This is a genomic window from Bradyrhizobium sp., from assembly GCF_035570375.1.
Classification (GTDB): Bacteria; Pseudomonadota; Alphaproteobacteria; order Rhizobiales; family Xanthobacteraceae; genus Bradyrhizobium.
This window is the reverse complement of sequence record NZ_DATMLW010000017.1, coordinates 1-57,671: the sequence shown is the minus strand read 5'-3', so window position 1 is coordinate 57,671 and position 57,671 is coordinate 1. Positions and strand designations below refer to the sequence as shown.

Annotated in this window: 53 protein-coding genes and 1 pseudogene (1 of these 54 running past the window's edge); 19 read left to right on the top strand and 35 right to left on the bottom strand. The window is 61.5% G+C overall.

Going from position 1 to position 57,671, the window contains the following annotated elements; translation table 11 throughout:
• Positions 1–546, bottom strand: partial view of a transketolase gene (locus VNX23_RS01935; protein ID WP_325627417.1) — the 5' end (the start) only. It extends 1,821 nt beyond the left edge of the window; only the first 546 of its 2,367 coding nucleotides appear in the window; its start codon is at positions 544–546; the stop codon falls past the left edge of the window.
• Between the two features lie 136 nt (positions 547–682).
• On the opposite strand from VNX23_RS01935, the gene VNX23_RS01930 reads away from it, so the two are divergent.
• The gene (locus VNX23_RS01930) at positions 683–1,144 is read left to right on the top strand and encodes an Lrp/AsnC family transcriptional regulator (RefSeq protein WP_325627415.1); all 462 of its coding nucleotides are present in this window, start codon (positions 683–685) and stop codon (positions 1,142–1,144) included.
• 4 nt (positions 1,145–1,148) lie between these two features.
• Here the strand turns inward: VNX23_RS01930 and VNX23_RS01925 are convergent, their stop codons facing one another.
• Entirely contained in the window at positions 1,149–2,135 is a 987-nt protein-coding gene (locus VNX23_RS01925) for a DMT family transporter (RefSeq protein ID WP_414642936.1), read from the bottom strand.
• 130 nt (positions 2,136–2,265) lie between these two features.
• Positions 2,266–3,105, bottom strand: a complete 840-nt coding sequence (locus VNX23_RS01920) for an aldo/keto reductase (RefSeq protein WP_325627413.1) — start codon at positions 3,103–3,105, stop codon at positions 2,266–2,268.
• A gap of 132 nt (positions 3,106–3,237) precedes the next feature.
• On the opposite strand from VNX23_RS01920, the gene VNX23_RS01915 reads away from it, so the two are divergent.
• Entirely contained in the window at positions 3,238–3,360 is a 123-nt protein-coding gene (locus VNX23_RS01915) for a hypothetical protein (protein ID WP_325627411.1), read from the top strand.
• Between the two features lie 31 nt (positions 3,361–3,391).
• On the opposite strand, the gene VNX23_RS01910 is transcribed toward VNX23_RS01915, so the two are convergent.
• The 5 genes from VNX23_RS01910 to VNX23_RS01890 form a co-directional block, all read right to left on the bottom strand.
• Complete coding sequence (locus tag VNX23_RS01910; RefSeq protein WP_325627409.1) at positions 3,392–6,097, bottom strand: molybdopterin-dependent oxidoreductase; 2,706 nt, start codon at positions 6,095–6,097, stop codon at positions 3,392–3,394.
• Positions 6,098–6,110: 13 nt separating this feature from the next.
• A complete protein-coding gene (locus VNX23_RS01905) occupies positions 6,111–7,328 on the bottom strand; it encodes an NAD(P)/FAD-dependent oxidoreductase (RefSeq protein WP_325627407.1) in 1,218 nt (405 codons plus the stop codon).
• An 11-nt stretch (positions 7,329–7,339) separates the two neighbouring features.
• A complete protein-coding gene (locus VNX23_RS01900; protein WP_325627405.1) occupies positions 7,340–7,765 on the bottom strand; it encodes a globin family protein in 426 nt (141 codons plus the stop codon).
• A 65-nt stretch (positions 7,766–7,830) separates the two neighbouring features.
• Entirely contained in the window at positions 7,831–9,213 is a 1,383-nt protein-coding gene (locus VNX23_RS01895) for an MFS transporter (RefSeq protein WP_325627403.1), read from the bottom strand.
• Between the two features lie 420 nt (positions 9,214–9,633).
• Positions 9,634–10,545 carry an intradiol ring-cleavage dioxygenase gene (locus tag VNX23_RS01890; RefSeq protein WP_325627401.1) on the bottom strand — a complete coding sequence of 304 codons (912 nt, stop codon included), beginning with the start codon at positions 10,543–10,545 and terminating at the stop codon, positions 9,634–9,636.
• A 142-nt stretch (positions 10,546–10,687) separates the two neighbouring features.
• Here VNX23_RS01890 and VNX23_RS01885 point away from each other — a divergent pair, with 142 nt between their 5' ends.
• Complete coding sequence (locus tag VNX23_RS01885) at positions 10,688–11,962, top strand: serine hydrolase domain-containing protein (protein WP_325627399.1); 1,275 nt, start codon at positions 10,688–10,690, stop codon at positions 11,960–11,962.
• 91 nt (positions 11,963–12,053) lie between these two features.
• Here the strand turns inward: VNX23_RS01885 and VNX23_RS01880 are convergent, their stop codons facing one another.
• Both VNX23_RS01880 and VNX23_RS01875 read right to left on the bottom strand, forming a co-directional pair.
• Positions 12,054–12,788, bottom strand: a complete 735-nt coding sequence (locus tag VNX23_RS01880; RefSeq protein ID WP_325627397.1) for a cytochrome c biogenesis CcdA family protein — start codon at positions 12,786–12,788, stop codon at positions 12,054–12,056.
• A 212-nt stretch (positions 12,789–13,000) separates the two neighbouring features.
• On the bottom strand, positions 13,001–13,276 hold the full coding sequence (locus VNX23_RS01875) for a hypothetical protein (protein WP_325627395.1): 276 nt from the start codon (positions 13,274–13,276) through the stop codon (positions 13,001–13,003).
• A 722-nt stretch (positions 13,277–13,998) separates the two neighbouring features.
• On the opposite strand from VNX23_RS01875, the gene VNX23_RS01870 reads away from it, so the two are divergent.
• A complete protein-coding gene (locus tag VNX23_RS01870; protein ID WP_325627393.1) occupies positions 13,999–14,394 on the top strand; it encodes a helix-turn-helix transcriptional regulator in 396 nt (131 codons plus the stop codon).
• Positions 14,395–14,456: 62 nt separating this feature from the next.
• Here the strand turns inward: VNX23_RS01870 and VNX23_RS01865 are convergent, their stop codons facing one another.
• Together VNX23_RS01865 and VNX23_RS01860 are read right to left on the bottom strand one after the other, a co-directional pair.
• Positions 14,457–15,215 carry an FAD-dependent monooxygenase gene (locus VNX23_RS01865; protein WP_325627438.1) on the bottom strand — a complete coding sequence of 253 codons (759 nt, stop codon included), beginning with the start codon at positions 15,213–15,215 and terminating at the stop codon, positions 14,457–14,459.
• Between the two features lie 25 nt (positions 15,216–15,240).
• Complete coding sequence (locus tag VNX23_RS01860) at positions 15,241–16,149, bottom strand: FAD-dependent oxidoreductase (protein ID WP_325627391.1); 909 nt, start codon at positions 16,147–16,149, stop codon at positions 15,241–15,243.
• Positions 16,150–16,528: 379 nt separating this feature from the next.
• Here VNX23_RS01860 and VNX23_RS01855 point away from each other — a divergent pair, with 379 nt between their 5' ends.
• The 4 genes from VNX23_RS01855 (at position 16,529) to VNX23_RS01840 (ending at position 21,655) form a co-directional block, all read left to right on the top strand.
• Entirely contained in the window at positions 16,529–17,830 is a 1,302-nt protein-coding gene (locus VNX23_RS01855) for a L,D-transpeptidase family protein (protein WP_325627389.1), read from the top strand.
• Positions 17,831–17,917: 87 nt separating this feature from the next.
• Complete coding sequence (locus tag VNX23_RS01850; protein ID WP_325627387.1) at positions 17,918–19,870, top strand: PAS domain S-box protein; 1,953 nt, start codon at positions 17,918–17,920, stop codon at positions 19,868–19,870.
• A gap of 249 nt (positions 19,871–20,119) precedes the next feature.
• Entirely contained in the window at positions 20,120–20,941 is an 822-nt protein-coding gene (locus VNX23_RS01845; protein WP_325627385.1) for an enoyl-CoA hydratase, read from the top strand.
• Between the two features lie 219 nt (positions 20,942–21,160).
• On the top strand, positions 21,161–21,655 hold the full coding sequence (locus tag VNX23_RS01840; RefSeq protein WP_325627383.1) for a hypothetical protein: 495 nt from the start codon (positions 21,161–21,163) through the stop codon (positions 21,653–21,655).
• A gap of 302 nt (positions 21,656–21,957) precedes the next feature.
• Here VNX23_RS01840 and VNX23_RS01835 read toward each other — a convergent pair whose 3' ends face one another.
• From VNX23_RS01835 to VNX23_RS01825, 3 genes are all read right to left on the bottom strand, one after another.
• A complete protein-coding gene (locus tag VNX23_RS01835; protein WP_325627381.1) occupies positions 21,958–23,037 on the bottom strand; it encodes an isocitrate/isopropylmalate dehydrogenase family protein in 1,080 nt (359 codons plus the stop codon).
• A 173-nt stretch (positions 23,038–23,210) separates the two neighbouring features.
• Positions 23,211–24,275, bottom strand: coding sequence for an alcohol dehydrogenase (locus VNX23_RS01830; RefSeq protein WP_325627379.1), 1,065 nt, complete (start codon positions 24,273–24,275; stop codon positions 23,211–23,213).
• 63 nt (positions 24,276–24,338) lie between these two features.
• Entirely contained in the window at positions 24,339–25,544 is a 1,206-nt protein-coding gene (locus VNX23_RS01825; protein WP_325627377.1) for a CoA transferase, read from the bottom strand.
• Between the two features lie 222 nt (positions 25,545–25,766).
• Between VNX23_RS01825 and glgA the strand changes: the two genes are divergently transcribed.
• Positions 25,767–27,182 carry a glycogen synthase GlgA gene (glgA, locus tag VNX23_RS01820; RefSeq protein ID WP_325627375.1) on the top strand — a complete coding sequence of 472 codons (1,416 nt, stop codon included), beginning with the start codon at positions 25,767–25,769 and terminating at the stop codon, positions 27,180–27,182.
• Positions 27,183–27,277: 95 nt separating this feature from the next.
• On the opposite strand, the gene ccoS is transcribed toward glgA, so the two are convergent.
• The 9 genes from ccoS to VNX23_RS01775 form a co-directional block, all read right to left on the bottom strand.
• Positions 27,278–27,451, bottom strand: coding sequence for a cbb3-type cytochrome oxidase assembly protein CcoS (ccoS, locus tag VNX23_RS01815; protein ID WP_325627373.1), 174 nt, complete (start codon positions 27,449–27,451; stop codon positions 27,278–27,280).
• Positions 27,442–29,640 carry a cation-translocating P-type ATPase gene (locus VNX23_RS01810; protein WP_325627371.1) on the bottom strand — a complete coding sequence of 733 codons (2,199 nt, stop codon included), beginning with the start codon at positions 29,638–29,640 and terminating at the stop codon, positions 27,442–27,444. The genes ccoS and VNX23_RS01810 overlap by 10 nt, the downstream gene beginning before the upstream one ends.
• Positions 29,641–29,652: 12 nt before the next feature.
• A complete protein-coding gene (locus tag VNX23_RS01805) occupies positions 29,653–30,150 on the bottom strand; it encodes a FixH family protein (RefSeq protein ID WP_325627369.1) in 498 nt (165 codons plus the stop codon).
• A 59-nt stretch (positions 30,151–30,209) separates the two neighbouring features.
• Positions 30,210–31,082, bottom strand: coding sequence for a cytochrome-c oxidase, cbb3-type subunit III (gene ccoP / locus VNX23_RS01800; RefSeq protein ID WP_325627367.1), 873 nt, complete (start codon positions 31,080–31,082; stop codon positions 30,210–30,212).
• A 7-nt stretch (positions 31,083–31,089) separates the two neighbouring features.
• On the bottom strand, positions 31,090–31,254 hold the full coding sequence (locus VNX23_RS01795) for a cbb3-type cytochrome c oxidase subunit 3 (RefSeq protein WP_325627365.1): 165 nt from the start codon (positions 31,252–31,254) through the stop codon (positions 31,090–31,092).
• A 12-nt stretch (positions 31,255–31,266) separates the two neighbouring features.
• Complete coding sequence (gene ccoO / locus VNX23_RS01790; RefSeq protein WP_325627363.1) at positions 31,267–32,001, bottom strand: cytochrome-c oxidase, cbb3-type subunit II; 735 nt, start codon at positions 31,999–32,001, stop codon at positions 31,267–31,269.
• Positions 32,002–32,013: 12 nt separating this feature from the next.
• On the bottom strand, positions 32,014–33,663 hold the full coding sequence (gene ccoN, locus VNX23_RS01785) for a cytochrome-c oxidase, cbb3-type subunit I (protein WP_325627361.1): 1,650 nt from the start codon (positions 33,661–33,663) through the stop codon (positions 32,014–32,016).
• Positions 33,664–33,872: 209 nt separating this feature from the next.
• Positions 33,873–34,304, bottom strand: a complete 432-nt coding sequence (locus VNX23_RS01780; protein WP_325627359.1) for a CBS domain-containing protein — start codon at positions 34,302–34,304, stop codon at positions 33,873–33,875.
• A 35-nt stretch (positions 34,305–34,339) separates the two neighbouring features.
• Positions 34,340–35,167: a universal stress protein gene (locus VNX23_RS01775; protein ID WP_325627357.1), complete on the bottom strand. Its 828-nt coding sequence runs from the start codon at positions 35,165–35,167 to the stop codon at positions 34,340–34,342.
• A 263-nt stretch (positions 35,168–35,430) separates the two neighbouring features.
• Here VNX23_RS01775 and fixL point away from each other — a divergent pair, with 263 nt between their 5' ends.
• From fixL to VNX23_RS01755, 4 genes are all read left to right on the top strand, one after another.
• Entirely contained in the window at positions 35,431–36,951 is a 1,521-nt protein-coding gene (gene fixL, locus VNX23_RS01770; protein WP_325627355.1) for a sensor protein FixL, read from the top strand.
• Between the two features lie 12 nt (positions 36,952–36,963).
• A complete protein-coding gene (fixJ, locus tag VNX23_RS01765; RefSeq protein WP_325627353.1) occupies positions 36,964–37,578 on the top strand; it encodes a response regulator FixJ in 615 nt (204 codons plus the stop codon).
• A gap of 64 nt (positions 37,579–37,642) precedes the next feature.
• On the top strand, positions 37,643–38,056 hold the full coding sequence (locus VNX23_RS01760; RefSeq protein ID WP_325627351.1) for a response regulator: 414 nt from the start codon (positions 37,643–37,645) through the stop codon (positions 38,054–38,056).
• Between the two features lie 116 nt (positions 38,057–38,172).
• Positions 38,173–38,865, top strand: coding sequence for a helix-turn-helix domain-containing protein (locus tag VNX23_RS01755; protein WP_325627349.1), 693 nt, complete (start codon positions 38,173–38,175; stop codon positions 38,863–38,865).
• A gap of 3 nt (positions 38,866–38,868) precedes the next feature.
• On the opposite strand, the gene VNX23_RS01750 is transcribed toward VNX23_RS01755, so the two are convergent.
• From VNX23_RS01750 to VNX23_RS01735, 4 genes are all read right to left on the bottom strand, one after another.
• Complete coding sequence (locus tag VNX23_RS01750; protein ID WP_325627436.1) at positions 38,869–40,053, bottom strand: MFS transporter; 1,185 nt, start codon at positions 40,051–40,053, stop codon at positions 38,869–38,871.
• A 159-nt stretch (positions 40,054–40,212) separates the two neighbouring features.
• Positions 40,213–40,737 carry a PRC-barrel domain-containing protein gene (locus VNX23_RS01745; protein WP_325627347.1) on the bottom strand — a complete coding sequence of 175 codons (525 nt, stop codon included), beginning with the start codon at positions 40,735–40,737 and terminating at the stop codon, positions 40,213–40,215.
• A 96-nt stretch (positions 40,738–40,833) separates the two neighbouring features.
• Complete coding sequence (locus VNX23_RS01740; RefSeq protein ID WP_325627345.1) at positions 40,834–43,035, bottom strand: amylo-alpha-1,6-glucosidase; 2,202 nt, start codon at positions 43,033–43,035, stop codon at positions 40,834–40,836.
• Positions 43,036–43,090: 55 nt separating this feature from the next.
• Positions 43,091–44,854 (bottom strand): ABC transporter ATP-binding protein, encoded by a 1,764-nt coding sequence (locus VNX23_RS01735; protein ID WP_325627343.1) that lies wholly within the window; start codon positions 44,852–44,854, stop codon positions 43,091–43,093.
• A 307-nt stretch (positions 44,855–45,161) separates the two neighbouring features.
• Between VNX23_RS01735 and VNX23_RS01730 the strand changes: the two genes are divergently transcribed.
• Positions 45,162–46,229 carry a glycosyltransferase family 4 protein gene (locus VNX23_RS01730; protein ID WP_325627341.1) on the top strand — a complete coding sequence of 356 codons (1,068 nt, stop codon included), beginning with the start codon at positions 45,162–45,164 and terminating at the stop codon, positions 46,227–46,229.
• 15 nt (positions 46,230–46,244) lie between these two features.
• On the opposite strand, the gene VNX23_RS01725 is transcribed toward VNX23_RS01730, so the two are convergent.
• Positions 46,245–46,985, bottom strand: coding sequence for a GntR family transcriptional regulator (locus tag VNX23_RS01725; protein ID WP_325627339.1), 741 nt, complete (start codon positions 46,983–46,985; stop codon positions 46,245–46,247).
• A 179-nt stretch (positions 46,986–47,164) separates the two neighbouring features.
• Here VNX23_RS01725 and VNX23_RS01720 point away from each other — a divergent pair, with 179 nt between their 5' ends.
• The 5 genes from VNX23_RS01720 to VNX23_RS01700 are packed head-to-tail and all read left to right on the top strand — an operon-like array spanning position 47,165 to position 51,746.
• Entirely contained in the window at positions 47,165–48,418 is a 1,254-nt protein-coding gene (locus VNX23_RS01720; RefSeq protein WP_325627338.1) for an ABC transporter substrate-binding protein, read from the top strand.
• A gap of 16 nt (positions 48,419–48,434) precedes the next feature.
• Positions 48,435–49,304, top strand: a complete 870-nt coding sequence (locus VNX23_RS01715) for a branched-chain amino acid ABC transporter permease (RefSeq protein WP_325627336.1) — start codon at positions 48,435–48,437, stop codon at positions 49,302–49,304.
• Positions 49,304–50,293, top strand: coding sequence for a branched-chain amino acid ABC transporter permease (locus VNX23_RS01710; RefSeq protein ID WP_325627334.1), 990 nt, complete (start codon positions 49,304–49,306; stop codon positions 50,291–50,293). The genes VNX23_RS01715 and VNX23_RS01710 overlap by 1 nt, the downstream gene beginning before the upstream one ends.
• An 8-nt stretch (positions 50,294–50,301) precedes the next feature.
• Positions 50,302–51,042 (top strand): ABC transporter ATP-binding protein, encoded by a 741-nt coding sequence (locus VNX23_RS01705; protein ID WP_325627332.1) that lies wholly within the window; start codon positions 50,302–50,304, stop codon positions 51,040–51,042.
• The gene (locus VNX23_RS01700) at positions 51,042–51,746 is read left to right on the top strand and encodes an ABC transporter ATP-binding protein (protein ID WP_325627331.1); all 705 of its coding nucleotides are present in this window, start codon (positions 51,042–51,044) and stop codon (positions 51,744–51,746) included. The genes VNX23_RS01705 and VNX23_RS01700 overlap by 1 nt, the downstream gene beginning before the upstream one ends.
• Positions 51,747–52,178: 432 nt before the next feature.
• On the opposite strand, the gene VNX23_RS01695 is transcribed toward VNX23_RS01700, so the two are convergent.
• The 6 genes and pseudogenes from VNX23_RS01695 to VNX23_RS01670 all read right to left on the bottom strand — a co-directional run.
• The gene (locus VNX23_RS01695) at positions 52,179–53,087 is read right to left on the bottom strand and encodes a LysR family transcriptional regulator (RefSeq protein ID WP_325627329.1); all 909 of its coding nucleotides are present in this window, start codon (positions 53,085–53,087) and stop codon (positions 52,179–52,181) included.
• Between the two features lie 95 nt (positions 53,088–53,182).
• Positions 53,183–53,898 (bottom strand): annotated as a pseudogene (locus tag VNX23_RS01690) (ABC transporter ATP-binding protein).
• Positions 53,895–54,623 carry an ABC transporter ATP-binding protein gene (locus VNX23_RS01685; protein WP_325627327.1) on the bottom strand — a complete coding sequence of 243 codons (729 nt, stop codon included), beginning with the start codon at positions 54,621–54,623 and terminating at the stop codon, positions 53,895–53,897. The pseudogene VNX23_RS01690 and the gene VNX23_RS01685 overlap by 4 nt, the downstream one beginning before the upstream one ends.
• Entirely contained in the window at positions 54,620–55,591 is a 972-nt protein-coding gene (locus tag VNX23_RS01680) for a branched-chain amino acid ABC transporter permease (protein WP_325627325.1), read from the bottom strand. Before VNX23_RS01680 ends, VNX23_RS01685 begins: the two co-directional genes overlap by 4 nt.
• On the bottom strand, positions 55,588–56,448 hold the full coding sequence (locus VNX23_RS01675) for a branched-chain amino acid ABC transporter permease (RefSeq protein ID WP_325627323.1): 861 nt from the start codon (positions 56,446–56,448) through the stop codon (positions 55,588–55,590). Before VNX23_RS01675 ends, VNX23_RS01680 begins: the two co-directional genes overlap by 4 nt.
• 350 nt (positions 56,449–56,798) lie before the next feature.
• The coding region (locus tag VNX23_RS01670; RefSeq protein WP_325627321.1) for an ABC transporter substrate-binding protein at positions 56,799–57,671 on the bottom strand (873 nt) is incomplete at its 5' end.

Below are 57,671 nucleotides of genomic sequence, written 5' to 3'. Positions count from 1 at the left end.
GTTGCGCAGGCCGTGCTTCCAGCCTTCCAGCAACGCCTCGAAAATATTGCCCTCGTCCATCTCGGCGTCGCCGACAAGCGCAATCATGCGCCCCTCAACGCGATCCCTGGCCCAGCCATGTGCCTTGACGTAGTCCTGCACGAGCGAGGCAAACAAGGTCTGCGCGACGCCAAGCCCGACCGAGCCGGTGGAGAAGTCGACATCATCGACATCCTTGGTGCGCGAGGGATAGGACTGCGCGCCCTTGAAGCCGCGAAAATTCTGAAGCTTCTCGCGAGTCTGGTGTCCGAACAGGTACTGGATCGCGTGGAAAACCGGGCTCGCGTGCGGCTTCACCGCGACGCGGTCCTGCGGCCGCAGCACCGAGAAGTAGAGCGCCGACATGATGGTGGCGAGCGAAGCCGAGGAAGCCTGGTGGCCGCCGACCTTCAGGCCGTCGACATTGGGCCGGATGTGATTGGCGTGATGAATGGTCCACGAGGACAGCCACAGCACCTTGCGGGCGAGCGCAGACAGCAGTTCCAAGCGTGCCGGGTCGGTCGTCATGGCGGTTTCCTCCACCGTGATTACGACTGCGATGTTACCGCGCCCGCTTCCGGTAAAAATCTCAAATTTTGGCGACATACCCGGGAAAATTGGGATATTTTACCAGCTGTAAGCCCTCCAAAGAGAGTCCATTCCAATGCCGACGCTGGATGCCATCGACCGCAAGATTCTCAGCCTGCTGCAGGCCGACAGCCGCACCACCATGGCCGAACTCGCCGAGAAAGTCGGCCTGTCGGTCTCCCCGTGCCATCGCCGGGTGAAATTGCTCGAGCAGCGCGGCGTCATCACGCGCTATATCGCAACCGTCGACCAGAAATCGTTGGGTCTGCATGTCAGCGTATTCATCTCGATCAAGCTGGCGCGGCAAAAGGAGGAAGACCTCAACCGTTTTGCGCGGGCAATCTCGAAATGGGACGAGGTTCTCGAGTGCTACCTGATGACGGGAAACCGCGATTACCTGCTGCGCGTCGTCGCCGCCGACCTCTCGTCGTATGAAGCATTTTTGAAGAACAAGCTGACGCGGCTCGACGGCATCGCCTCGATCGAATCGAGCTTTGCGCTCAGCCAGGTAAAATATTCACCGGCGCTGCCGGTGTGAGCGGTCAGGCGTTCGGCGAAGGCTCGGCTTGCACCGAAATCTGCAAGCGCCTGACGCGCTCGCGATGGGCGGTATAGAGACCGCTGGCGACGATGAAGACGGCGCCGACCACGGTCCAGACGTCAGGCACCTCGCCGAAAATCAGAAAGCCGAGGATAGAGACCCAGAGCAGCTGGGTATACGAAAACGGCGCGAGCACGGAGGCATCGGCGTAGCGGAAAGCGAGCACGACGATCCATTGACCGGCCGTGGAAGCAACCCCGATGAAAACCCCGAACAGTACGTCGTTCCAGCTTGGCGCGATCCAGACGAACGGAACCAGCGCCGACAAGATGCACACGCCCGTGATCGAGGACCAGGTCATGATGGTGACGGCGCGCTCCCGCCCGCTCATCATGCGCGTCATGATCAGCGTGCCGGCCCAGGCCAGCGCCGACACCAGCGGGAAGAACGCGGCGGGATGAAACGCGCTGGTGCCCGGCCGCAGGATGATCAGCACGCCGATCAATCCGACCGCGGTCGCCAACCAGCGGCGCAGGCCCACGCTCTCGCCGAGAAGAATGATCGAGAGGGCGGTGACAAACAGGGGCGAAACGAAGCCGGTGGCGGAAGCCTCCGCAATGGGCAGGAAACGCAAGCCGGAAATGAAAAACAGCGATGAGCCCAAAAGTGCGGCGCCGCGCGCAAGTTGCAGGCCCGGGCGCGGCGTTCGCAAGGCAAAGATCGGCGAGCCTGGCACCATTGCCGGCGCCATAATCAAGGCGAACACCAAAAACCTGATCCAGGCGATCTCGATCGAGGGCAGCGTGCCTGAGAGATATTTGGCGGTGACATCGGAGGCGCCCAGAAACACCGTCGAAGCGAGGATCAGCGCGATGCCGCGAAACGGCCGGTCCGCGCGCGCGGGTGCAGCGCGATGAACCTTTTTCTTTTCGCTCACGGGCAATGGAGCGCTGTCGAGCCTTGCGGCTGCGGCGGGCGGTGGAGTCAAGGCTGGAACTCGAACGTGGGAATCGATCGAATCGGGTGAGCATTTAAAAAACGCCAATCGTCTGATCCCGACAAGGCCGGAAAACAGGAAGCGGATATGCGTGAATGCCAGCGGTACTTTCGCGGACCAACTAAATCATTGGCAGGCTTCGCGGTTTCGCTCCGCGCGGGAACGCCTTGTCGAGCGAGGCGAATTCGTCCTTGCTCAGCGTGAGTTGGCCCGCGGCCGCATTGTCGGAAGCGTGTTCGGAACTCGCGGCTTTTGGAATTGCAAAGACCTGCGGCTCCCGGGTCAGGAAGCTCAAGGCGACCTGTCGAGGCGAGGCGCCGTGGCGTTTGGCGACGGTCTCGAGCGCTTCGCCTCCCTTGCTGTGGGGCGACGGGAAATCGTCATGACCGAACGGCGAATACGCCACCACCGCGACGCCATGATTGGCGCACCACGGGATCACCGCGTGCTCAATCGCGCGTTCCTGCAAATGATAAAGCACCTGGTTGCAGGCGATCTTGCCTGCTCCCGCCATTTCCAGCATCTCGTCGAGGTCGTCGGCGTCGAAATTGCTGACGCCCCATGAGCGGATTTTCCCGTCGGCGACCAGCTGTTCGAACGCAGCGACCGTCTCGGCAAGCGGATGCGAACCGCGCCAGTGCAGGAGATAACAATCGAGCCGATCGGTCTTCAGCCGCGTGAGCGAACGTTCGCAAGCCGCAACGGTGCCGCGGTGCGAGGCGTTGCTCGGCAGGACCTTGGAGACGAGGAAGACCTCATCGCGCCGGCCCGCGATCGCCTCGGCAACGACGAGTTCAGCATCGCCATACATTTCGGCGGTGTCGATGTGGGTCATGCCGAGATCGATGCCACGCCGGAGTGCCGCGACCGGCGTCCTGCGATTGCCCTGGTCGATGTACCAGGTGCCCTGCCCGATCACGGATACGTCCCGGCCGGTGTTGCCAAACTGCTGAAATTTCATGATTGCCTCGCAAGAACAGTGACACGCTACGACAGCATTTGTTCCCGCCATCGCGTGCAATAGCAAGTTTTACCGGTCATTCTTCGATGAACCAGCGCTCTTGGTGAACTCGACCCTCTTATGAGGTTCGTCATGGCCGGGCTTGACCCGGCCATCCACGTCTTTCTTGCTGGTGCCGACAAAGACGTGGATGCCCGGCACAAGGCCGGGCATGACGATAAGCAAAGCTGCTCACTCATGACGCGTCGTTCGTAGTTCACGCTCCGTCAAAGATTTTTGTAGGCGTTCAGTTTGCCGCCGCCAAACTTCTTTGTCCGGAACCGGCGCCGATTTGCGAGATCAGCCCCTTCAGCTCGGGAATGCACGAGCCGCAATTGGTGCCGGCTTTGAGCCGCGTCCCGATCTCGGCGGCGGAGCCAGCGCCGGATGCAACGGCATCGCAGATCGCGTCGCGGCCGACACCGAAGCAGGCGCAGACGACGGGCCCTGCATTCGCAATCCCGTCCATCGATTTGCCCGACAGCAACGTTTTTCGCTGATCCTCGCCCAGCACGCCTGCCGCAAACATTTCCGTCACAACGTTCCAGTCTCCCGCATCTCCCGCGGGACCGAGGAAAAGACAGACCTCGATCCGCCCCGCGGCAAACGACGCTGCGCGGTAAACGCCGCCACCGAAATCGCTGTATTCGGCAAGCTGCGACTTGACGGCCGACCGCAGCCACGCAGACCACCCTGCAAGGTCTGCCTTGTCGGCAATGAGATAACCAATGCCGCCGGTAATGGCGACGCGCGCCCACCAGGCGTGGTCGGGTAATCGTAGCCTCGTGCGGGATAGCGCGAAGCCGCGAAAAACATAGTCATACGGCGCAATCGACGCCGGCGTAGCCTTGTTCTCCGGCTGTCCGGAAAACGGATCGGTCAGCGGCGCCACCAGCGCGCCGACGCGCGCTGCGGATGCCGTCGCCTCGCTCCAGTGAATGGGCGCAAACAGCATCCCGCGCTGCTGGCGCGGCGTGACCACGACCTTGAGCGTGCACTGGCCGTAATCGGTGGTAATGCGGGCAAAATCGCCATCGACCAGGCCGTGTCTTGCCGCATCGTCCGGATGCACCTCGACGAACGGCTCCGGGTGATGTTGACCGAGCCGCGGGCTCGCGCCAGTGCGGGTCATGGTGTGCCATTGGTCGCGGATGCGGCCGGTGTTGAGCCGAAGCGGCCTTGCCGCATTGGTTTCGGTACGCAGCGCCGGCACTTCGGGCGCGACAAAACGTGCCTTTCCGTCGTTGCCGAAAAATCCGCCTTCCGCGAAAAAACGCTGCTGCGGCTCGGCTTCGCTGAGCCGATGCGGCCACTGCACCGGCGCCAGAGAATCGAACGCGTCGTCGGAGAGAGTTTGCAACCCGCCGATATCGAAATCGCGGCTGCCATTATTCTCGAACGCCGACAGCGCCGCATGCTCGCAAAATATTTCCGCCGGCGAATGAAAATCAAACGCGGCGGAAAAGCCGAGGCGCCTCGCGACTTCGCTGATGATCCACCAATCGGGGCGGGTTTCGCCCGGGGGGTTGAGGAATGCGCGTTGCCGCGAAATGCGCCGCTCCGAATTGGTCACCGTGCCCGATTTTTCACCCCACGCCTGCGCCGGCAGCAGCACATGCACGCCCGCATCGACGGTGTCGTTGCCAAGTACGTTCTCGGAAACCACGAACAGTTCGAGCTTGTTCAGCGCCGCGCGCGCAGAATCGGCGTCGGGCAACGACACCGCGGGGTTGGTGCCCATCACCCACAGCGCCTTGATCTCGCCGCGCCCGATCGCCTCGAACATCTGCACGGCCTTGAGCCCCTCGTGGGTCGCAATCCGCGGCGCTTTCCAGAATCGCCGCACACGGTCGATGTCCGCTGGCGTGAAGCCCATATGCGCGGCGAGCTGATTGGCGAGCCCACCGACCTCGCGGCCGCCCATCGCATTCGGCTGCCCGGTGAGCGAGAAGGGCGAAGCCCCCTTCTTGCCGATTCGCCCGGTGGCGAGGTGACAGTTGAGGATAGCGTTGACCTTGTCGGTGCCTTGCGCCGACTGGTTGACGCCCTGCGAATAGAGCGTGACGGCGCGCGGGGTTGCCGTAAACAGCTGAAAAAATGCCGCCACCTCCGCCTCCGAAAGGCCCGTCGCCAATGCGGTCGCAGCAGCGCTGCCCGCAATGCTTCGACCGCGCGTCAAGGCCTCGTCAAACCCGACCGTGTGATGGTCGATGTAGTCGCGGTCGAGCGCGTCGGTAGCGGCAAGGTGGACCAGCAATCCGGAGAACAGCGCGGCGTCGGTGCCGGGCCTTAACCCCAGGAACAGGTCGGCCTCCTCAGCCGTATCGGTGCGGCGCGGATCGATCACGACAATGCGCGCGCTGCGCCGCTCTTTGTTGGCGATCATGCGCTGAAACAGAACCGGATGGCACCATGCCGCGTTGGAGCCGACCAGAATCATGAGGTCGGCCTCGTCGAGATCCTCGTAGCAGCCGGGCACGGTGTCGGCGCCGAACGCGCGGCGATGGCCCGCGACCGAGGAGGCCATGCAGAGGCGCGAATTGGTATCGACATTGGCGCTGCCGACAAAGCCCTTCATCAGCTTGTTGGCGACGTAATAATCCTCGGTCAACAATTGGCCGGAGAGATAGAACGCCACGGCACCGGGGCCGTCGCGCGCAATGATATGCCGCAGTCGATGGGCGACATGGTCGAGCGCGTCGCTCCAGGCGATCCGCTCCATCGAACCCTTGCTGCAGCGGATCATCGGATAGAGCAGCCGATTTTCGAGGCCCAGCGTTTCGCCGAGAGCGGAACCTTTCGAACACAGACGTCCGAAATTCGCCGGATGGGCGGGATCGCCCGCGATCGCTGCCCCCCCATTTCCGTCCGGCGTCGCGAGCACGCCGCATCCGACGCCGCAATAGGGACAGGTTGTTTTGGTTGCGCGTAGCGTTTGATCGACGGCGGTCATCGCAACGATCCGCTCATGCTGCCTCTTTGAGGATCGCGGCCGGGCGCCCGAACATCATGTCCTTGCGAATCCTCGCAACCTCTTCGCGGCCGCGGATCAATTCGAGATACCAGAGCGCATCGGCGACATCGCCGACCAGAACGGCGCCGGCGAGCCTTCCTTCCGAAATCACGAGCTTTTTGTAGGTGCCGCGCCCGACATCGCTCAGCACGATCGATTCGGTGCTATCACCGCTGAGGTAGTCGCCGGCAGAAAACACGCTGACGCCGGAGACCTTCAGATTGGTTGCGACCACGCTTCCACAATAGACAGCGGTGCGGCCGGCCAGATGCTGCGCCAGCACCCGTGCCTGCTCGTAGGCCGGCTCGACCAGGCCGTAGCAGACGCCGCGATGCTCGGCACATTCGCCGAGCGCGAAAATTCCGCGCGCGCCGGTTTGCAATTGGTCGTCGACGATGATGCCACGACCCGCGGGGATCCCGGCGGCGCTTGCGAGTGCGATATTCGGCCGGATGCCTGCGGCAAAGATCACCGCATCGGCGTCGATCCGCCTTCCGTCCGCCAGTTGGACACCGTCGACGCGCCTCTCGCCCAGAATACGCGCGGTATTGGCGTTGAGCAGGACGGTGATGCCCCTGGGTTCGACCAGCGATTTCAGGAGTGCTGCCGCAGGCGCATCCAGCTGACGCTCCATCAAGCGGTCCATCAAATGAACGAGCGTCACCGGCGCGCCTGCTTTGGCAAGGCCGTAAGCCGCTTCCAGTCCGAGCAATCCGCCGCCGACCACGACCACGCGCTTTTTCGCAGCCGCCAGCGTCAGCAGGAGATCGACATCGCGGCTGTCGCGAAACGTATGCACGCCTGCCAATTCGGCGCCCGGCACATTGAGCCGCAGCGGCGTCGAGCCGGTCGCCAGCACCAGCTTCGAGAACTCGACGCTCTCGTCGTTGGCGATCCTGAGTTCGCGGCGGCCGACATCAATCTCGGTGACGGCGCATCCGTATTTCAGCGTCACGCCACGGTCGCGCCACCAATCGGCGGGCTTGAGCTCGATTTCATGAGAGGCGGTTTCGCCCGCGAGCACCGAGGACAGCAGCACGCGATTGTAGGCGAGCCTCGGTTCTTCGCCGATCACGGCGATGGCGTAGCGCCCGAGCGCGGTCTTTGCCAGTTCGTCGACCAGGCGGGCGGCGGCCATCCCATTGCCGACGATCACCAGCGGTTCGCTCACGGCGTCTCCCCCTACTCGGCCGCTTGAGGACTGCCATAGGCCTCGGAGATCATGAAGCCGGACAGGGTTGCGTAAGCCGCCTTCCATGCATCCGCGACATCGGGTGTCCAGCCCTCTCCAAGTCCCTTCTCCAGCGTCCACAGCAACGCGGCACCGACGACCGGATAATGCTCCGCCCTGGCGCCGTAGCTGACATGGCGTCTGGCGAGCGCACTCGCCGCGGGCAGGATCAAGGGAAGATTGGTAAGACCGCCGATCACGGCGGTCAGCGTCGCCATCAGCTTGCCCCGCTGCTCCTCCATGTCGGATGGAAACAACGATCTGACCTGCGGCGCGATCTCGAACAGGCGGTCGTAGAAGATCACCGCCGCCTTGTCCGCAATCGGCACGATCCTGGAAAAGCTCTGCTGCACGAGTTTGACCTGCTCCGGTGTCATGTCTTTCTCCTGCTTTGAGGCACCCTCGGCCCGCGAGAAGCGCGACGAGGGCGAGGCAGCCTTGCTCAGACGCGCGCTTCGGCGAGACCCGGCACGCCAGCTTCCGCCGGGCTCTTGCGCAGGTAGAACCACCAGGTCATCGCCAGGCAGATCGCGTAAAAGACGAGATAAATGACCAGCGCCAGTTGCGGGCCGCCGGTGATCGCGATCGACTTGCCGAAGCCGCTCGGGATCAAATAGCCGCCGCAGGCGCCGACCGCGCCGATGAAGCCGAGTGCGGCGCCACTCTCGATGCCGGCAGCCTTCAAGGCGGCCGCGCGGGCAACCTCGCCCTTGCCGCGAGATTTGCGAAGATTCTCCTCGCGGAAAATCGATGGGATCATGCGGTAGGTTGATCCGTTGCCGATGCCGGTGGTGACGAAAAGCACGAGGAACATCGCGAGGAATCCGGTGAAGTCCTTGATGCCCACGAAGTAAAGAACGCCGATGGTGGCCGCGGCCATCGCGATGAAATTCCAGAACGTCACGATCGCGCCGCCAACCTTGTCGGCCAACAGGCCGCCAAAGGGCCGCGACAGCGAGCCGACCAGGGGTCCGAGGAACGCAATCGCAATGGTGACCGCGGGAAATTGCGTCTTGATCAGTAGCGGAAATGCCGCCGAATAGCCGATGAAGGAGCCGAAGGTCCCGATATAGATGAAGGACATGATCCAGGTGTGCTTGCGCTTGACGATCGCGAGTTGATCCTTGAACGAGGATTTTGCCGAGGTGAGATTGTTCATGAAGTAGACCGAACCGATCACCGAAACGATCAGCGGCACGGTCCACATCAGCCCGGCATTCTGCAGGTAGACGCCCGCGACCGGCGTGGCCTGATAGAGATTGATGAGACCGACGCCCATCAGGATCGGCGTCAACAGCTGAACGCTGCTGACGCCGATATTGCCACCCGCCGCATTGAGACCGAGCGCCCAGCCTTTCATGCGGTCGGGATAGAAGAAGGAAATGTTGGCCATGCTGGACGCGAAGTTGCCACCGCCGAGTCCGGCCGTGGAAGCCACCAGCAGCATCAGCCAGAACGGCGTGTCGGGCTGGCTGACGAAATAGGCCAGCCCAATGGTCGGGATGAAGAGCACCGAAGCCGAGAAGATGGTCCAATTGCGTCCGCCGAACGCGGTCACGGCGAAAGTGTAGGGAAACCGCATCAGCGAGCCGATCAGTCCGGGAATAGCGACGAGCTGAAACAGCTCATCGGTGGAGTAGTGAAATCCGGCCGCGGGCAGTTTGGTTGCGACAATGCTCCAGATCAGCCAGACGGAAAATCCGATGTGCTCCGCAACGATCGACCAGATCAGGTTGCGCCGCGCGATGAACCTGCCGCTGGAATTCCAGAACGTCTCGTTTTCGGGATTCCAGTCCGAAATCCAGGTCGGGTCTTTGGAGCTCATTGCAAGATTTCCTGTTTTTGAACGGCGCGTGAGCCGTCACGGTTGCGCTTTCGCCGGGCAAGGGACCGCGTTCTGGGAACGCCGCTGTCCGGGCGCTCCCAGTCGGGACGGATGAACTGTTTTCGACGGACGGCTTCGATGGCGTCGCGAACAACTATTCAAGCTTCGTGCCAAGCCCGTTCCGCGCAAAAATCACTTCGAGAACAATGGCCTATGCGTAAAGCGCGTGGCTTCCGTCACGCCCATCGCGCAACGAAAATTTGCATTCGCTCAATTGTTGTGCGCCGCACAATAATTGAGCAGACCTGCCTAAAAATGCTCAGCCGACTGCACAGGGTTGGTTGCCGTTCGACGGCCATGCTGAACGTGCCGCCTCAGACAGTGTTGCCGCGGCCGAAGCCGCGAGAGGCGACCTCGTGGCTAGGCGTCCTCAGTTGCCGCCATCATCGGCTTCGGTGCAACGCCGTGACCCGGCTTCAGACGAAAATCATAGCTCATCAAATACCACGGCGCCGGCGCGGGCTTGCCATCGGGCATCACCGGATCGTTGCGCTTTTCGACTTTCGAAATCAGCTCGTTCTTCACCCCGAACACGACGTCTGAATCGATATACTTGTCGCCTTCGATGAAGACGTGAGTGACCAAAGGCTCGTGGCCGGGTGCATTGACCAGGAAATGCACATGCGCCGGCCGCATCGGATGGCGCCGCAGCGCCAGGATCATTTGCCCGACCGGACCATCGGTCGGAATCGGATAGCTGCACGGCAGGATGGTGCGGAAGAAGAACCGGCCGTCGGCGCCGGTGATGAAGCGTCCCCGCGATGATGGTCCTTGCGTTTCGTAATCCGGCTTTTGCGAATCGTACCAGCCGTCGTCATCGGCGTGCCAGACGTCCACCGGAACATTCGCCAGCGGCTTGCCGGAAAGATCAGTGACGCGTCCCTGCACGAACATCCGCTCTCCCGCCAGATTGGGGGAGATGTCGGTGCCGTGCGGCATCGCCTTGTGCTCGCCGACATAGAACGGGCCGAGCACCGTGGTCTCGGTCGCGCCTTCACGTTCCCTGTGGTTGACCGCATCGACCAGCATCGAAACCCCGAGCACGTCCGACAAGAGGATGAATTCCTGCCGGCTCGGCGTGCATTTCTGGCCCACGCGGGTCAGAAAATCGATCGCGTATTCCCACTCGCCGAAGGTGAGATTGGTCCTGCCGACGTAATCGTGCAGCGACTTCACCAATTCTTCCATGAGATACTTGACTCGCGGATCTTCCACCTCCTCAAAACTCTTGATGACGGCGGTGGTGAGTTCGGTCTCGTTGAATTGAGGCATTTGTGCTGTCCTGAACAAGTTCCGCGGGTGACAGCTACAAGCTTATACCAGTGCACCGGCCAGGGTAAGCGGCCTTCTCGATTGGAAGGTTGAGGCCTTTTCGGCTATCAAACTGCCAAACGCCTGTTTTCCGGAGAACTGCATGTCAGCCCTCACCCTCGCCTCACCCGAATCCGCCGGCATGTCGAGAGCCGCCTTCGATCGCATCGAGGATCATTTGAAGAGCCGCTATATCGATGCCGGCCGCTTTCCGGGAACCCAGCTTGTCGTCTATCGCCGCGGCAAGCTCGTGCACAGCGCGGTGCAGGGCTTTGCCGACCTCGAGCGCAAGGCGGCGATGAAGGACGACACGATTTTCCGAATCTATTCGATGACCAAGCCGATCACCAGCATCGCATTCATGATGCTGGTCGAGGAGGGTCGTGTCGCGCTCGACGAGCCTGTCCATAGATATATTCCGGAGTGGAAGAATCTCGGCGTCTTCCAGGCCGGCATCGCGCCCGCATTCCTGACCAGGCCGCCGTCGCGCCCGATGCTGATCGTGGATCTTCTGCGCCACACCTCGGGCCTCACTTACGGCTTTCAGCAGCGCTCGAACGTGGATGCGGCCTATCGTGAAATGAAGATCGGCGAGGTCGAAAAGGCGGGAACGCTGCAATCGATGATCGAGGAGTTGGCAAAAATTCCGCTGGAATTTTCGCCCGGCGAGGCCTGGAACTATTCCGTCTCGACGGATGTGATCGGCTATCTCATCGGCATGATCAGCGGCAAGCCGTTCGAGCAATTCCTCAAAGAACGCATCTTCGAACCGCTGGAAATGAAGGACACCGACTTCTTCGTGCCCGCCGGCAAGGCCCATCGCTTCGCCGCCTGCTATTCGGCAAGCCCGCAAGGCGCCATGACGTTTCACGCCAGCGAACGCAAGGGCGGCCTTACGCTTCAGGATGACCCGGCCACGAGCCCTTTCCTCTCCCCACCGTCGTTCATCTCCGGCGGCGGTGGCCTTTGCTCGACCGCAGCCGACTATCTCACTTTCTGCCGCGCGCTCCTCAACGGCGGCGAACTTTCAGCCGTCAGGCTGGTCGGCCCGAAGACGCTCGCCCTGATGACATCCAACCATCTGCCTGGCGGACGAACTTTGCCGGAAATGTCGCGGTCACTGTTCTCGGAGGCAACCTATCACGGCATCGGCTTCGGGCTTGGATTTTCGGTGACGCTGGATCCCGCGCTAACGCTCATTCCCGGCAGCGCCGGCGAATATGCGTGGGGAGGCGCGGCGACGACGTCGTTCTGGATCGATGCCGCGGAAGAGTTGGTCGCGATCTTCATGACCCAGGTACTGCCATCCACCGCCTATCCGATCCGCCGCGAACTGCGCACCATGATCTACGCCGCCATTACCGACAGCAATCTCTAGTGCGGCGGATTTGACGTTCCTGGCAGTCTCGCCGCGAGTGCGTTACAGGAATGTCAAATCCTAAGCCACACTCGCGGTGCGAGGCGGCGCATCAGCCGAAGTTCTGCAGGCCTGGGAACGTCTCGAGCAGCCAGATGCTGACGGCCGAGACGCTGCCGGTGAGAAAGCCGATTCCCGTGATCACGAGCAGCACGCCCATCGCATGCTCGACCCGGGCAAGGTGTCCTTTCATTCGCGCAAACAGCGACGAGAACTGCTCCACCATCAACGCTGCGATCAGAAAGGGAATGCCGAGCCCGGCGGAATAGACCGCCAGCAGTCCTGCGCCTTTTTCGACCGTGGCCTCGGCCGCCGCGACCGAGAGGATCGCGGCCAGGATCGGGCCGATACAGGGCGTCCAGCCGAAAGCAAAGGCGAGCCCCATCACATAGGCTCCCCACAGTCCGACGGGCCTAGGAATCGGCAGTCGTCCTTCGCGCATCAACAACCCTATCCGCGTCAGCCCGAGGAAATGCAGTCCCATCACGATGATGACGATGCCGGCGATGATCGAGAGCTCGGCCGACCACGCGCGGATCAGGCTTCCGACCAACGAGGCGCTGGCGCCGAGCGCCACGAACACGGTGGAAAAGCCGAGCACGAACATCACCGCCGAGGTCATCACGGCGCGCCGAGAGGACGACACGGTCTCGTCGTTGGCGACGTGCTCGATGGTCGCCCCGGTCAGGTAGACCAGATAGGGCGGTACCAATGGCAGCACGCAGGGCGAGAGAAAGCTGACAACGCCGGCGATCAGTGCGGCGGGAATCGAGACGTCGTGAATCATGCAATCATGGCTTCAAGGTTTGCCGGGCTGTCCGGCCTCCGGCGGCGCGGCATGCCCTCATGTAGCGGATGCAGGAGAATGCGCAATGAGAATGACCGCGGTGCCGGCGGAACTCTAAGGAGAACGGCAAAGGCAGAACGACAGGTGAAAGCGTGGCAAAACCCTTCGGCCGGCGTTCGGCGTCCCATCACGATCACGCGGCACCGACGTTGCTACTTGACGAGCTTCAACGTGACCGGAGAACGCCCGCGCGGAGCCTCATGCGATTTCTGAAGAGCCGGCTGTTCGGCGCGCTCCGCTTCGCGCAGCATGGCATCGCAGAGCGCCTTCAACTCGGAATCGTCAATTTGATTGAGCTTGATCCGAAGCTCGAGAATGGCCACCGACAGCAATTGGGCCGTATCCCGGTCACCGCCGACGACAAGGGCTGCCTGGCATTTTTCAAGGGTTGCCAAAACCGCGTGCAGTCTTTCTTCTGAATTGGCCACCAGCGCGTTTCCCGAGCTTGCCGGACGAAATGAAAGCGATCCAACCGACCGCCATCATAAACCCCTCTGATCCTCAAAAAATCCGAAAGTTTCGCGACAGAGGCGCTACACAGATTCGTGACTCACGAATCCGGCCTGCATCAACACGCTGGTTGCGGCATCACCACGCGGCCGAAGCCCGCGACATGCCGATTTCGGATTGCGACTCGTCGGGGACGCTAAAAAGGCGCCGGTCCGGCGGCGATGACCTTGCGAAAATGCCCTCGATCAGGCGGCCCTGCGCTCGGGCGGCTCGAGGCGGGCCCAGCAGCCCGGCGAGGGCGTTGCTAACCCCTTTTTCTTGACCCGCGACCCAACGCGTCAAAAAGTCCCTGCCTGACCGCGGTGGTTGTAGTATGATTAATAACCTGCCAAAGCTGATGGGCGAGTCGGCTGCGCGGGGGGTTTTCAGGACGAAGATTTTAAGTTGCTTTCGGTTGCTCACGGTGACATGGAATGCCGGAATATCTTACCTTTAGGTCGAATTGCGGCCGTTATTCATTCACGCGATGGCGGCCGGTACAGGTGGTTCACCGGCCGCTTGCGAAAAGCAGCAATACCCGTAAATTGTTGGAGTTTAAGAACGAATTCATCGATCAAAAATCAATCTCGAGCCGTTTATAGGGGTTGAATTGCTAACCCCGTATATTCGGCCGTTTCTAGCCAAGGACGGTAAAAGCAGTATGAACAAATCGATAGCAAAGAAGATGAAGCAGCGGAGTGCCGGCAAGTCGGACATCGAGCTCGGCAAGCGAATCCGGCTGCGGCGTGTCGAGCAGAAGATCTCGCAGGCAGAGCTGGGCGAGCAACTCGGCGTCAGTTTTCAGCAGGTCCAGAAATACGAGAAGGGCGTCAACCGCGTTGGTGCCGCCCGGCTTCAGCAAATTGCAACCGCGCTCAATGTGCCCGTCACGTTCTTTTACGACGGCGACGGCAAGGCCCGCGAGGTGGAAAGCCTGCTGTTTCTCGACAGCGCATTCAGCCTGAGATTGCTACGCGCCTACAGCAAGATCAAGGATCAGACCGTTCAACGTCAGCTGGTGTCCTTGATGGAATCGATCGCGGCGAACGAAGGCTGAAGTCGGCACCCGAAGAGGTCGGTTCTGCCTGATTGGGACCGACGCTTCGGCTTTGAGCTTGATCAGCGACAGGCGCCGCGAACGCGGTCGATCAACGCGAGCGGATCGGCCGGCAATCGGTCGCCGCGCCAGGCCACGTGCTGGTCCGGCCGCGAGAGAAGCAGTGCATCCCGGAAACAGGCCGCTTCCGGACGCTCGAGGTCGAGCACCTTGAGCGGCACGCCGCGCTCGCGGGCTGCAAGCTCGAGCGCGGCCACCTGCGTCGTGGAATCGAAACGGAGCAGCGTGAATTCCGGTCCCATCGCATCGTAGAGCGATCGGCCATCGGCGCACCACAGATGCGGCACCCGGCAACCCGGGACGGTCGAGGGTGTATAGTTGCTCATCGTATAGGAGGGATGGTTCCCGCCGTCATGGGCAATGATCGGCGAACGATCATAATAGGTGCCGAAATTAAGACCCGCGCAGGCATATTGCTGGACGTTGATCTCGTAGGTCAGACGCCCGGTCGTTTGCCGCGCATGTTCGCCTCTCACGCTTTCCTCCTCGATCTCCTCGGGCACGGCGCCACGGCGGCGAATCTCGGCTTCCGCGTGCGACATCGCAAACCGCGACACCTGATCGGTGATCGGCCCTCGCTCGGCCTCGTAGGCATCGAGAATCGAAGCCGGCGCCCAGCCGTTGAGATGGGCGGCAAGCAGCCACGACAGGTTGGTCGCATCCGCGATCCCGGCATTCATGCCGTAGCCGGCGTACGGCACCCAGATATGCGCGGCGTCGCCCGCGAGGAAAGCACAGCGGTCGCGAAAGCGGCTTGCGATCAGCCGGCGCCCGTACCAGTCCTCTTTAGATGATGTCGTATTCGAAATCGGCGCCGACGCCGAGGATGGTCCGAATACAGGCGTCGCGATCGACTTTCTCGAAGTCGATCTCGCCCGGGCTCATATAATTGTGGATCAGCCATCGTTCGCGTCCGTCGATGGCGTAGACCATCCCGGCACGGCGCGGGTTGATAACGCCGGTGCCCCAGGCGCGCTCGCAGTTCTGGCGGCGAATGAGGTCGGGCGCGCGGATATAGGTCGACTGCACGCGCTGCACGATCGCGTCTCCGACAAGCTCGGCGCCAATCGCCTTGCGGACGACGGATCGCGCGCCGTCGCAACCGATGAGATAACGGTAGCTTGCCCGCCTGGCCGAGCCTGTTTCAAGGTCCCGCACAACGACACTTACCGAATCGTCGTCAATGCTGACGTCTTCGACGAGCGCGCGGTTGACGATGTGGATGCGCGCCTGTGCCGCGGCATGCTCGAACAGGATGGGCTCGAGGAAAATCTGGTTGATGCGATGCGGCGGCTCCGGCGTCGGCCAGTTGCAATCCGGACCGTGCTTGCTCGTGAAACGGTCGCGGCGGCAGGGAATGGGAATGCGCGTCAATTCGCACCCGGTGAACGTGGTGCGGTAACTGATGTCGTGCGGATAATCCGCAGGCAGTCCAGCGTTGCGGACCTTCTCCGCCAGCCCGAGCCGCCGGAAGATTTCCATGCTTCGCGCCGCGACATGGTTGCATTTCGGCTCGGGAGGTTCTGCCGCAGCCCGCTTCTCGATCACCGTGACGTTAATTCCCCGCCACGCCAGATCGATCGCCAGCGTGAGCCCGACGGGCCCGGCGCCAACGATCAGCACTTCGCCATGATCCATCTCAGCCATGACGAGAACCGGAATCGGGTCTTGGTCGGCGCGCCATGTATCGCTCATTCGGGTTCGGCGCCCGAATCCCGCAAACGACAGCGATCGCCTCCCGCCAGTCCAACAGCATGGGTCCCCTTAGGCCTTTTTGCTCTTTATCGATCCCGGCCCTTGTCGTTTGCAAACCACATTAGTGCCCGCGGCGACATATCCAAGGCCAAGAACGCAAGGCTGGAGTATTGCGGCCATGCAAGGGCCGCATTTTCGATTTGACTGTCGCTTTGCAAGGCTTGCAGCGGGAAAAGTAGCTGATGTCAAATCCGCTCCGCCAGGTTAATTTCAAAAGTCGGTTTCTTGAACCAAGTCCTCTCCTGTCCTTCAGTTTTCACCACTGAGTCAAACCTCTGATTTAACTTCCGCACCTCGCGCATCCCCGGGGATTTTACTTATGCGAACAACGACTATCCTTGTCGCTACCCTCCTGCTCGCGACCGCCCCCGCCTTCGCCCAGAACGCAGGCCACCCCGGCGCGGCCGACCCGGCGCGAGCGACGCCCGGCAAGTCGGCCATCGCCGCATCCACGCCGGAATCGCGCTCGGCTGCCGCGCTGGCGCTGTCGCGCGAACCGACCTTCGACGAAGGCACGGCACAACGGATCAGGGAGGCGGCGCTGAGCTATTCCGACATCGCGGTCCGTGGCGGCTGGCCGCTGATCGCCGCCGACGCCAAATTCGCGATCGGCGTGGCCGGCCCGCATGATGATCTTTTGCGCCAGCGTCTGATCTCAAGCGACGATCTGGCGGCCGACAGGACATTTGGACCGTTCGACGAGGTGGTCGCCGAGGCCGTCAGGCGCTTTCAGGTCCGCCATGGCCTGGCCGCCACGGCCACGGTGACCCCGCGGACATTGGCCGCGCTCAATGTTACCGTCCATAAGCGGATCAGGCAGTTGGAGGCCTCGCTCGAACGCATCCAGAACATGAATTTCCAGTTCGGGCCGCGTTACGTGGTGGTGAACATTCCGGCCGCTTTCGCAGAGGCGGTCGAGAACGATGTCGTCGCGCGGCGCTACCGCGTGATCGTCGGCAAAACCGAGAAGCCATCGCCGACGCTGACCGCTGAAATCACCAGCGTTAATCTCAACCCGACCTGGACTGTGCCCTCGTCGATCGCCAGAAGCGAAATATCGGCGCATATGCGCAAGGACGCGAGCTACCTCTCGCGCATGCACATGGAAGTGCTCGATGCGCACGACAATCCAATCGACCCCGGCGCGGTCGATTGGTCCGGCATGCGCACGCCGAACTTTACCGTGCGTCAGCAGAACGGCACCTGGAACGCGCTCGGCGCGCTGAAGATCGACATGCCCAATCCGTACTCGGTCTACATGCACGACACCAATCAGCGGAATTTGTTCAGCGACGACTACCGTTTCGACTCCCATGGCTGCACCCGCGTCGACAACGTCCGCGATCTTGCGGCCTGGTTGTTGCAACCCGAGTTGCCGAAATGGAACCGTGCCGCGATCGATGCCACAATCGCCACCGGCGAGCGCCAGGATATCGTCTTGCCGAAAAAGGTTCCGGTGGCCTGGATCTACCTGACCGCATGGATGACCAGGGACCAGACCGTTCAGTTTCGCAACGATATCTACGATCAAGACGAGCAGCTTCTTGAGGCGACCGCCGAGGAAGCGGCCTTTTTCGGTCAGGCGGCCAATCACCCGCTGACCGCACATATGGCCCAGTAATACCGGTTCATTTTCCGGAACTTTCGCGCTTTGTGGGCGTTTTGAGGGGTTAACCCGGCTTCAAGGCCAACACCCGAGGGGAAGTGCGTGGAGCGTAAGGAGCGTTTCGAGGCCGCTGCGACGAGTGATGGCCGCTATCGCATGCTGGTCGATGCGGTGACCGATTACGCCATTTACATGCTCGATCCGAACGGCATCATCACCAGCTGGAATCCGGGGGCGAGGCGGTTCAAGGGGTACGAAGAGGCCGAGATCCTCGGCGAATCCTTCTCTAAATTCTATACCGACGAAGACCGGAAAGCGGGCCTGCCGCAGCGCGCGCTTCAAACCGCCGAGCGCGAGGGAAAGTTCGAGAACGAGGGATGGCGGGTCCGCAGGGACGGAACCAGGTTCTGGGCCTACGTCGTCATCGATCCGATCCGGGACAATTCAGGCAACCTGATCGGCTTCGCCAAGGTCACGCGCGATCTCACCGAACGCATGCTGGCCGAGACCGCGTTGCGCGCCAGTCAGGAACAATTCCGGCTGCTTGTGCAGGGCGTCACCGATTACGCGATCTTCCAGCTCAGTCCCGAAGGCCACGTCTCGAGCTGGAATACGGGCGCACAGCGGATCAAGGGGTACGCGCCGGGGGAGATCATCGGCAAGCATTTCTCGACCTTTTATACCGAGGAGGACCGCAAAGCCGGCCTGCCGCAACGGGCGCTTGAAACAGCGACACGGGAAGGCCGCTATGAAAAGGAGGGCTGGCGCCTCCGCAAGGACGGAACAAAATTCTTTGCTCACGTCGTCATCGACACCCTTCGCAATGACGACGGTTCGCTTTACGGCTTTGCCAAGATCACCCGCGACATCACCGAGCGCAGGGCCGCCCAGCGCGCGCTGGAAGAGACGCGCGAGGCGCTGGTCCAGGCGCAGAAGATGGAAGCGATCGGACATCTCACCGGCGGGATCGCGCACGATTTCAACAATCTCCTGATGGCCATTCAGGGCAGCCTTGAGCTTTTGCAAAGGAGACTTCCCAAGAACGACCCCAAGATCGCGCAGCTTCTTGAGAACGCGGTGCAGGGTGCGCAGCGCGGCGCCGCCCTGACGCAGCGAATGCTGGCGTTTGCGCGGCGCCAGGAGCTCAAGCTCGTGGCACTCGACGTGCCGGAACTCGTGCAGGGGATGACCGAGCTCCTGCAAAGCTCGCTTGGTCCATCGATACAAATCGACACGCATTTCCCCGAACAGCTTCCGAAGGCTTTAGCCGACCCGCACCAGCTCGAACTCGCGCTGCTCAACCTCGCGATGAATGCGCGGGACGCCATGGCGAAGGGAGGCGCCATCGTCCTGGGCGCAACGGAGCGGAAGGTGACCAACGAGCCGGGATTGAGGCCAGGGCATTACATCTGCGTGACGGTGACCGATACCGGCACTGGGATGGATCAAGCCACGCTCAAGCGCGCGCTCGAGCCGTTCTTTACCACCAAGGGGATCGGCAAAGGCACGGGCCTCGGGCTTCCGATGGTTCACGGCACGGTGCAGCAATCGGGCGGGAAACTCGTCCTCAAGAGCAAGCCGGGTGTCGGCACGACCGCTGAACTCTATTTGCGCGTCGCGCAGGGCGATACGTCCCCGGCCCAGAAAGAGATCGCGCCGCAGGCGTCAATCTCGCTGGGCAGGACGCTCACGATCCTCACCGTGGATGACGATCCGCTTGTCGCGCTCAATACGTCCTCGCTTCTGGAGGAGCTCGGCCACAGCGTCTACAGCGCATCGTCCGGATCGCGCGCACTTGAAATCTTGCGTCGCGAAGGACACATCGATCTCGTCATCACCGACCAGGCGATGCCGGGCATGACCGGCTCCGAGCTTGTCTCGAAAATCCGTGCGGAGAGGCCGGATTTGCCGGTCATACTGGTCACCGGCTACGCTGAATTGCAGCCAGGAGAAGGCCAGGGGATTCCCCGGCTGGCCAAGCCCTTCCGACAGGGGGATCTCGCCGACGCCATCGCCCGGACCATGGCGCGAAGGCAAATTCAAATGTCTGCGTAAGCGCCCCCACCAACCGAGCCGCTCTCCCGGCCAGTGCCGGGATTTGAGCGTCATGGCGGGCGTGAACGCCTCGCGCGAAAATCGTGGACCGGTTTCGTCATCGCCCGATGACGATGCCCGCCTTTGGTCCCGCCCCTGGCCCTTCGCTTCGCCCCTTCCTTGGCCCTTTCCATGGCCATTGCTGAAAAACCCGGGCAATGCTTCATTGCTGACCCCATCAGGGTTCCGCGCTCGAAAGCCTTTGAAGCCATGCTCGACATCCCCAGAGACAATGAGAAGTCTTTCGCCGAAGGCAAAATCCTCAAAAGCATGACCGAAGGGGTCGGCGTCGTCACCTTCAACAACCCCGAAAAGCGCAACGCAATGTCGCTCGACATGTGGGAAGGGCTTGGACAGGCGTTGACCGAGTTGCGCGATAACCCCGAGGTGCGTGTCGTGATCCTGACCGGGGCCGGCGACAAGGCGTTCATGTCGGGCGCCGATATCAGCCAGTTCGAGAAGAATCGCCACAACGCGCAAGCCTCGGAAGAATATTCGAGACGCAGCGATGCCCAACGTGCGCTGCTCGCAAATTACCCGAAGCCGACGATTGCCTGCATTCGCGGCTTTTGCCTTGGCGGCGGCATGCAGGTCGCGATGCTGACCGATATCCGCATCGCGGCGGCCAACAGCCAGTTCGGCATTCCCGCGGCAAAACTCGGCATCGCCTACAGCTATGACGGCCTCAAGCATCTGGTGTCGCTGGTCGGGCCGTCATGGGCAAGGCTGCTTTTGTACACGGGCATGCGGATCGACTCCGCGGAAGCGGAAAGGATTGGCCTCGTCGATCGGGTGGTGGCGGATGGGCAGGTGTGGAACGCAACCTTCGAGATCGCCCGCACCATCTCCGGCAATGCACCACTTGCCATACAAGCCGCCAAGATCACGATCGCGCAGGCGTTGAAGGACCCTGACCAGCGCGACATGAAGGCGATCAAGGCCATCGGCACGGCTTGCATGGATTCGGAGGATTTTCGTGAAGGCAGGCGCGCTTTCATGGAAAAGCGCAAGCCGCACTTCAAGGGCAGATGATCTTCGCTTCGAGTTCGGGTCGTCTGCCGATCAATTGCCGGCACCGACGAAGGCATTCCTACTTTAGTTCCGATCAGGGCAACCGGTCGCGATGTCCATGGATCATTCGACTGATGTGAGCCAATTCACATCGAATGCCTGCGAATTAGCATACAAAGGACCAGGTTTCTTTGGTAGCTTCAAGATGGCCAACGCCGGCAGTCGGTCAAGGAGCACCCTATGACCAAGCCGTTTCACTTGCCGCTCGGCTGCAGCCGGTCCTACCTTCGAGCTGCAATGCGAACCTCGGTTTTAATTGTTGGTTCGCTATCTTCCTTTGCGGCCTGCGCGCAAACTTATCCGGTCAGCGGTGTCTGGGTCGCGATGGATCATCAATTTCCTCAGTCCAGAGCAGGAGCGTGTTCGACACTCAAAACAATCGGGGTTGACGCACTTTTTGGCGGGTCTTTTCCGACGGTGATGATTTTCTCGGACGGCCAGAGATTTGTGGTGCGAGGAGGTCGTCCGGCGGAGCTGGCAATCAGATCTGTCAATAGCGTAAAGGATGGTGGTTTTCGGATCACGGAATCGCTTGGCAAGCGTGGCAGTTGGTTACCCTGGTTCAAGAACCGGCAGTTCCATTTAAAGATCGTTGACCCGATGCTTATCGAAATCGCAGAAGGACCCGTTAGCACTCGCTTCTTCAAATGTTCGTCTGATCGCACGCCACTTTGAGAACTGGCTCTGTCACTCAAGGAAGGGCCAAAGCCGGAGGTCCATTCCCGGCCGACTCGATGTTCGTTCACCCCCGATAGCGCATCGCTTCAGAAGTAACGAAGGTCGGCTTCACGCCAACAAGTTCTCGGCTCACTCAGGCCTCAAATCTTCTGGTGGGCGAGCCCACGCATCCGTGCTTCGAGGGCGTAAGTTTTCGGGCTCCCACCCGACCGGCCTTCAGCCGGCCACCCTCCCGACGCTTCGCGGGGATCGCCAGCCGCGGTTCCTCAATCCCTCTGGCTGGCTGCCTTGGCTCCGGACTACAGTGTCGTCAGCACGGCGTTGCCGATGTCGGAAGTGCCGTTGCGGCCGCCGAACTCCATCGGCTTGATGCCGCCGGCATAGGCCTTGTCGACCGCGCGCTCGATGCGCTCGCCTGCTTCAGCCGCCGACTGAAGGCCGTGCTTGTCGGCGAGCCAGTCCAGCATCATCGCAGCCGAGAGAATCATTCCGGTCGGGTTGGCCTTGCCCTGCCCCATGATGTCAGGCGCGGTGCCGTGACACGGTTGAAACACCGCGTAGCGGTCGCCGACATCTGCCGAGGGCGCCATCCCCATGCCGCCGATCAGGCCGGCCGTCATGTCGGAGAGGATATCGCCGAACATGTTCTCCATCACCATGACGTCGAAATCCCAGGGCCGCTTGACCAGCATCGCCGAACAGGCGTCGACATAGAGGCGGTCGGCCTTCACTTGCGGATGGCGTTTGGCCGCCTCATCGAACATCTCGCGAAAGAAGGCGAAGGCCTTGAACACGTTGGCCTTGTCGACGCAGGTCAGGCCGCCCGGCCGGCCGCGCGCCTTGCGCCGTTCGGCAAGCCGGAAGGAAAACTCGAACAGGCGTTCCGAAGTCTTTCTTGTGATCACCAGTGTCTCGCGCGCGTCCTCATCGGTGACAACGCCCTTGCCCATCGAGGCGAAAAGGCCTTCGGTGGACTCGCGGATCACGACCAGGTCGATGCCGCGCTGGTCGGCGCCGACGATCGGGCTCGGCACGCCGGGGATCAGCCGCGCCGGACGCACGCCGGCATAAAGGTCGAAATGGAAGCGCAGTTCCACCTGCGGCATAATCTCGGTGTTGTCGGGATAGCGCACCGACGGCAGCCCGCAGGCGCCGAGCAGGATGGCGTCGGCCTCCTCGCACAGTCGCACCGTCGAGTCCGGCATTGATTTGCCGGTTTCAAGATAATGGTTGGCGCCGGCCGGCGCCTCGGTGAAGCGGAATTTCAGATCCGTGGTCTGTTCGATCTTGCGCAGGACTTCAAGCGCCGGCGCCATGACCTCGGGGCCGATGCCGTCGCCCGGAAGCACGGCAATGTGGAGCGCGTTGTGGGCTGACATGCGGATTTCCTTTGGGTAGGGCATAGAAGTGACAGCAAAACATCGTCATTGCGAGGAGCGAAGCGACGAAGCAATCCATTGTTCCTTTGTGGCCTTGTGGATTGCTTCGCGGAGCCTGTCATCGGGCGCGCATTCGCGCGACCCGTTGGCTCGCAATGACGGAAAGAGGCGTCCTACGGCGTGAGGACCGCGCGGCCGACCAGTCTGCCTTTCTGCAAATCGACCAGCGCCTCGTTGGCCTTGGTGAGCGGCATCGGCGTCACCGGGATCGGCGGGATTTTCCTGGCGCGCACGAGATCGAGCAGTTCCCGGGTTTCCCGGAGATTGCCGACATAGCTGCCCTGGATCGTGATCGCCTTGATGGGAATGAGCGGCAACGCCCACGGCGCGCCGCCGCCGAACAGGCCGACGATGACGAGCTTGCCGCCCTTGGTCAGGCAATCGAATCCGAGTTGCGTCGTCTTGGCGTTGCCGACCAGATCGATCACGGCGCGGATCGGTCCACCGGCCTTCTTCGCCAATTGTTCAAGCGCGTCGGGCGCGTTGCCATCGACGGACGCCAGCGCCCCCACCTTCTCCGCCGCCTCTCGCTTGCGCGGGTCGATGTCGACGATGATGGCGCCCTTTCCTCCCAGCGCTTTGAGCAACGACAGCGCCATCAGCCCGAGCCCACCGGCGCCGAAAATGACGATCGGCGAGTTGAAGGCGAACTCCACTTTCTTGAGCGCGCTGTAAGTGGTGACGCCCGAGCACGCATACGGCGCGGTGGTCACGGGATCGAGGCCTTTCAGGTCCAAAAGATATTTTGGATGCGGCACGACCATGTGATCGGCATAGCCGCCGTCGCAATAGACGCCGAGCGAAGCCGGCTTGAGGCACATATTTTCGTCGCCCGCAAGACAGGTTTCGCATTTGCCGCAGCCGAGCCAGGGATACACCAGCGCAACGTCGCCGACCTTGAGACCGCCAGTGTCGGCCTTCGCGTCGGGTCCGAACGCAAGGATCTCGCCGACAGTTTCGTGTCCCATCGTTCGCGGCAGCGACACGCCGCGATCCTTCAGAGAAAGCGGCTTTCGTCCGTGACCAAGATCGTAGCCGCCCTCCCAGATGTGAAGATCGCTGTGACAGACGCCCGCCGCCTTCACCTTGATCAGAACCTGCGTTCCCGAAGGCTGTGGCGTCGGCTGCTCCACTTCCTTCAAGGGGGCATTGAAATCGGCGACCTGGAAACTCCTCATCGTTCTCTCCCGTTCTTCATTATTTTACCGATGCTATTGAAATACGCTTTGCGGCTGTGCCGTTCAACAGCGTTCCGCCTGCGGCGATTTTCCGGCCATCGCCGCTATGCGATCCTCGGAGAGACCGCTCTCGCGAAGCAGCGCGAGCGTATGTTCGCCCAGCGCGGCTGCGCGCGTGCCGGCGGCGACCCTGGTTCCGGACATTCTGAACGGAAGGTTCACGACCCTGAATGTGCCGCCCGCATCCTCCACCTCGGCGAGCGCGCCGCGATGAGCGAGCTGCGGATCGCGCAGCGCTTCGGCAACCGTGCGATAGGCCGAGCAGGGAACGCCGTGGGCATTCAATTCGGTGAGACATTTTTCGGTCGTTATCGTGCGCGACCAGGTTTCCACGCCATCCATCAACTCGGTCCAGTGATCGCGGCGGTCGGCATATTTCGCAAAACGCGGATCGTCGATCCATCCGGGACGGCCAGATGCGCGCATCAGGCATTGGAACGTCTTTTCGCTGGCGATAGTCACCATCACATATCCGTCCGCCGTCTGGAGCGGACCGAACATCGGGCGGCTCGGCGGTTTCACCTCAAACTGCGCGCCCTGGACTTCGTTTGGCGTCAGGCTGAGCATCGATTCCAGCATCGACACATCGATGTGCTGGCCTGTTCCGCTGATCTGGCGCTGATACAACGCCGCCGAGATGGCGCCGAACGCGTAGACGCCGGTCAGCACGTCGGCGTGATAGATGCCGCAATAGTCGGGCCGGCTTCGACCGGGCTGGTACGACAGATGAGCCATGTCGTAACCGGAAGCCGCGTGGATGACCGGCGCATAGGCCGGCAACTCCGCCGACGGCCCGGTCTGGCCGTATCCGGAAATCGAGCAATAGATCAATTTCGGATTAAGCGGCTGCAAGCAGGCGTAGTCGAGCTTCAACCTTCGCATCACGCCGGGTCGGAAATTCTCAACGACGATGTCTGTGGTCGTGACAAGCCGGCGGATGACTTCGATCGCCTCCGGCGCTTTCAGGTCGAGGACGAGACTTTTCTTGCCGGCGTTGAGCTGACCGTAGAGGCTGCTGCAGCCATTGCGGACCGGCGGGCGAGCCCGCATGGTTTCTCCTTCGGCGGACTCGATTTTGATGACCTCCGCTCCCATATCGCTTAGCATCCGCGCGCAATGCGGACCGGCAATGGTGGTCGAAAAATCAAGGACACGAAGCCCGTGAAAGCTCCCGGTCGTATTGCCCTCACCCGCAGCCGTTATTGTCATCGTGCTGAACTCCCCATAGCCTGCGTAACCGAACCATGCTCGACAGGATACGAATGTCAGAACCGGGACACTAGGGCGCCGAATTCTGGCATCATCCGCCCGAGGCCAGGGCGGCCGGCTCGAGCGGCATCATGGGCATGCCCTTTATCTGATTGAAGAAAAAACTGGAACCGTTCTTGCATCACTGGAGTTACTTCGGTCGCTTTTGAGAGGGTGCTTTTTTTGAAAGTCCTCTTCGTCACCACGGAAATGGACGACTTCGTCCGGGTGGGCGGACTGGCGGCCGTCTCGGCGGCGCTTCCCCGGGCGCTCCGTCGCTGGGCCGACGTCAGGATCATGCTTCCAGGCTACGGCGACGTCGTCGAACAATTCACCCATCTGGAAATTGTCGGCCATTCTCCGGCGCTTGCGGAGATGCCGGCCTGCTCGCTCGGGCTGGGATCGACCAGGGACGGCTTGCCCGTTTACGTGCTGTTGTGCCCGCAGCTATACGACCGGCCGGGCAATCCCTACGGCGACGAGACGGGCCGCGACTGGCCCGACAATGATATCCGCTTCGGCCGGCTGGCCTCCGCGGCTGCCCAACTCGCGGAAGGCAGGCTGGACAAGAATTGGGCAGCCGATCTGGTTCATGCCAATGACTGGCAGGCGGCGCTGGTGCCAGCCTACCTCGCCTGGCGCGAGGTCAAGATCCCGAGCATCCTGACCATCCATAACCTCGCCTATCAGGGGCTGTTCGCGAAAGAAACGCTGGGCCGGATCGGCGCCCCCGAGGAGTCCTTCCATATCGGCGGCCTCGAATTCTATGACAAACTCTCTTTCCTCAAGGGCGGCCTCATCTACGCTTCCCACCTGACCACCGTCAGCGAGACCTATGCCCGGGAGATCACCACGCCCGAACTCGGCTGCGGGCTCGAAGGTCTGTTGCGGCAGCGCTCAGAGGCGCAGCAACTGACCGGAATTCTCAACGGCATCGACGAAAGCTGGGACCCGCGCGTCTGCGCGCAGCTTGCACAACCCTTTGCCCCCGGCGACTGGGAAGGCAAGCGCGCCAACTCCGAATATGTCCGCCAGCAATTCGGACTGGCGGTCTCGCGTGGTCCGATCTTCGGCCTGGTCGCCCGCCTCGTTCACCAGAAGGGCATCGACCTCGTGCTGTCGGCCGCGGACGAGATCATTGATGCCGGAGGACAGATTGTCGTGATCGGCACCGGTGAGCCCCGCATCGAGCAGGCGCTGGTCGACGCACATCGCCGCAGGCCGGACGCGATCGGCGTCACGATCGGATTCCACGATGGTCATGCCCGGCGGATTTTTGCCGGAAGCGATTTCACGCTGATGCCTTCACGCTTCGAACCGTGCGGACTGAGCCAGATGTATGCGCAGAGGTTCGGATCGCTGCCGATTGGTCATCAAACCGGCGGACTGGCTGAAACCATCACCGACGGAGAAACCGGATTTCTGTTCGCCCGACCATCCACCGAGTCGTTCCTCGGCGGCATCCGTCGAGCGTTCTCGACGTTCACGTTGAAGGACCGCCTGAATGCCATGCGGCGCAGCGCGATGGCGCGATCCTTCAGTTGGGATATCTCCGCCGCCTCGTACGGGGCGCTCTATCGCAAGACCGTGCTGACCTAAAGCGTAATGGCTTTAGGTCGACTCGCCATCGCGTTAGTTTGTTGGTTGCCCATGATCTTTTCGGAAAACCGCTGCACACTTTTCCGGATCATGCGCTAGCTACCGCTTTCGGCCGGCTTCTCCGGTTCCCCTTCGTCATCGGCTATGGCGCGCCACGCCGCGCCTTCGAGATCGTCATACTGTCCGCTCTTCAGCGACCAGAGAAATGCGAGCAGGCCGACAAACCCAAGACCGAGCGCCAGCGGCACCAGGATGACCATCACTTCCATGACGTTCCCCCTTCCACTTGCCGGGCGCGCAGCGCGTTCAACATGACAAGGATCGAGGAGCCGGACATCGCCGCGGCTGCGATCAGCGGCGTCACCACCCCGCTGATGGCAATCGGAACCGCCAGAATATTGTAGAGGACGGCAAGCCAGAGATTTTGTCGCATCAGCTGCAGCGCCTTGCGGGCGAAGTCGATGGCCACAATCACCGGCGCCAATGGCTTGCCAAGAAAGACCAGATCGGCGGTCGCCTGGCTCAGATGCGCCGCGCTGATCGGCGACATCGAAACGTGCGCGGCGGCGAGCGATGGCGCATCGTTCAGTCCGTCGCCGACCATCATCACCTTGTAACCGCTATGCTTGAGTTCCTCGATGCGTGCGATTTTGTCAGCCGGCGTCACCGCCACCCGCCACGTTTCGATCCCAAGCGCGCGCGCGGCGGCCCGGACCGGCCCCTCGCGGTCGCCGGAGAGAATTTCAAGCGCGATGTGCCGCTGCTTCAGGCCGGCAGTGATCGTGTGGGCATCGGGGCGAAGCGCTTGGCGAACGGAAAATACGTACCGCTCCTCGCCGAAGCGAAATGCAACAAACGATGCTTCCGGATCAAGACGCGCGCATTCGGCAACAATTTCTTCTGCCCGGCAGAACGAGGGACGCCCAAGCCGAGCCTCCAGGCCGCCGACCGTCGCCCGCACTCCCTGCCCGGGCTCTTCGACCGCGCCCACGATCGGCGTTTTTGCGTTTGCAGTACGAGCGACTGCCGCCGCGACCGGATGACGGCTCGAAAGCGCCAATTGCCCGGCGAGTCCCAGCACAAACTCAGGGACATCGGCCGCGTTGACAACTTCGAGGTCGGGCAAGGTCAGAGTCCCCGTCTTGTCAAAGATGATACGGTCGACATCGGCCACACGTTCGATGGCGTCGCCGGAATTGAGCAGGACACCGGCCTTGAACATCGCGCCCGAGGCGACCGTCTGCACGGTCGGGATCGCAAGCCCGAGCGCGCAAGGGCATGTAATAATAAGTACGGCTACGCCCGTGACGATGGCGTCGTGCCAACTCGCGCCCACGAGCACCCAGCCGAGCACAGTGAGCAGCGCAGTTGCGTGCACGACCGGCGCATACAGGCGGGACGCGCGGTCCGCGAGGCGGACATAGCGCGAGCGCGCCTGCAGCGCGTTGTCGAGCAGGCGCGTGATCTCTGAAAGCAGCGTGCTTTCCGAAGCAGCGGAGACGCGAATGCGCAAAGTGCCGGAGATGTTGAGCGAGCCGGCGTAGACCGCGGTGCCAGCCTTTGCATTCGCATGGGTCGTCTCGCCCGTAATCAGGCTTTGGTCGATCTCGGAGCGCCCGTCGATCACGACGCCATCGACTGCGCAACGCTCGCCCGGCCGCAAAAGAACGACGTCGCCGGGGTCGATCGCCGCTACCGGCACTTCGGCGATCTCGCTAGAGCCGACAAACTTGGTGGCCGTCTCGGCTTTAAGCGCGGCCAGATTTCCGGCGACCGCCCGGGTTCGCCGCCGCATGCTCTGATCGAGATAGCGGCCGACCAGGAGAAACGTCAGCAGCATGATCGCCGCATCGAAATAGGCGTGCTCGGCATGATTGGCGGTCTCGACCAGCGACATGCCGAGCGCAAGCAAGACTCCGATGCTGATTGGGACGTCCATATTGACGCTGCGCGTGCGCAACGCCCGATACGCCGATCGGAAAAAGGGTTGGCCCGCATAGGCAGCCGCCGGCAACGCGATCAGCGCCGACATCCAGTGAAAGAAGTCGCGCTGTTCCGGCAGCATGTCGCTGACATTGCCTGACCACACCGGAACAGAAAGCATCATCACGTTCATCGTGGCGAACGCCGCGACACCTAGGCAGCGTAACAGAAAACGCGACTGCTCGTTCTCGGCAGCCTCTGCACCGGCAGTCTCAAACGGATAAGCCTTGTAGCCGAGCTCGGCCAGGCGGTCGATAAACCTGGATGGATCGAGCGCGCCCTGCTTCCATTCCAGCGCGACACGGCGGTCGGTGAGATTCACGCGTGCGAGCGTGACGTCAGGAATTGCCGAAAGCCCGCGTTCGATTTTTGACATGCAGCCAGCGCAATGGACGCCTTCGACGGCCAGATCGATGTGCTGGAGGCCTGAGCCGATATCTTTGACGTAATGCGAAAAATCCCGCGTCACCTGCACGATGCGGTCCTTCTAGTTCAGCAACACGCGGTTCTTTGACAGGAACATCCGCTTTCCGGCGGCGTCGCCTTCGATCACCAGATCCCATTGGCCTGCGGCGACGAGTGTTGCGGTGCCGCGATAGATGCCGATCCCGACCTCGGCGAACTCCAGCGGCCGATCGGCCCGTCGGTCGGTTGGCCGCTCGAGCCGCCCCTGAAACCTCAAGCCGGAAATCGGCGCGCCGCGGCTGTCGTGGGCCTCGACCCGCAACGTCGTGTCGCCTTCCGCGCCGCGTTGGATATGCGCGTCAACCCGCCAGTTTCGCGCGTTCTGATCGCGAGCGGCAGCAATCTCCTTGCCAAAGCCAAGGCTCGCGCTGTAGGAGCTGTCAACTTCGGTGCCAGGCAAGGTGTCGATCGCCAGCTTCATCATCACGAAGTTCACGGCAAACACCACGCCGAAAAACGAAAGCAGCGTCAAAAGCACAAAACGTCCGGTCAACGGTCTCGTAGCACGCGGCGCGCTCATGCGGTACTCCTCGAAAATCTCATGGCGAGGCAAGCTGTCGATCCCCGAAGCGACCTCGGTCACTTTCCTCCGCCGAGCGAGTGCACATAAACCGCCAAGGCCTTGATCGTGGAGGGATCGAGCCGGTCGACCCACGCAGGCATCACGCCGGAGCGGCCATTGGTGATCGTTTCGATGATGGTCGCCTCGTCGGAACCATAGAGCCAGATCTTGTCGGAGAGATTCGGCGCGCCGAGCTCCTGATTGCCCTGGCCCTTGTCGCCGTGGCACGATACGCAGTTGTCTGCGAAGATTTTCTTGCCTTGGGCTGCATCGTATCCCGGTGCGGTCGGCAGGCCCGATAGCGAGCGAACGTAATTGGCGACCGTGACGATCTGTTCGGGCTTGAGCACCCCCTCCTTGCCGAAGGCAAGCATGGCGCTCTCGTGAGTCTTCGGATTGCCTGAGCGAATGCCGTACTGAATAGTCTGCATGATCTGGTCGAGCGTACCGCCCCAGAGCCAGTCGTCATCGTTCAGGTTGGGATATCCCTTGGCGCCGGCCGCGCCGCTGCCATGGCAGGGCGCACAATTGTCCCCGAACACCGTCCTGCCGCGGGCCCGCGCCATGGCAAGTAAGGCCGGATCCTTCTCGATATCGGCCAGAGAAGCCGAACCAAGCACGGCCATTTTCTCACCACGTATCTTCTCAAGATTGGCGAGTTCGACTGCAACGGCACCGCGGGAGGACCAGTGCAACACACCGGTGGTGTAGTTCGACAACAGCGGCCAGGCCGGATACACGATCCAGTATCCGATGGACCAGATGATGGTGGCATAGAAAGTCAGGAGCCACCAGCGCGGCAGCGGCGTGTTGAGTTCCTTGATCCCATCCCACTCGTGGCCCGTGGTGGTCTTGCCCGAGACGTGATCGATATCGCCCTGCTCTGCCATGGCTCTGTCACTCCTCGCGCAACGGTATCTTCGACGCCTCGTCGAACGCCGACTGGTTGCGGGGCAAAAGCGCATAAATCAGGATTGCCAGGAATATCCCGACAAAGATCGGGGTCCAGAACACCGTCACAAATTCCGAGACCAAATTCTCAACCGTCAGCATTGCGCGCATCGTTCTGCCTTCTCAGCGAAGATTGGCTTTTTCGTTGTAGAGCTTGAAGTCGACCAGCGTGCCTAGCATCTGCAAATAAGCGACCAGCGCGTCCATTTCGGTAGGAGGGCCGGCCTTGCCGTCGAAATTGCGCACCACCGCCTTCGGATAGCGCTTGGCAAAGGCGTCGACGCCGGCGTCGTCCGGATCGGCTTGCGCCCTCAGATCGGCCTCCGCATTGGCGATCTGATCATCCGTGTACGGCACGCCGACCATCCGGTTGGTCTTCAGGTGAGCCTCGATGGTCGAGGCATCGACTTCAGCTTCGGCCAAAAAGGAATATCCGGGCATCACCGATTGCGGAACGATCGACCGCGGATCCATCAGATGCGTGACGTGCCATTGATCCGAATATTTGGCGCCGACGCGCGCAAGATCCGGCCCCGTTCGCTTGGATCCCCATTGGAAAGGATGGTCGTACATGCTTTCGGCGGCGAGCGAGAAGTGGCCGTAACGTTCCACCTCGTCGCGCAAGGACCGGATCATCTGCGAGTGACACAGATAGCATCCCTCGCGGACGTAGATATTTCGCCCCGCGAGTTCCAGCGGCGTATAGGGCCTGACGCCGTCGACCACCTCGATCGTGCTCTTGAGATAGAACAGCGGGACGATTTCGACGAGGCCGCCGATTGCGACCACTGCAAGAATTCCGACGACAAGGATGATCGAATTCTTTTCGAAAATTTGATGCCGGGCCCAGAATGTCATTTGTCAGCGTCCTCATTCCGCCGGTTGAAGTGCGACCGGCGACGGCACTTCAGCCTCACCTTCGCGCACCGTCATCCAGAGATTGTAGGCCATGACCAGCGAGCCGATCAGGAACAACGCGCCGCCGGCCGCACGGATCATGTAGAAGGGATGCATCGCTTCGACGGTCTCGATGAAGGAGTATTCGAGGAAGCCAAGCGGGGTATAGGCGCGCCACATCAGACCTTGCAGAATTCCGGATACCCACATCGCGGAGATGTAAAGGACGATGCCGATGGTCGAAATCCAGAAGTGCCAGTTCACAAGCTTCAGGCTGTAAAGCCCTTTGCGATTCCACAACCAGGGCACCAGGCAATAGAGGGCGCCGAACGAGACGAAACCGACCCAGCCGAGCGCGCCGGAATGAACGTGACCGATGGTCCAGTCGGTGTAGTGGCTCAGCGAATTCACCACCTTGATCGACATCATCGGGCCTTCGAAGGTCGACATGCCGTAAAACGCGACCGATACCACGAGCATGCGAAGCACCGGATCGGTACGCAGCTTGTCCCAAGCCCCCGACAGCGTCATCAGGCCGTTGATCATGCCACCCCAGGACGGCATCCAGAGCATGATGGAGAAGGTCATGCCCAGCGTCTGCGCCCAATCGGGCAGCGCCGTGTAGTGCAGATGATGCGGGCCCGCCCAGATGTAGAGAAAGATCAGGGACCAGAAGTGAACGATGGACAGGCGATATGAATAGATCGGCCGTTCGACCCGCTTGGGGATGAAGTAGTACATGATGGCGAGGAAACCGGCGGTGAGAAAGAAGCCGACGGCGTTGTGTCCGTACCACCACTGGAACATCGCATCCTGTACGCCGCTCCAGGCGATGTAGGATTTCGAGCCGAACGCCGAAACCGGAAGCGCGGGATTGTTGCCGAGGTGAAGCACGGCGATGGTGATGATGAAGGCGAGAAAGAACCAGTTGGCGACAAAGATATGTGACTCCTTGCGCTTGATGATGGTGGCCAGAAACACCAGCAAATAGACTACCCAGACGATCGTCAGCCAGAGATCCGCATACCACTCCGGCTCCGCGTACTCCTTGCTCTGCGTCACCCCGAGCAAGTAGCCGGTGCCGGCGATCAGGATGAAGAAATTATATCCAAGCACCACGAACCAGGGCGCGAGCTCGCCGGCGATACGAACCCGCGACGTCTTCTGCACGACGTAGAACGAGGACGCGACCAGCACGTTGCCGCCGAAGGCGAAGATCACCGCCGAGGTGTGAAGCGGCCGCAAGCGGCCGAAGCTGATCCACGGCAGGTCGAAATTGAGCGCCGGCCAGGCCAATTGACACGCGATGATCAACCCGACCGCAAAGCCGGCGATACCCCAGAACATCGCCATGACGGCCGCAAACTTGACCGGGCCGAAGTTGTAATTGGGCCGGCCATTGATTTCCTGCGGCGGCAGCAAGGCAGGCCGATCGAAGTACCGGTTGAGGATCACAAACACCGACGCGACGCTCGCAGCGGCCGCCAGAGCGGCATGGAATGCGAATGGCGCGTCGACGGCCTTCGCGGCGCCGATCAGGCAAAGAAAGGCGGTCACCGCAAAGAAGGCTGCCAAGCCACTTTCACCAATGGTCATCGATTTCGAATCAAGGGCCTGGCTCATGAGGAATCTCTCTGAAGGACAAATCGCTAACAACCACAGTCGCGCGCGATGCGATTTGATCGAGATCAACGTCACTCAATTGAACGGAGACGAAGGGTATGCAGTGAAACACACAAACGCAGGTTTTCATCGCCGCCATCAACGAGTTGAGGCCGGTTTCAGTGATAACGGCCGCAAATGCTGTCGGAGCGAGGTTCGACTTGACCGACTTATTTGTCGCTCTCGGCACTGGCCGAAAGCGCCCTTAGAACGTCCCTGCGGGCAATGATGCCTACCAGCCGATGCTCGTTATCGATGACGGGAATGCTCCTGATTCGATGCTCGACCATCAACTGCAATACCCGCGTCAATCTGGTGTCGGCGGCGACGTAGATGAACGCCGATATCATGATGTCGGCGACGGTCCGGTTCATCAGATCATCGTAGTGCGGAACCATCCGGCTCGGCGTGAACGCAAAGCACTTGAGCACGTCGAACTTGGTCACAAGCCCGACAATCTGTGCGTCCTCTTCGACCGGATATGTGTTGAAATCGTCGCGCTCGAACATCTCGTTCAATTCCCGCACCGACAATTCGCGCGTTACCGTCCTGACGTTTGACGTCATATAGCCCGCGACAGTCTGCTGAAGGAACTTGTACAAGGTGCGATCCGATCGATTTGTTGGCGACAGACCTTCTAGTGTGACAACAACGCGCAGCGAGTGGTTTGAGTGATCAGGTACTGGGTCATGCCGCCCAGAACCAGCTCGCGAAACCGCGAATGACCATAGGCGCCCGCGACGACCATCCTCGCGCCAACATTGGCCGCCAATGCGTCAAGCTGAACGGTCGCATCCCGCTCGTGCGGCGCCACGAGTTCTGATGCCGAAACCCCGTGGCGCGACAGCCATCTCACGACGTCGCGAACGCGCTTTACCGCAGCGGCTTGGCCGTCTTCTGCCCCCACGATCTCCGCCACGACGACGTCTTTGGCCTTGCGAAGCATCGGCAAGGCGGCGACGATCGCCCGCCTCGCCTCTGGCGTGTCCTTCCATCCAACGAGCACGCTTCGCGGATCGAGCCAGTCGACGGGATCGGGGACGACAAGGAGCGGCCGGCCGGCCTCCATCACGAGATCTCTTGGGGTGATCGTGGCGAACGGATCGGAAAAGGCGTCGCTGCGACCGCCGCAGACGATGATGTCCGCGCAACGCGCGTGCTGCAGGACATAACGCGCCGGAAAGTCGATCGCGCAGCGCCATTCGACATCCCTGGCACGACCTTTGGCGGCCTCGCGAAATTGGCCTTCCAGTTCCGACATCCGCCGCTTGACCGAAGCCTGCTCCTCGTCGATGAGGGTCTCGGCCTGCTCTCCGTCGGTGAAGTAGGGCGGCGGGCTGACCACCGCCGCGACAATCCCGACCAGTGCGGCGTCAAATCTTTCGGCGATCTGACCCGCGACGGCAAGAGGCGCCTCGTTGGGTCGATCAAGCGCCAAGCTGACCATGACGGTCGCATATGTCATCCAACCCCTCCAGGATTACAGGATGACCCTAGCCTTCAAGACCGGAGGACGGGATGAGATAGATCAAAGTTCGCGGCGTATCGGTGGCCCAACGCCCCTCCTTCCACGGTGGCGGCGCGCCAACCGCCGGCGGAATTCGGCCTACCGAAACTTGCATCCGTATCCCCGTTCGGCGAAATTGTCGGCCTGCGTGAAGGTTTTAGGCCCAAACTGCCGGTCCGGAGTCAAGGCCGGCAGGATGAGGCGGATTCGAAGGCTTGAACGTGCCAGGTACAATTCAACTGTCGCCCGACGACCCGATTCGTAATGAGGCCCTGCGACTGCGAGTCGAGGGATTTGGCGTCGGAACCTGGGATATCGATCTGATCACGCAAAAGCTGGAATGGTCTAATGCCGCCAAAGCCCTGTTCGGCGTTTCGCCCCATCAAGCGGTCACCTACGGGCTTTTTCTTTCCTTGCTTGAACCGGCGGATCGCGAACGCACGGATCTCGCCATCAGGAGGGTTGTCGAAAAAGGCGGCACTCTTGACGTGTCCTTCAGGGTGGGCGCAAGCGCCGGATCCCGCCACTGGATACGCGCCCGCGGCGCCCTGGTCAGGGACGATGCCGGCGTGGCCCGACATCTGAGTGGAATCGTCCTTGATATCGATGAAGAGAAGAGGCTCGAGGACGCGCTGAGGATGCGCGAGAGTCACCTCCGGTCGATTCTCGATACGGTGCCCGATGCCATGATTGTCATCAATGAATACGGCATCATGCAATTTTTCAGCACCGCCGCCGAAAGGATGTTCAGCTATTCCGAACGGGAAGCCATCGGCATGAACGTCAGCGAGTTGATGCCCATGCCGGACCAGGCGCGCCACGACGGATATCTGGCGCATTACCGTTCCACCGGTGAGAGACACATCATCGGAATTGGCCGGATCGTAACCGGCAAGCGCAGGGACGGAACCACGTTCCCGATGCACCTTGCGATCGGCGAAATGCGATCGGGGGGAGAAACCTACTTTACGGGATTCGTTCGCGATCTGACCGAGCATCAGCAGACACAGGCGCGCCTGCAGGAACTTCAATCCGAGCTTGTCCATATCTCCCGCCTGACCGCGATGGGCGAGATGGCATCGGCGCTGGCGCACGAGCTCAACCAGCCGCTGGCCGCGATCAGCAACTATATGAAGGGTTCGCGCAGGCTGCTTGAGGGAAGCGCCGACCCAAATGCGCCGAAAGTGGAAAGCGCGATGGATCGGGCGGCCGAACAGGCGCTTCGCGCCGGCCAGATCATTCGGCGTCTGCGCGACTTCGTTGCACGCGGCGAATCCGAGAAACGGGTCGAAAGCCTTTCAAAATTGATCGAGGAAGCCGGCGCGCTTGGCCTGGCAGGCGCGCGTGACCAGAACATCCAGCTTCGCTTCAACCTGAATCCCGAGTTTGATCTGGTTCTGGTAGACCGGGTTCAAATTCAGCAGGTTCTTGTAAATCTGTTTCGTAACGCGCTGGAGGCGATGGCGCAATCGCCCGTGCGGGAGCTTGCGGTCTCCAACATTGCGGTCGACGACGACATGATCGAAGTTTCGGTTTCCGACACGGGTACCGGTTTCCCTGACGATGTCAGGGCCAATCTGTTTCAAACGTTCTTCACGACGAAGGAGACCGGGATGGGAGTCGGACTCTCCATCAGCCGCTCGATCATTGAAGCCCATGGCGGGCGGATGTGGGCCGAAGGCAAAGCCTCAGAAGGGGCAACTTTTCGTTTCACCCTACCCGTAGCGTCAAGAGAAAGCTGAAGCAGGTCGAGCATGCCAAAGGTCTACGTCATCGACGACGATGCGGCGATGCGGGATTCGCTCAACTTCCTGCTTGATGCCGCCAATTTCGAGGTCACGCTGTTTGAAAGCGCCACAAATTTTCTCGAAATGCTTCCTCGCCTCGCCTTTGGCTGTGTGGTCTCCGACGTACGCATGCCCGGGATCGACGGTATCGAGCTTCTCAAGCGCATGAAATCGCTGGATAGCCCTTTTCCGATCGTGATCATCACCGGGCATGGCGATGTCGCCCTCGCCGTCGAGGCGATGAAGCTCGGAGCCGTCGATTTTCTTGAAAAGCCTTTCGAAGACGACCGCTTGATCGGGATGATCGAAACCGCGATCCGCCACCGAGAACCGGCTGCGAAAGATGAAGCGGTCACGCGCGACATTGCAGGTCGCGTCGACAGTCTCAGTCCCCGCGAACGTCAGGTCATGGAAGGGCTTATCGCGGGACTCTCGAACAAGATGATCGCCCGCAACTACGACATCAGTCCGCGAACCATTGAAGTGTATCGGGCCAACGTGATGACCAAGATGCAGGCGGGCAGCCTTTCGGAGCTGGTGCGGCTTGCGATGCGGGCCGGCTTGTTGAAGGATTTGAGCTAGATCAAGCCGCAACCACACCATACATGTTAGTTTTGTGACAGGTGCGATTTGCTGCAGCTGCAGCATGTACGGGCTCGTGACGATGTCGGCCGCAAAACCTGCCGTTTACGTGGTGGACGACGACCCCGATGTCCTCGGCTCGTTGCGTTTCCTGCTTGAAACGGACGGATTCGATGTGCGCACCTTTCGAACCGGTGCGGCGATGCTGCGCGCCCTCACTCCGGCCGATGTCGACTGCTTTGTCATCGACTACAAGATGCCCGATATGAACGGCGTCGATCTGACCAGCCGGCTTCGAAACCGCGACATTGCCGCACCGGTCATTCTGATCACCGGCTATCCGGACGAGAATATTTCGTCGCGGGCGGAAGCGGTGGGCGTGCACCATGTCCTGCGCAAGCCTCTTCTCGATGACAGCCTCATCACGCATATACGCGGGGCCATCCGGGAAAATCGCGTCAATCACAAGCCGAACTGATCAAGGGATCGACCTCCGGAATTCTACGTAGGTAAACCTCCTTAAGATATTTCGCGAAATTTCAAGCCTGCGCCAGTTCCCGTAGTCATCGACCACCTGCCGCAAAGGAGATGGTCATGCTCAACCAGTCGCAAGCCGTTCCATCCATCATCGTCAACAAGAGCGACCCGGTTGCTCATCCCGTTCCCGATGCATTCGGCTTCGTCACCGGTCACGCCGGCCTCATTGCTACCGAGTTCTCATACCGGAAGGACGAGGAAATCTATGGAGAGGACGAACCGGCGGAATACGTCTACCAGGTGATTTCGGGTGCAGTCCGCAGCTACAAATTGTTGTCCGACGGACGGCGTCAGATCGGTGCATTCCATCTGCCCGGCGACGTGTTCGGGTTGGAATCGGGAGCCGCTCACCGCCTCGCGGCGGAAGCCATCATCGATACCACGGTGCGGCTGGTGAAGCGCCGCAGCCTCGAACAGGCAGCCGCTACCGACGTTCAGGTCGCACGCAGGCTTTGGGCCATGACCGCTGGTGACCTCCGCCACGCGGAAGATCATATGCTGCTTCTCGGGCGCAAGACTGCGATGGAACGCGTGGCCGCTTTCCTTCTTGAAATGGATCGCCGGCTTGCGGTCGCGGGTCTGATGGCGCTGCCGATGTGCCGCCGCGATATCGGCGACTACCTCGGACTTACGCTGGAGACCGTCTCACGGGCGCTTTCGCAGCTTCACACCCAGGGTGTCCTCGGCTTCTCCGGCGCCCGCCAGATCGTGCTGCGGAACCGGCAGCGCCTTCGCAATCTGGACGCCTGATGCTCAGGAACGTTTGCCGGGGGTTGTTTCCGGCATGGCAAAGAAGATCAGCGCAAGGCCAGCCAGTGCAATGGTGGCGAGCCCGGCAAAGGCGACGCTGCTGCCGAGGTGGTCACTGATGTAACCAGCGAGCACGGTGCTCAGGGAAGCGCCGATGCCGGTCGCGGTACCGACGATGCCCTGTGCAAGATTGAAGTGACCGCTGCCGAACGCAATGTCGGCCACGATCAATGGTATCATCACGCTGAACACCGCCGCCGTGATGCCGTCGAGCACCTGGACCACAACCAGCACATAAGGGTCGTGGACGCTGGCAAACATCACGCCGCGAAGCGCCAGCGCGGCAAATCCGATCAGGAGCAGCGGCCGCCTTCCCCATTGCTGAGCCTTGCGTCCGACCGAGGGCGATGTCAGCGCGACGATCGCCTGAGGCACGATGATGCAGGCAGCGATCAACACCGTCGCCCATTTGCTGGAGCGGGTGGTTACCACACCCGCCATCAAGGGAAGCATCGCCCCGTTTGCGAGCTGCAGCAGCATGATGCTGGCGGCAAAAATCAACAGAGGACGCTGGCGCACCAGGGCCAGGACGCTGGTCGATTTAGCCTCCGGTGCGGTCCGCGGCACCTCACCGTGAGCGCGTGCGACATCGACTTCACGCTCACGGATGCGCGACAGCGCAAGCAAGGCGGGGATCACCAGCACGAAGGTGACGAGGAATACCGAACGGCTCGACAACAGGTAGCCAAATGTTCCCATCACGGCCGCTGCGACGCCGTTTCCGAGCGATGCGAAGCGCGCGTTGCGTCCCAGGCGTTCGCCGATCGCCAGCGGCCCGACCAGACCGAGACTGATCGCCGCGATTGCGGGACCGAGCACGCAGCTGGCCGCGGCATGGAGCGTCGCTGCGACCGCAACCACCGCAAAAACCGGCCACGCCGCATAGGCGAGCGCCGCGCAGCCGATTGTGATAACCGCAAGCGCCGCGACCAGCCGTTCGGATTTGGCCGCATCGATGATGGCTCCGCCGGGCATCTGGCCGATCAGCGCGACCACGCCGCCGATCGAGAGCACCGAGCCGATTTCGACCTGGGTCCATTTCTGCGTCGTCAGATAGACCGCGATGAACGGACCGAAGCCGGTTTGCACATCGGCCAGAAAGAAGATGAACCAGTCGAGACCGCGCAGGCTCTCGCGCGAAGGCGCGGGCGGCGGTGGAGCGGACGCCGCTTTAGATGCAGACGATTGGGTGCGATGATCACCGCCGTAGGACCCAGGTCTGGTCAACGGCGTTGCTCCGCTCGAATTCGTATCGGGAAGCGTGCGCAAGCAGCATCTCCCTGCCCGTTACTGGGGATCAAATTGCCAGGGCTGCAGGCTGCCGGAGGCGCCGAGCACGACCATTGGCGTGCCCTCCTTGTATTCAGGCGCGGCCATCACCTGTTCCTTGGTCAATTCCAGCGTGATGCTGTCGCTCTTGTTGGCGATGCGCCCAAAATGCAACGCATTCCAGTCGACGATGATTTTCCGGCTTCCCACTCCCAGAAAGCCGCCGAAATCGATAACGGCCGCCCGCACCGTGTTTTTGCGATCGACGACGACATCGACGATGCGCCCCATGTCCTCGTCGGTCGGACTGCGGACGTCGCGCCCGAGCACTCCATGCGCGTCGCGGGCTCCGATGATGGTGACCGACGGCGGGGGCGCAGGCTCTTTCGGTGGAGGCGCAGACTCTTTCGGCACAGCCGAGGAATCATTTTCCTGCTGTGGCGATGGCTGGGGCGCGCTTGCGTTGTCGTCGGCCCGTGACGGCGGGACGAACCACACTGCGAGACCTGCGATCAGAAGCACTGGCAAAAGTCTGGCGCGCATGTCGTCTCCTCGAATCGAAAGCCGACGCCGGGCGTCGGCGGCAACCGCTTTCCACTCGCGCAAAAGCCACGGAGCTTGCAGTTCAAGGACCGGCTCTCAATGCGCCAGCACGAGCGAAACCTGGACCCGGCCTCGGGTACGCATGACCTCCAGTGACACGTCTTCGCCGTGCCGGCGAATTCGAAGATCGACGCTCGAGGAACCCAATCGCAGTTCGCGAAGGATTACCTCGTTGAGAAAGGCCGGCAGCCGCGGGTTGCGCAGGCGAATTTCGCCGCGCGTAGCATCGAACTCGAGACCAAGCGCTGCCTCCAGCAGCGTGAATGGTGTCGCGCTCGCCCAAGCCTGCGGCGCGCAAGCCACCGGATAGAGCGTCGGTCCGCGTCCCTTTTCCCGACGGAAACCGCAGAACAATTCCGGAAGCCGCCGCAAATCCATGTAGGCAGCGGCGTCGAACAGCGCCTTGAACACGGTTTCGACGGAATGTTTGAGCGCGTAGCGCGCAAGCCCGAGAGCGATCAGCGCGTTGTCGTGCGGCCAGATCGAACCATTGTGGTAGGACATCGGATTGTAGCGCGCCTCGCCGCGCGCCACCGTGCGAATTCCCCAGCCAGTAAAAAAATGCGGTTGCATCAGGTCGGCGGCAACCTTCCGGGCGCGATCCTCGCTCGCAATTCCGGTAAACAGCAATTGCCCGGCATTCGAAGTACGTACCCGGCACGGTTGCTTGGCGCCGTCGAGCGCCAGTGCATAAGTGCCGAGTTTATCGCACCAGAAGGCCTCCTCGAAACGCTCGGCGAGCCGGTGCGCCTCCGACTCGAGCTGCTGCGCCTTTTCCGAAAATCCCATGCGCCTCGCACAAAGCGCTGCCAGCCGCTTGCCGGCAAAAACGTAGCCCTGCACCTCGGCCAACGCGATGTGGCCCTCGGCGAGCTTTCCGTCGGCGTGAAAGATCGCGTCATATGAATCTTTCCAGCCCTGGTTCGCCAGGCCTTGCTCCGAGGCGCGCCGGTATTCGACAAAGCCGTCCCGGTCGAGATCGCCCGGCCCGTCGATCCAGGCCAGGGCCGCCTCGATCGACGGCCAAAGTTCGGCAAGCGTCTCGTCATCGCCGGTACGCTCGGCGTAAAGACCGGCGAGCAGCACGAATAACGGGGTCGCATCAACACTGCCGTAATACAGCGCAAAAGGAACCTCGCGCAGCGCGGCCATCTCGCCGCCCCGCATTTCATGAAGGATCTTCCCCGGCTCTGCATCGGCGAGCGGATCAAACGTCTTGGCCTGATACAAGGCGAGCCGCTTCAACACGCCGCGTGCGACCCGTGGATCGATCCACAGCATCTGCAAGGCGGTAATGATTCCGTCGCGGCCGAACGTCGTCGAATACCAGGGGATGCCCGCATAGGGATATCGCCCCTGTGGGGTATCCGTCATCAAGATGTTGAGGTCGGCCATCGATCGGCACAGCACCTCATTGAAAATGTTGTTCGAGGTTTCGATGCTCGTGGTGTCCCTTGTCGACTCGCGCATCTCGCGGCGATGGGCGAGAAGGCCGCGAAAGAATGGCGTCGGCTTCGAGGTCGCCGGCTTGTTGCACGATGCGACGACAAACAACGAGTAAGTCTGTTGTGGGGCAAGCTCTAGGTGATAGCTCGCCGCGTTTACCGCCAGCCGCGTCGGTCGGGGATCGAACTGAAGCGCCGTGACGCGTATCCTGTCGTCAAGCCCCCTGTACTCGAGCACCGCGTCGGACGGTCCCACCAGCTTTGCGGAGGCGATACCCCGGCGCGGACGGTGCTCGCCCCGCACTTCAAACAGATCGGCGAAGTCGTTGTCGAAGAGCAGCGTGAGATCGAAGCTCGCCAACTCCTCGCTGTGGTTTTGCACGCCGATCCGCTGATATGCCGCGCCGCGCCACAAAAAGATCGTGCGCACGATGTGCAGCATGTCCTTGCGCAATACAATCCGTCCCTGCCGGTAGACATCCGGATTGGTGAGGTCGACCGCGAGGCCAGAATTGTCGTCGCGCAAATTCGAGCCCAGCAGCAGCGGCTGCACTTCGTCCAGCCTGAGCTCGAGCCGCGCCAGAAAGCGGGTATCCGAATTGAAAAGGCCGTCCGGTCCGCCGGCGGAGGCGCCAAGATCGCCATGGCAGTCGAGCACGATAAACGTGTCGTCGTGCTTGAGTGAACGCCGCGGCCGCGCCGCGGGCCCCGTCATCGGAATGTAGAACGGCGATTCGCCGACCGTTTCGGCGGCCCGAACCACGGCAATTTGCGTCACGGCCTCGGCTGACATGTGACCTCGATCCCCCGCCCAGCTTTGAGAATGAACGCAAAGCTACTGTCGCAGATCAGGCCGCGTGCTTCTGAAGGCGGCTCAATTCCTGCGTCACCAATTCACGATAAGGCCCCTGGCCCTGCATCAGCCTATCCGGCGGGCCGTCTTCGATGATCTTGCCCGCCTTGAGCACCACCACACGGTCGAAGCCGCGCAGCGTCGAAAGACGGTGCGCAATCGCGATGACCGTTCGTCCGCGCATCAGGCGCCCAAGCGCTTCGCGTATCGCCTCCTCGGATTCGCCGTCGAGGGAAGCGGTAGCCTCGTCCAGCAGCAGAATCGGCGCGTCTTTCAGGAACGCGCGCGCAATCGCAATGCGCTGGCGCTGGCCACCCGATAGTTTGACGCCGCGGTCTCCGACCATGGTTTCAAATCCTTGCGGCAAGTTTTCGACGAAATCGCACCGCGCAGCGATCGCCGCGCGAAGCACCTCGTCGTCGGTCGCGTTCGGGCGGCCATATCGGATATTTTCCAGCATCGACCGGTGAAACAGGGAAATGTCCTGCGGGACGACGGAAATCGCCTCGCGCAGGCTTTGCTGGGTGACGCGCGCGATATCCTGACCGTCGATCGTGATGCTGCCCAGCTCGACATCGTAAAAGCGCTGCAACAGCACGAACAGGCTGGATTTTCCGCCACCGGACTGCCCCACCAGACCGACCCGCTGTCCCGGCTGAATGCGAAGGCTGAATTTCTCGAACACGCTCGCTCCGCCGGGATAGCGGAACGAAATATTGTTAACGACAATCGACGCCCCGCTCTTGATCAGCGGCTCGGCCTCCGGATGGTCGCGCAGTTCGTGCGGAAGCAGCAGGGTCGCAATCGCCTCTGTCAACCGCGCGACGTGCTGGGTCACGTCGACAAGCGCCACCGCGAGGTCACGCGTCGCACTCAGGATGGATAGCCCGAGCGTGCACACCAGCACCACGTCGCCGGTGGTGGCGCCACCGCGCTGCCACAGCGTGATCGCCCACGCCAACAGGGCGATCGTCAAGATGACGGTCACGGCGGCGTGGGTAAGCCGCAGCTTTTCCAGGTAGCGCAGGCTGCGCCCGCGAGCTGTCATTTCCCGGCTGACTGTGGCGTCAAAACGGTCGTGCTCGAAGCTGAGACCGCAAAATGCCCGCACCAGCGGCATATTGTTGATGACGTCCACCATTTCCCCGTCGACGGCGGCCGCCTTATCCGCAAAGTCGTCGTGCAGCGGCTTTCCCGCGGCGGCAAGATGAAACATGGCGACCACCATCCCACCCGCGATTACCATCAAGCCTGCCGCCATCGACAGGCTCACGGTTCCAATCAGGGCAATGGCCGCGATGGTGGCAATACATGGCGGCAACACATTCCAGACGAACATGTTCTCGACCGAGAAGACGGCATTGGAGGTCGCGGTAATTCGGCTGGTCAGCATTCCCGGCATCCGGTCCGAGAAGTAACTGGGTGCGTGACCGGTCAGATGGCGGAAAATGTCGCGCCGCAGATCGCCGGTCACACCGACAAAGGTGAAGCTCGCTATCCAGCTGGCAATCCGCCACAGAAAATTATCCGCCGCGATCAGCGATATGAGCAAAACGAATGCGAGCCATACGGTTTCGGCTTGGGTCGGCCCGCCCGACAGGCCGTCGACCAGATATTTGACGCCATACTGCGTGCACACCGAGCAGACGACCGCCGTAACTACCGAACCGAAAATGACAATATGCGATCCCAGACGCCGACGCAGATAGCGCAGCACGAAAGGTAGGGGACGATGGGCGTATCCTGAAAGACTGTCCATGTGGCAGCAAAACCTGTTGGAGAAGGGGCGAAGTCCTGCCCTGATGTGAGTACGCCTGATCGAATGCCGGACAGGTCTTTACGGTTCCCGTATAGCTGCCTTCTCCGCATGGCGATCGCTTGCTAGCGCCAGCGGTAAGAACCTGATCCGGCCGAATGTCATCAACAAGACCGTCACAAGACCCTCCCGTGAAAGAAGTGGGCCGTGTCGTGGAACTTCGCAGATGCGGGAACGTTCCCTTCAGGTTACGCCGGCACCGGCGAAAAACGGGGGCTCTCATTAAAAGATCGCAACAGGAGACGGATAGATGCGCATCGCGCAGGTAACTCCGCTGACGGAGGCAGTTCCCCCCAAGCTTTATGGCGGAACTGAGCGGATCGTACATTGGCTGACCGAGGAACTGGTAACGTTAGGAAACGATGTCACGCTGTTCGCAAGCGGCGATTCCCACACTTCGGCGAGACTTGAAGCCGTGTGGCCGAAGGCGCTGCGCCTGGACGGATCGGTCCGCGACCCTAATGCGCTGCACATCGTGATGTTGGAGCGTGTCCGGCAAAAATGTGACGATGAAGAGTTCGATTTCCTGCATTTTCACCTCGACTACTATCCATTCTCGCTGTTTTCCCGGCAACCAACCCCTTTTTTGACGACGTTGCATGGCCGGCTCGATTTGCCCGAGCATCAGCCGGTGTTTACAACGTTCTCTTCGGTGCCGGTGATTTCGATCTCCAATGCGCAGCGGCGCCCGGTGCCGCAGGCCAACTGGATTAGAACGATCCACCATGGTTTGCCGGAAAACCTTCTGACCCCGAGGCCGGTCAAGCCGTCCTATCTCGGCGTGCTGGGCCGGATCGCCCCGGAAAAGGGCGTCGATCGCGCCATCAAGATCGCGATCCGATGTGGCATCCCCCTGAAAATCGCCGCCAAGATCGATCGGGCCGACGAGGAATATTTCGAGCAAATCATTCGTCCAATGATCGACCATCCGCTGGTGGAATATATCGGTGAGATCGGCGATCGTGAAAAATCGGATTTCCTCAGCGGCGCCATGGGACTGCTGGTTCCGATTGACTGGCCGGAGCCGTTCGGCCTCGTCATGATCGAGGCCATGGCCTGCGGCACCCCGGTGATCGCCTACAATCGCGGCTCGGTCCCCGAAATTGTCGAGCAAGACCTGACCGGTTTCATTGTCGAGGACGAAATCAGTGCGGTCGCCGCCGTCGACCGTCTCCATCAACTCGACCGCGGAATGATCCGGAAACAATTCGAGGCGCGCTTCACCGCGCGGCGAATGGCGCTGGATTATCTCGCCGCCTACCGCAGCCTGATGGAAGCGAGCGAGCCGCGCATCAAGCTGGTGAGCAGCGCCGAATGAAAACCAGGCCTGGCCCTATCGCGCGTGCGATGAGTCGGTCTTGCCGAAACGCCGCTCGTAGTCCTTGATGTAGGCCTCCGGAGCAGGCTGCAAATGGCGCCGCGTCAGCGCCTCGAGCTCGCTCCGGCGCGAGCCGCGAAGCGCCGTGATCATGTCCAGATGGTCCTTGCGGGCGCGGTCGAGCGCGTCCGGAAAGGCATTGGCGTAGGAGCGAATTCCGTAGACCTTCTGCGCAAGCAAATCGATGGTCTCGATCAGGCAGGCGTTGCCGCACAGTCCGAACAAGAGCTGATGGAAGCTGAGATTGCTGTAGAAGACCGTCAACAGGTCGCTTGCGGCAATGGCCGAGGCGTGCCGGCGCTGCAGTTCCTCCAGTCGCTCGATCTCTGCCGCCTCGACCGGAAAGGGAATGATGCGGACCGCCATCACCTCCAGCTCTTCACGGACCGCGTAGATTTCCCGCACCTCCCGGGGGGTTAGTCCCCGCACCAGGGCGCCGCGGTTCGGAATGCGTCCGACCAGGCCTTTCTTTTCGAGTTCGAACAGCGCCAGCCTGACGTCCCCGCGATGGGTCTGAAACAGGTCGCAGAGATCCTGCTCCACCAACCGCTCCCGCGGTTGACGTCGTCCCAGTACTATGTCCTCCTCGATGCGCTTGGCGATGATGGCCGCGGCGGGTTCTCGCGGGCGCGATGGCATCGGCAGGCGCGCTTTCGCCGCTCGGACAGCCGGGCGTTTGGCAGGTTTTCCGACCATTCTCTCCTCGATCTGGACGGCATGCCCGAACCCCGGCCCGGCAGCCGCCAGAGCTAAATTGGAGACTGTATTGTAAACAATCTTGAATACGGTTACCATCGCAAAAAAACAGGCGCAAAAAGCAACCACAGGCACGCGGGACACGGGCCCGACCTTACCCACGGAAAAGGGGAGAACGCATGAGGAAAGCGCGCAAGGATTCCGCCGGCACTAAAGCTCGCCCAAATCAGGGGGCTGCGAAGCGACAAAGCCGCCGCGACGTTCTCATCAAGACGGGCGGTCTGCTCGCAGCCGGCGCGTTCGGCGCGGTGCCGTTACGAGGCTGGGCGGCCGATCCCGTCAATATCGGAGCGCTTTATCCGACCACCGGAAGCATGGCCCAGATCGGCGTCGGCTGTGTTGCGGCTGCAAAACTCGCGGTCGACATGGTCAATGAGGCCGGCGGCATCAAGTCTCTCGGCGGCGCCAAGCTCAACCTGATTATTTCGGACGTACAGAGCGACACCACCGTCACGCGCACCGAAACCGACCGGCTCATCACCGGCAACAAGCTTTCGGCGATACACGGATGCTACGCCAGCGCGCTCACCTTGATCGCGAGCGAAGTGGCCGAGCGCGCCAAGGTCCCGCTGATCACGGGATCGAGCTCGGATCAGCTCAACAAGGGCCGCACCTATACGTTCACGCCGTTTGCGCGCGCCTCGCAATTTGCCCGCGCACAGTTGCAGATGTCAAAACTCGTCAGCGATACGCCGAAGGTCGCCGTGATCTTCGAGAACACCGCGTTCGGCACCTCGACATCAAACGGGCTGAAGGAGCTCGCCCCGACCGAAGGCGTCGAAGTCGTGATGTTCGAGCCCTATTCGGCCGGTTTCACCGATGCGAGCCCGCTGATCAACAAGGTGAAATCATCAGGCGCCAATGCACTGTTTTCGGTCTCCTACCTCAACGACCTCATCCTGATCGTTCGCACCGTCAAGCAGTTTGGCCTCAACGTCTCGATCAATGGCGGCTCCGGCGGCTTCGTCATTCCGGATTTCTACAAGAACGTCGGCAAGCTGGCCGAAGGCCTGCAGGGCGTGGCCCACTGGAATCACGACGTCAGCGATGACGCGCAGAAGGTGAACGCCGAATTCAAGAAGCGCACCGGTGAATTCCTGTTCGAATATGCCGGCGGCCTGATCGCCCAGACGTTCATGCTGGCGGATGCGCTCGAACGCGCAGGTTCGGCGGACCCGCAAAAGGTGCGCGAAGCCTTGTCGACGCTCGATGTATCCTCCGGCTTTGCTGCGATGGCGCCGGGCGGAAAAGTCAAGTTCGGGCCCGACGGCAAGAACGTTTACGGTCATCCGGTCGGCGTGCAGTGGCAGAACGGTGATCTCGCCAGCGTCTTTCCGAAAGAAGATGCCCGCGCGCCGTTGATGAAAACCTGAAAGCTGGTCAAGTCAGATGTGGGAGACTGTGGCCCAGGCCGTCATCAACGGCCTGCTCATCGGCGGAATTTACGCGCTCGTCAGTATCGGCGTCACGCTGATCTTCGGCGTCGTCAAGATCGTCAACTTCGCCCAGGGCGAATTCGTGATGATCGGGATGTACATCAGCTTTTTTCTCGCTAGCCAGTTCGGCATCGATCCCCTGCTCTCGCTGTTGGTGTCGATGCCGGTGCTGTTCGCGGCCGGCGTGCTGATCCAGCATTTTCTGATTCGCAGGGTGCTCGGTCCGAACGACATGCCCCAGATCTTCCTGACATTCGCGTTGTCGCTGCTGCTCCTCAATCTCGCCCTGATGCTGTTCACGGCAAATTACCGCACCGTCCACACCTCCTATTCCGACGAAGCGTTCCATATCGGCGGCCTCTATATTCCGGTGGCCAAGCTGATCGCCTTTGTCGTCGCGATGGCGCTGAGCGGCGCGCTCTGGGTGTTCCTGCATACGACCGATCTCGGCAAGGCGATGCGGGCCGCGGCGCAAAACCGCGACGTCGCCATGCTGATGGGCATCAATCCCGATCGCGTCTTCTGCATGGCGCTCGGCATTGCGCTTGCGCTTGCGGGCGCGGCCGGCTCGCTGTTGATGCCGTTCTATTCCGCCTATCCTTTTGTCGGGCAGGTGTTCGTGCTGATGGCCTTTGTCGCGGTGGTGCTCGGCACGCTCGGCAATGTAGTCGGCGCGCTGGTTGCGAGCCTGATGATGGGGGTGGCCGAGTCGCTTGGCATCCAATATGTCGGCGCGGATTCCGGACTGATCGTGGTGTTCGCGATGCTGCTTCTCACCCTCGCGTTCAAGCCGAGCGGGCTGGGCGGAGGCAGAGCCCGATGATGTCGCTGGGATTGAGCGCGCGCACGATTCTGCTCCTCCTGGTCGGGATCGCGATCCTCGTCGCCTTGCCGCTCGTCGTGAAGAGCTCGTTTGCGATCGAAATTTTCATCAGGATTCTCCTGTTCTCGTTCATCGGCACAGCCTGGAACCTGATGGGCGGCTACGCCAAGCAGCTGTCGTTGGGACATGCTGCCTATTTCGGCCTTGGCGCCTACACCTCGACGATTCTGCAGATCGATTTCAACATATCGCCCTGGATCGGGATGATCGCCGGCGGACTGGTCGCGGTGCTCGCGAGCCTGCCGATCGGCTGGCTGTGCTTTCGCCTGCGCGGCCCCTACTTCACCATCGCCACGATTGCGACCGCGCAGGCATTGATGCTGATCTTTCTCAAGTTTCGCGATCTCGCCTGGGGCGCGGAAGGCACGACCATCCCGAATCTCGGATCCGCGCCGTTGATGATGCAGTTCGAGACCAAGGCCGCATACTACTATGTCGTGCTGGGATTGCTCGTCCTTGCCCTTGCCATCACCTGGCTGATCGAGCGCTCCTGGGTCGGAAATTATCTCGTCGCCATCGGCGAGGATGAGGACGCGGCAGAGGCGATCGGCGTCGATGCTCCGCGCATGAAGCGCGACATCTACATGATCAGCGCGTTCCTCACCGCGTTGGCCGGCACGTTCTACACCCAATATATCTACTTCATAGATCCGGCGACGGCGTTTTCCTTCAGCATTTCGATCGAGGCGGCGCTGGTGTCGATCGTCGGCGGGATCGGGACCTTGTGGGGGCCGGTGATCGGCACGGTCCTGCTGGAAACGACATCGACGCTGCTGCAGAGCTGGCTCGGCAGCTCGATCGGCGGCGTGCAGCTGACGGTGTACAGCCTGATCCTGATGGCCGTGATCCTTTGGCGCCCGACCGGGTTGATGGGCATGATCGACGACGCGCGCCATCGTTTCTCAAGCCGCAAACCGGTGCAAGCGTAAGGGCTCACATGGCAGATGCGCTCGTCATCAGCGGCCTTTCCAAGCGGTTCGGTGGACTGCGCGCCGTCCAGGACGTCAGTTTCACGGTCAAGGAAAACGAAACCGTCGCCCTGATCGGACCCAACGGCGCCGGCAAGACCACAAGCTTCAATCTCGTCACCGGCTTTCACCGGCCCGACTCCGGATCGGTCCTGGCCTACGGGCGCGAGATCGTGGGCTTGAAACCCCACGATATCTGCGCACACGGCCTGGCGCGCACTTTCCAGGTGGCAAAGCCGTTCGGCGCCATGACGGTTTTGAGCAACGTGATGACCGGTGCGTATTTGCGCGACAAGAACTCGGCTGTGGCGCGCGAGAAGGCGCGCCAGGCGATCGACTTCGTCGGTCTTTCGGCCAAGGAGCAGACGCGGGCGAAGGACCTGACCACTATCGATCAGCGCCGGCTCGAGATGGCGCGCGCGCTCGCCACCCAACCCCGCCTGCTCCTGCTCGACGAGGTCATGGCCGGGCTCAATCCTGCGGAGATCGATCAGGCGGTTGCCCTCGTCGGAAAACTGTCGCAGCGCGGGCTCACCATCGTCATCGTCGAGCATGTGATGCGCGCCATCATGGCGGTGGCGCGTCATATCGTGGTGCTCGATCACGGACAGAAGATCGCGGAAGGTACGCCAAAGGAGATCGTGGAAAATCCGGAAGTGATTCGCGCCTATCTCGGCTCCTACGTGCACCCACCGGCGGCGGAGGCTTAATGCTCAAGCTGGAACAGGTAAGCGCCAGTTACGGCTCTGTGCCGGCGATCTCGAATGTCAGCATCGAGATCGCCGAAGGCGAAGCAGTGGGCCTGTTAGGGGCCAACGGCGCCGGCAAGAGCACGACGCTGCGCGCGATTTCGGGCCTCGTAAAACTTTCGTTCGGCAACATCACCTTCGCCGGTCACAATCTCGCATCGTTTCCGCCGCACCTGATTCCCCAATTGGGCATCGCGCACGTGCCGGAAGGGCGGCAGGTATTCCCCGAAATGACGGTCAACGAGAATCTCGAGATCGGCGCCTATGTCCCGAAGGCGAAGGCCGAACGCAACCAGTCGATGGAACTGGTATACAGCATTTTTCCAAGGCTCGCGGAGCGAAGGCGGCAGCTCGCCGGCACCATGAGCGGCGGCGAGCAGCAGATGCTTGCGGTCGGTCGCGGCCTGATGCTCAAGCCTCGCCTTCTGATGCTCGACGAGCCGTCGCTGGGACTTGCGCCGGTCATGACCGACGTCACCTTCGAGAAGATCGGCGAAATCCACAAAATGGGCACGGCGATCTTGCTGGTCGAGCAGAACGTCAGCCGCGCGCTGTCGCTGGTTCAGCGCGCCTATGTGCTGGAAAGCGGCAATGTCATCATGCACGGCACCAGCGAAGAGCTCGCCAACAACAAGCAGGTTCAGGCCGCTTATCTCGGGATTTGACGTGGCGTCGACATCGCATCAATGTCGTCGCAGCGACAGTGAGCTCCCTCTCCCCTTGCGGGAGAGGGTTGGGGTGAGGGGTTACGGTCTTTCGAGAGAGCCTAGCCCCTCACCCGGATCGCATCCAGCGATGCGACATAGCCGAAGCTTTGCTTCGGCGTCCTTTAAAGGAACGGCCGCCGTAGGCGGCCTATGCCTCTCCCGCAAGGGGAGAGGTGAAAGCAGTCGCTTCCGCAGCAGCTACCTATTTAATTTTCAAACAGCCACGATAATTTCAGATACACCTCCGCATTCTCGCGGCGTCATCCGCCCGAGTCTTGGTGATCCTTCGCCCATAAGAGGGCGCAGGGAATGCCGGGCGCGTCAGCGCACCCGCAGCCTTGTGTGCGAAGTGAAAGCACACACGCGTAGTCACCACGGGTCGCCGGCGCATCAAACGCGGTCCCATGCAGGCTCGCCGCCAAAGCGGGCGATGAGGAAATCCACGAAACTTCGCACCTTCGCCGAGAGATGCCGGCCAGGTGGATAGAGCGCATGCAGCCCCTGCTCCGGCGGCGGATAATTCGGCAACAAGCGGGTCAGCCGGCCCGCGCGCAAATCATCGCCGACAATGAAGGTCGGGCACAGAATCACCCCGCCGCCCGCAATCGCCGTCGTGCGAAGGACGTCGGCGTTGTTCGCGAGATAGCGGCCCGACACGGGAACGACGATTTCCTTGCCGTTCGGATCAAGCAGGCGCCATTCGCCGCGACTTTCGAAATAGGTGTACTCAAGGCAGTCGTGCTTTGTGAGATCATCCGGCGTCTTCGGCGCGCCGCGCCGCGCGAGATAGTCGGGTGCCGCGCAAACCACGAGCCGGATCGGCGCGATTTTCCGCGCGATCAGGCTGGAGTCACGCAGCCGGCCGATGCGCACGCCGACGTCGAACCCGCCTTCGAGCAGATCGACCACGCGATCGTTCACCAGCATCTCAACGGAGACGTCAGGAAAGCGCTCAAGGAAGTCAGTGATCGCTGGTGCCAGATGAAGCAAGCCAAACGAGACCGGCGCGTTGATCCGCAACCTGCCGCGCGGCACTGTTTGCAGCGCGCCGGCCGCATCCTTGGCCTCTTCCACCGCGTCAAGAATTCGCGCGGCACGCTCATAGAACGCAGTGCCGACCTCGGTAAGACTGAGGCGCCGCGTCGTGCGATTGAGCAGCCGGGCTCCTAACCAGCTCTCCAACTCCTGGATCTGCTTGGTCACCAGCGCTTGCGAGACCTGCATCTCGCGGGCCGCCGCCGAAAAACTGCCGGCCCCAACCACCTTGGTGAAAGCGGCCATGCTCGACATCCGGTCCATGCGCGCCTCCCGCAATTTATCACGCTCCGTCAACAATCATATGCTGAACGGCCGGCTTATGGCAGCGCCTTGAAATCCGCATCACGCGCAAACTTCTACATCCCGAGATACGCCGCAATCACGGCCGGATTGGCATGAAGCTCAGAGCCCGTTCCCTTCAGCGTCACCCTCCCCGCCTCCAGCACATAGCCGCGCGTGGCGAGGTCGAGCGCCAGTTCGACGTTCTGCTCGACCATCAGGATGGAGGTGCCGCGGCTGTGAATGGTCTTGAAGGCCTCGTGCATCTCCTCGACCACCTTTGGCGCGAGTCCGTGGCTCGGCTCATCAAGAAGCAGGAGTTTTGGGCTCAGCATCAATGCCCGCCCGACTGCGACGATCTGCTGCTCCCCGCCTGACAGCGTTCCCGCCGACTGACCGTAGCGTTCGCGCAGGCGCGGAAACAGGCCAAGCACCTCTTCAATTCGTGCCGGCAAATCCCTGGCCTTGCGGGCCGTAAACGCGCCGAGCAGCAGATTTTCCTCAACCGTCATCTCGGGGAAGATCTGGCGCCCTTCGGGGACATGGGCGATGCCAAGTGCGGGGATTTCATGCGCCGCGAGCGCATGAGGTCGACCGCATTGAGCCGCATGATTCCGCTCGACTTCGGAACGAGCCGCGAGATCGCGCGCAGGATCGTGCTCTTGCCCGCCGTGTTCGCGCCGATGATGCACACGAATTCGCCTTTTGAGACCGACAGCTCGATTCCGTGGAGCACCTCGGCTTCGCCGTAGCCGGCCCGCAGCTGCCTGATTTCAAGAAGCGTTTCACTCATCGGCGCAGCGCCTCGGCAGAGCGGCCAAGATAGGCTTCGATCACCTGCGGATCGCGTGCGACCCGATCGGGCGTGCCCTCTGCCAGCAGCCGGCCAAAATTGAGCACGAGAATGCGGTCGCATATATTCATGATCGCGCGCATGTGGTGCTCGACCACGAGCAGCGTGACGCCGTCATCGCGCAGCGAACGGATCAATTGCATGATCTCGGTCATCTCGGCGTGATTAAGCGCCGCCATCACCTCGTCGAGCAGCAATACTTTTGGCGCGGTGCAGAGCGCGCGGGCAAGCTCGACCCGTGCGCGCTCCGGAAATGACAGATCACCTGCGAGCTTGCCCGCCACTTCCCTCAAGCCGACGCGATCAAGACAGTTGAGCGCCTGCTCGCGCGCTCTGTCCACATCGTGGCGAAGAAGCCCTGCGGTCAGCACATTGTCCAGCACCGAACTTTCGGCAAACAAGGCGACATTCTGGAAGGTCTTGGTCATTCCGATCGCGGCCACCTTGTGCGGCTTGAGGCCTGCGAGGTCCCTCCCGTCCAGAGCAACGCTTCCCGTGTCGGGCCGAATGAAGCCGACGAGCGTGGAAAACAAAGTCGTTTTGCCGGCGCCGTTCGGGCCGATCACACCGACGATCTCGCGCGGCCTGACCGAAAACGTCACTTCGGAAAGCGCCTGTAGTCCGCCAAAGCGCCGCGACAGGCTACGGACCTCGAGGATCGTCATCTCGCCTCCCTCCGCGACAGCCGCGCCTTGAGCGAAGCGAACACGGTGACGAAGCCGCGCGGCTGCCACAAAATGACGGCTATCAGAATGATACCGAAGACGAGTTGCGAAAGCCCCGCCGCGCGCGAGGAAAGCAGATCGTTCATGAGCTCTTCAAGCGGGATGATGAAGAATGCGCCGAGAATGGGACCTACCGCGGTTCCGACCCCGCCGATGATCGCGATCAATGCAATCCGGATCGAAATGCCGGCGATGCCAAAGACCGTATCGGGATCGAAGAAGACGGCGAGCTGCGCGTAAAGCGTTCCGAGCATCGCGGTCAACGCGCCCGAAATTACCGCGGCTTGCAGCTTGACCCGCGTCGTATCGATGCCGATGACTTCGGCGGCGGGAAGGTTTTGACGGATCCCGCGCAACCGGTAACCCATCGCGCTACGGCGGATCATCTCGAAAACCGCCGTCACCACCAGAAGCGCAATCAGCGCGATATAGGCGTGCGGGCGCAACAATTTGAACGAATAAGCCGCAAAACCCGGCGGCACGAAGGGCACGGACAGCCCGCCAGGGCCGCCGGTCAACGACGTCCACACATTTTCGATCACGCGCATCACCTCGCCAAAGGCAAGGGTTGCGAGCGCGAAATAGTGGCCCTGCAGACGCATGGTCGGTATTGCGATGACCAAGGCTGCCAATCCGCCGAGCGCGCCGCCGGCCAGCATGCCAAGCCACGGGCTGATGCCAAATTTGAGCAGCAACACGGTGGAAGCATAGGCGCCGATGCCGAAGAAGGCGGCATGCCCCAGCGAGATCTGGTTGGCGAGGCCGCCGACGATGTTCCAGGCCTGCGCCATCGCGGCAAAGAGCAGCGTGATGGTGAGGACTCTGATCCAGTATCCGCGCGGATCGAGCAGGAGCGGCAGCAACGCCAATGCCAGAATAGCGATGCAGGGCGTGAATCGAAACTTCATCGGCTTGCTCCGACCAGGCCCTGGGGACGAATCGCGAGCACGAGGATGAAGACGACGAACAGCACGAGGTTTTGCAATTGAATGGGAAAGAACAGTGCCGAGAGCGCCTGGATAACCCCGACCGCAAGTCCGCCGACGACTGCGCCGGCAACGCTGCCAAGCCCGCCCAGCACGACGACCGTGAACATCAGGACCACGAACTGGCCACCGACGCCCGGAAAGACCGTCACATAGGGCAAGATGACCGTACCGCCGAACGCGGTGAGCCCGACGCCCAGGGCAAACGACACCTTGTACATCAGCGCGGTATCGATGCCCATCAGCCGCGCGGCGGCAGGATTTTGTGCCGTGGCGCGCATCGCTCGCCCGAACCAGCTCGCGCGCATGAACCACCACAGCGCAATGCCACACAACAGCGACATCGCAAATGCGATCAGATAGGGAATGCTTACGAATAGCGGTCCCAGCGAAAGGGAGGCGGTCTGATATGAAGTCGTGACCGATCGGAACTGCGAGCCGAACAGCAACAGTGATCCGTTCTCGATCACGATCAGGATTCCGACCGTGAGGAAAATCTGCGCCACCGAGGGTGCGGTGAGCACTCTCGCGATCAACTGCCCCTGCACGATCCAGCCAATGGCGAATGCGACCGCGAATGACAGCGGCGCGGCAATGACGGGATCGAGCCCGAGAAAGGCCCATGCGAACCAGGCGACGAACATCCCGATCGTCAGGAATTCGGCTTGCGCAAAGTTCACGATCCCCATCACGCCATAGACCAGCGTGAGCCCGATCGAGATCACCGCATAGACGCCGCCGATCAGCAGCCCGTCGAGGATGGCCTGGATAAAGGACATGGGTGTCGCTATTGTTGGGTGGCAGGGTTATCGCATAAGGCCACGGTGAGCACTTTCTTCTCCCTCCCCTTTGTGGGGAGGGTGGATCATCGTGAGCGAAAGCGAGCGATGATCCGGGTGGGGGTTTTCAGAATCGTCATCAATGTCCACCTTTCGCGACGACAACGGCTTCCCCCCACCTTGGCCTCCGCTTCGCTTCGGCCTTCCCTCCCCACACTCGCTGACGCTCGCGGGGGAGGGATGAGAGGCATGCATCCTCATATGCGATAGCCCTAACTCCGGATTGAAAGGGAGCGCACTTTCGTCGCGGTCACAGGTCCGCAAGGGGAGAGGTAAATCGCGTCTGCCGCTCAGCTCCGCCAGACCGGCGTGCTCTTCGCGATCTCCTTCGGCCAGACGGTGACAATATCCTTGCCGCGCCACTGCACCATCAATGGCACCGAGAGCACGTTCAGCCCGGCCTGATCGAATTGGACCGCCCCGCCCGTCATGCCGTTGATCCACCCGCCGCTGAACTTTGCCCCACGCAGCGCCGCGGCGACTTCTTCGGCCTTGGCCGACTTCGCTTTCTTGATGGCCTGCACCAGCACCTCAAGGCAAACGGCATGCTCGAGCGCTTCGTGCACCATGAAATACCCAAAACGCTTTCGGAAACGCTCGGTCAGCTCCGGCGCGAGATCATAATTCGCAGGGGCAATCGAGAGCACGTTCTCGGCGAACTCGCCGAGCCCTTTCTCGAAGTCCGGAATGACGTATCCGGCCGCGCCGCCGATGGCCGGCATCGTGACCTTCTGCTGGCGCATGGTGCGGATGATCAGAAGGCTGTCGTTGAGATAGGAGACCGGGAAAACGGCCTGAGCGCCGGAGGCACGCAGCTTGTTGATCAAGGGCGTGGTGTCGGTGATGCCGAGCGGATAGGCGTCATCCATGACGAGCTCGACATTGGCCGCCTTCGCCCCTGCTCTCAAGCCGTTGGCCTGCGCGGTGCCGTAGGCGGTGTCCTCATACATGATCGCGACCTTGTCGATTTTGGCGCCGGCGGCCTGCGCGATCGCAGCCGTATATTCGAACTGCGCCTTGCCGATCACGGATGCCTTCGCCACCACCTGAAAAATGTTCTTGTAACCGCGCCCCGTGATCTGGTCGGCAAACGACATGGTCAGAAGCGGAATGTCGCGCCGTTCCGTGACTTCCGAAATCGCAAGCGTCAATGAAGAGGCGAA

Coding starts and splice junctions, on each gene's coding strand:
- VNX23_RS01930 (WP_325627415.1), top strand. CDS start 683: ATGCCGACGCTGGATGCCATCGACCGCAAGATTCTCAGCCTGCTGCAG.
- VNX23_RS01920 (WP_325627413.1), bottom strand. CDS start 3,105: ATGAAATTTCAGCAGTTTGGCAACACCGGCCGGGACGTATCCGTGATC.
- VNX23_RS01915 (WP_325627411.1), top strand. CDS start 3,238: ATGGCCGGGCTTGACCCGGCCATCCACGTCTTTCTTGCTGGTGCCGAC.
- VNX23_RS01910 (WP_325627409.1), bottom strand. CDS start 6,097: ATGACCGCCGTCGATCAAACGCTACGCGCAACCAAAACAACCTGTCCC.
- VNX23_RS01900 (WP_325627405.1), bottom strand. CDS start 7,765: ATGACACCGGAGCAGGTCAAACTCGTGCAGCAGAGCTTTTCCAGGATC.
- VNX23_RS01895 (WP_325627403.1), bottom strand. CDS start 9,213: ATGAGCTCCAAAGACCCGACCTGGATTTCGGACTGGAATCCCGAAAAC.
- VNX23_RS01890 (WP_325627401.1), bottom strand. CDS start 10,545: ATGCCTCAATTCAACGAGACCGAACTCACCACCGCCGTCATCAAGAGT.
- VNX23_RS01885 (WP_325627399.1), top strand. CDS start 10,688: ATGTCAGCCCTCACCCTCGCCTCACCCGAATCCGCCGGCATGTCGAGA.
- VNX23_RS01880 (WP_325627397.1), bottom strand. CDS start 12,788: ATGATTCACGACGTCTCGATTCCCGCCGCACTGATCGCCGGCGTTGTC.
- VNX23_RS01870 (WP_325627393.1), top strand. CDS start 13,999: ATGAACAAATCGATAGCAAAGAAGATGAAGCAGCGGAGTGCCGGCAAG.
- VNX23_RS01860 (WP_325627391.1), bottom strand. CDS start 16,149: ATGAGCGATACATGGCGCGCCGACCAAGACCCGATTCCGGTTCTCGTC.
- VNX23_RS01855 (WP_325627389.1), top strand. CDS start 16,529: ATGCGAACAACGACTATCCTTGTCGCTACCCTCCTGCTCGCGACCGCC.
- VNX23_RS01845 (WP_325627385.1), top strand. CDS start 20,120: ATGCTCGACATCCCCAGAGACAATGAGAAGTCTTTCGCCGAAGGCAAA.
- VNX23_RS01840 (WP_325627383.1), top strand. CDS start 21,161: ATGACCAAGCCGTTTCACTTGCCGCTCGGCTGCAGCCGGTCCTACCTT.
- VNX23_RS01835 (WP_325627381.1), bottom strand. CDS start 23,037: ATGTCAGCCCACAACGCGCTCCACATTGCCGTGCTTCCGGGCGACGGC.
- VNX23_RS01830 (WP_325627379.1), bottom strand. CDS start 24,275: ATGAGGAGTTTCCAGGTCGCCGATTTCAATGCCCCCTTGAAGGAAGTG.
- VNX23_RS01825 (WP_325627377.1), bottom strand. CDS start 25,544: ATGACAATAACGGCTGCGGGTGAGGGCAATACGACCGGGAGCTTTCAC.
- ccoS (WP_325627373.1), bottom strand. CDS start 27,451: ATGGAAGTGATGGTCATCCTGGTGCCGCTGGCGCTCGGTCTTGGGTTT.
- VNX23_RS01805 (WP_325627369.1), bottom strand. CDS start 30,150: ATGAGCGCGCCGCGTGCTACGAGACCGTTGACCGGACGTTTTGTGCTT.
- ccoP (WP_325627367.1), bottom strand. CDS start 31,082: ATGGCAGAGCAGGGCGATATCGATCACGTCTCGGGCAAGACCACCACG.
- VNX23_RS01795 (WP_325627365.1), bottom strand. CDS start 31,254: ATGCGCGCAATGCTGACGGTTGAGAATTTGGTCTCGGAATTTGTGACG.
- ccoO (WP_325627363.1), bottom strand. CDS start 32,001: ATGACATTCTGGGCCCGGCATCAAATTTTCGAAAAGAATTCGATCATC.
- ccoN (WP_325627361.1), bottom strand. CDS start 33,663: ATGAGCCAGGCCCTTGATTCGAAATCGATGACCATTGGTGAAAGTGGC.
- VNX23_RS01775 (WP_325627357.1), bottom strand. CDS start 35,167: ATGACATATGCGACCGTCATGGTCAGCTTGGCGCTTGATCGACCCAAC.
- fixJ (WP_325627353.1), top strand. CDS start 36,964: ATGCCAAAGGTCTACGTCATCGACGACGATGCGGCGATGCGGGATTCG.
- VNX23_RS01760 (WP_325627351.1), top strand. CDS start 37,643: ATGTACGGGCTCGTGACGATGTCGGCCGCAAAACCTGCCGTTTACGTG.
- VNX23_RS01755 (WP_325627349.1), top strand. CDS start 38,173: ATGCTCAACCAGTCGCAAGCCGTTCCATCCATCATCGTCAACAAGAGC.
- VNX23_RS01745 (WP_325627347.1), bottom strand. CDS start 40,737: ATGCGCGCCAGACTTTTGCCAGTGCTTCTGATCGCAGGTCTCGCAGTG.
- VNX23_RS01740 (WP_325627345.1), bottom strand. CDS start 43,035: ATGTCAGCCGAGGCCGTGACGCAAATTGCCGTGGTTCGGGCCGCCGAA.
- VNX23_RS01735 (WP_325627343.1), bottom strand. CDS start 44,854: ATGGACAGTCTTTCAGGATACGCCCATCGTCCCCTACCTTTCGTGCTG.
- VNX23_RS01730 (WP_325627341.1), top strand. CDS start 45,162: ATGCGCATCGCGCAGGTAACTCCGCTGACGGAGGCAGTTCCCCCCAAG.
- VNX23_RS01725 (WP_325627339.1), bottom strand. CDS start 46,985: ATGGTCGGAAAACCTGCCAAACGCCCGGCTGTCCGAGCGGCGAAAGCG.
- VNX23_RS01720 (WP_325627338.1), top strand. CDS start 47,165: ATGAGGAAAGCGCGCAAGGATTCCGCCGGCACTAAAGCTCGCCCAAAT.
- VNX23_RS01715 (WP_325627336.1), top strand. CDS start 48,435: ATGTGGGAGACTGTGGCCCAGGCCGTCATCAACGGCCTGCTCATCGGC.
- VNX23_RS01710 (WP_325627334.1), top strand. CDS start 49,304: ATGTCGCTGGGATTGAGCGCGCGCACGATTCTGCTCCTCCTGGTCGGG.
- VNX23_RS01705 (WP_325627332.1), top strand. CDS start 50,302: ATGGCAGATGCGCTCGTCATCAGCGGCCTTTCCAAGCGGTTCGGTGGA.
- VNX23_RS01700 (WP_325627331.1), top strand. CDS start 51,042: ATGCTCAAGCTGGAACAGGTAAGCGCCAGTTACGGCTCTGTGCCGGCG.
- VNX23_RS01695 (WP_325627329.1), bottom strand. CDS start 53,087: ATGGACCGGATGTCGAGCATGGCCGCTTTCACCAAGGTGGTTGGGGCC.
- VNX23_RS01685 (WP_325627327.1), bottom strand. CDS start 54,623: ATGACGATCCTCGAGGTCCGTAGCCTGTCGCGGCGCTTTGGCGGACTA.
- VNX23_RS01680 (WP_325627325.1), bottom strand. CDS start 55,591: ATGAAGTTTCGATTCACGCCCTGCATCGCTATTCTGGCATTGGCGTTG.
- VNX23_RS01675 (WP_325627323.1), bottom strand. CDS start 56,448: ATGTCCTTTATCCAGGCCATCCTCGACGGGCTGCTGATCGGCGGCGTC.